General features: G+C 63.3%; 52 protein-coding genes, 1 tRNA gene and 1 pseudogene (1 of these 54 cut by a window edge). 37 read left to right on the top strand and 17 right to left on the bottom strand.

The features are described from left to right. A protein-coding gene (locus HMPREF9153_RS09630) for an APC family permease (RefSeq protein WP_004811625.1) crosses the window boundary here: on the top strand, positions 1-345 show its final stretch. The gene continues 1026 nt to the left of window position 1, outside the view; the window shows 345 of its 1371 coding nt (coding positions 1027-1371); the start codon falls outside the window, past its left edge; its stop codon occupies positions 343-345. Between the two features lie 90 nt (positions 346-435). Here the strand turns inward: HMPREF9153_RS09630 and HMPREF9153_RS09625 are convergent. Next, a pseudogene (locus tag HMPREF9153_RS09625) lies at positions 436-1563 on the bottom strand (SLC13 family permease); the annotation flags it as partial. A 192-nt stretch (positions 1564-1755) separates the two neighbouring features. Between HMPREF9153_RS09625 and HMPREF9153_RS09620 the strand changes: the two are divergent. After that, positions 1756-1829 (top strand) — tRNA-Ile (locus HMPREF9153_RS09620). A gap of 350 nt (positions 1830-2179) precedes the next feature. Next, positions 2180-3214: an esterase/lipase family protein gene (locus tag HMPREF9153_RS09615; RefSeq protein ID WP_004811623.1), complete on the top strand. Its 1035-nt coding sequence runs from the start codon at positions 2180-2182 to the stop codon at positions 3212-3214. 135 nt (positions 3215-3349) lie between these two features. On the opposite strand, the gene HMPREF9153_RS09610 is transcribed toward HMPREF9153_RS09615, so the two are convergent. Beyond that, positions 3350-4147, bottom strand: coding sequence for an HAD hydrolase family protein (locus HMPREF9153_RS09610; RefSeq protein WP_004811622.1), 798 nt, complete (start codon positions 4145-4147; stop codon positions 3350-3352). Then, a complete protein-coding gene (locus tag HMPREF9153_RS09605; protein ID WP_021108574.1) occupies positions 4147-5067 on the bottom strand; it encodes a hypothetical protein in 921 nt (306 codons plus the stop codon). Before HMPREF9153_RS09605 ends, HMPREF9153_RS09610 begins: the two co-directional genes overlap by 1 nt. Positions 5068-5278: 211 nt before the next feature. Between HMPREF9153_RS09605 and HMPREF9153_RS09600 the strand changes: the two genes are divergently transcribed. The 6 genes from HMPREF9153_RS09600 (at position 5279) to HMPREF9153_RS09575 (ending at position 10671) form a co-directional block, all read left to right on the top strand. Then, positions 5279-6343: an AAA family ATPase gene (locus tag HMPREF9153_RS09600; protein ID WP_235044084.1), complete on the top strand. Its 1065-nt coding sequence runs from the start codon at positions 5279-5281 to the stop codon at positions 6341-6343. A 48-nt stretch (positions 6344-6391) separates the two neighbouring features. After that, positions 6392-7396 carry a DUF58 domain-containing protein gene (locus tag HMPREF9153_RS09595; protein ID WP_174266671.1) on the top strand — a complete coding sequence of 335 codons (1005 nt, stop codon included), beginning with the start codon at positions 6392-6394 and terminating at the stop codon, positions 7394-7396. Further along, positions 7393-8367, top strand: coding sequence for a VWA domain-containing protein (locus HMPREF9153_RS09590; RefSeq protein ID WP_004811618.1), 975 nt, complete (start codon positions 7393-7395; stop codon positions 8365-8367). Before HMPREF9153_RS09595 ends, HMPREF9153_RS09590 begins: the two co-directional genes overlap by 4 nt. Beyond that, complete coding sequence (locus HMPREF9153_RS09585; protein ID WP_004811617.1) at positions 8358-9320, top strand: VWA domain-containing protein; 963 nt, start codon at positions 8358-8360, stop codon at positions 9318-9320. The genes HMPREF9153_RS09590 and HMPREF9153_RS09585 overlap by 10 nt, the downstream gene beginning before the upstream one ends. 54 nt (positions 9321-9374) lie before the next feature. After that, positions 9375-10094: a YggS family pyridoxal phosphate-dependent enzyme gene (locus HMPREF9153_RS09580; protein WP_004811616.1), complete on the top strand. Its 720-nt coding sequence runs from the start codon at positions 9375-9377 to the stop codon at positions 10092-10094. Positions 10095-10167: 73 nt separating this feature from the next. Next, the gene (locus HMPREF9153_RS09575; protein ID WP_004811615.1) at positions 10168-10671 is read left to right on the top strand and encodes a DUF3145 family protein; all 504 of its coding nucleotides are present in this window, start codon (positions 10168-10170) and stop codon (positions 10669-10671) included. 59 nt (positions 10672-10730) lie between these two features. On the opposite strand, the gene HMPREF9153_RS09570 is transcribed toward HMPREF9153_RS09575, so the two are convergent. The 6 genes from HMPREF9153_RS09570 to HMPREF9153_RS09545 form a co-directional block, all read right to left on the bottom strand. Continuing rightward, entirely contained in the window at positions 10731-12005 is a 1275-nt protein-coding gene (locus HMPREF9153_RS09570; RefSeq protein ID WP_004811614.1) for a beta-ketoacyl-[acyl-carrier-protein] synthase family protein, read from the bottom strand. A 72-nt stretch (positions 12006-12077) separates the two neighbouring features. Beyond that, entirely contained in the window at positions 12078-12323 is a 246-nt protein-coding gene (locus HMPREF9153_RS09565) for an acyl carrier protein (protein ID WP_004811613.1), read from the bottom strand. 81 nt (positions 12324-12404) lie between these two features. Continuing rightward, entirely contained in the window at positions 12405-13403 is a 999-nt protein-coding gene (locus HMPREF9153_RS09560) for a beta-ketoacyl-ACP synthase III (protein WP_004811612.1), read from the bottom strand. Beyond that, a complete protein-coding gene (locus HMPREF9153_RS09555) occupies positions 13400-14272 on the bottom strand; it encodes an ACP S-malonyltransferase (RefSeq protein ID WP_036980153.1) in 873 nt (290 codons plus the stop codon). Before HMPREF9153_RS09555 ends, HMPREF9153_RS09560 begins: the two co-directional genes overlap by 4 nt. A 187-nt stretch (positions 14273-14459) precedes the next feature. Next, positions 14460-15374, bottom strand: coding sequence for a 2-dehydropantoate 2-reductase (locus HMPREF9153_RS09550; protein ID WP_015582846.1), 915 nt, complete (start codon positions 15372-15374; stop codon positions 14460-14462). Further along, positions 15374-15736: a NifB/NifX family molybdenum-iron cluster-binding protein gene (locus HMPREF9153_RS09545; RefSeq protein WP_004811609.1), complete on the bottom strand. Its 363-nt coding sequence runs from the start codon at positions 15734-15736 to the stop codon at positions 15374-15376. Before HMPREF9153_RS09545 ends, HMPREF9153_RS09550 begins: the two co-directional genes overlap by 1 nt. A 157-nt stretch (positions 15737-15893) precedes the next feature. Here HMPREF9153_RS09545 and HMPREF9153_RS09540 point away from each other — a divergent pair, with 157 nt between their 5' ends. Beyond that, the gene (locus HMPREF9153_RS09540; RefSeq protein WP_004811608.1) at positions 15894-17339 is read left to right on the top strand and encodes a sugar porter family MFS transporter; all 1446 of its coding nucleotides are present in this window, start codon (positions 15894-15896) and stop codon (positions 17337-17339) included. A gap of 19 nt (positions 17340-17358) precedes the next feature. Here HMPREF9153_RS09540 and HMPREF9153_RS09535 read toward each other — a convergent pair whose 3' ends face one another. Next, positions 17359-18462 carry a PucR family transcriptional regulator gene (locus HMPREF9153_RS09535; RefSeq protein ID WP_071349083.1) on the bottom strand — a complete coding sequence of 368 codons (1104 nt, stop codon included), beginning with the start codon at positions 18460-18462 and terminating at the stop codon, positions 17359-17361. 364 nt (positions 18463-18826) lie between these two features. On the opposite strand from HMPREF9153_RS09535, the gene aceE reads away from it, so the two are divergent. Next, positions 18827-21580, top strand: coding sequence for a pyruvate dehydrogenase (acetyl-transferring), homodimeric type (gene aceE, locus HMPREF9153_RS09530; RefSeq protein WP_004811606.1), 2754 nt, complete (start codon positions 18827-18829; stop codon positions 21578-21580). A gap of 116 nt (positions 21581-21696) precedes the next feature. Continuing rightward, positions 21697-22101 (top strand): DUF3052 domain-containing protein, encoded by a 405-nt coding sequence (locus HMPREF9153_RS09525; RefSeq protein WP_004811605.1) that lies wholly within the window; start codon positions 21697-21699, stop codon positions 22099-22101. Positions 22102-22202: 101 nt separating this feature from the next. Here HMPREF9153_RS09525 and HMPREF9153_RS09520 read toward each other — a convergent pair whose 3' ends face one another. Continuing rightward, positions 22203-24440, bottom strand: coding sequence for a glycoside hydrolase family 3 C-terminal domain-containing protein (locus HMPREF9153_RS09520; protein ID WP_004811604.1), 2238 nt, complete (start codon positions 24438-24440; stop codon positions 22203-22205). Further along, positions 24437-24745 (bottom strand): hypothetical protein, encoded by a 309-nt coding sequence (locus HMPREF9153_RS09515; RefSeq protein WP_004811603.1) that lies wholly within the window; start codon positions 24743-24745, stop codon positions 24437-24439. Before HMPREF9153_RS09515 ends, HMPREF9153_RS09520 begins: the two co-directional genes overlap by 4 nt. A gap of 44 nt (positions 24746-24789) precedes the next feature. Here HMPREF9153_RS09515 and mgrA point away from each other — a divergent pair, with 44 nt between their 5' ends. From mgrA to pyrE, 10 genes are all read left to right on the top strand, one after another. Then, a complete protein-coding gene (gene mgrA / locus HMPREF9153_RS09510; RefSeq protein WP_004811602.1) occupies positions 24790-25803 on the top strand; it encodes an L-glyceraldehyde 3-phosphate reductase in 1014 nt (337 codons plus the stop codon). A gap of 157 nt (positions 25804-25960) precedes the next feature. Next, entirely contained in the window at positions 25961-26536 is a 576-nt protein-coding gene (gene pyrR / locus HMPREF9153_RS09505; RefSeq protein WP_004811601.1) for a bifunctional pyr operon transcriptional regulator/uracil phosphoribosyltransferase PyrR, read from the top strand. Beyond that, positions 26533-27477 carry an aspartate carbamoyltransferase catalytic subunit gene (locus HMPREF9153_RS09500; protein WP_004811600.1) on the top strand — a complete coding sequence of 315 codons (945 nt, stop codon included), beginning with the start codon at positions 26533-26535 and terminating at the stop codon, positions 27475-27477. The genes pyrR and HMPREF9153_RS09500 overlap by 4 nt, the downstream gene beginning before the upstream one ends. Continuing rightward, on the top strand, positions 27474-28811 hold the full coding sequence (locus tag HMPREF9153_RS09495; RefSeq protein ID WP_004811599.1) for a dihydroorotase: 1338 nt from the start codon (positions 27474-27476) through the stop codon (positions 28809-28811). The genes HMPREF9153_RS09500 and HMPREF9153_RS09495 overlap by 4 nt, the downstream gene beginning before the upstream one ends. Further along, on the top strand, positions 28808-29896 hold the full coding sequence (locus tag HMPREF9153_RS09490) for a carbamoyl phosphate synthase small subunit (RefSeq protein WP_004811598.1): 1089 nt from the start codon (positions 28808-28810) through the stop codon (positions 29894-29896). Before HMPREF9153_RS09495 ends, HMPREF9153_RS09490 begins: the two co-directional genes overlap by 4 nt. After that, a complete protein-coding gene (carB, locus tag HMPREF9153_RS09485; protein ID WP_004811597.1) occupies positions 29896-33102 on the top strand; it encodes a carbamoyl-phosphate synthase large subunit in 3207 nt (1068 codons plus the stop codon). The genes HMPREF9153_RS09490 and carB overlap by 1 nt, the downstream gene beginning before the upstream one ends. Next, positions 33102-33896: a dihydroorotate dehydrogenase electron transfer subunit gene (locus HMPREF9153_RS09480; RefSeq protein ID WP_004811596.1), complete on the top strand. Its 795-nt coding sequence runs from the start codon at positions 33102-33104 to the stop codon at positions 33894-33896. The genes carB and HMPREF9153_RS09480 overlap by 1 nt, the downstream gene beginning before the upstream one ends. After that, the gene (locus tag HMPREF9153_RS09475; RefSeq protein ID WP_004811595.1) at positions 33893-34816 is read left to right on the top strand and encodes a dihydroorotate dehydrogenase; all 924 of its coding nucleotides are present in this window, start codon (positions 33893-33895) and stop codon (positions 34814-34816) included. Before HMPREF9153_RS09480 ends, HMPREF9153_RS09475 begins: the two co-directional genes overlap by 4 nt. A gap of 26 nt (positions 34817-34842) precedes the next feature. After that, positions 34843-35553 (top strand): orotidine-5'-phosphate decarboxylase, encoded by a 711-nt coding sequence (gene pyrF, locus HMPREF9153_RS09470; RefSeq protein ID WP_004811594.1) that lies wholly within the window; start codon positions 34843-34845, stop codon positions 35551-35553. 28 nt (positions 35554-35581) lie between these two features. Further along, positions 35582-36232: an orotate phosphoribosyltransferase gene (gene pyrE / locus HMPREF9153_RS09465; protein WP_015582833.1), complete on the top strand. Its 651-nt coding sequence runs from the start codon at positions 35582-35584 to the stop codon at positions 36230-36232. Between the two features lie 113 nt (positions 36233-36345). Here pyrE and HMPREF9153_RS09460 read toward each other — a convergent pair whose 3' ends face one another. Then, positions 36346-37152 carry a fructosamine kinase family protein gene (locus HMPREF9153_RS09460; protein ID WP_004811591.1) on the bottom strand — a complete coding sequence of 269 codons (807 nt, stop codon included), beginning with the start codon at positions 37150-37152 and terminating at the stop codon, positions 36346-36348. A gap of 35 nt (positions 37153-37187) precedes the next feature. Here HMPREF9153_RS09460 and rimO point away from each other — a divergent pair, with 35 nt between their 5' ends. The 4 genes from rimO to HMPREF9153_RS09440 all read left to right on the top strand — a co-directional run bounded on the left by rimO (position 37188) and on the right by HMPREF9153_RS09440 (position 40211). Next, positions 37188-38612, top strand: a complete 1425-nt coding sequence (rimO, locus tag HMPREF9153_RS09455; protein ID WP_036980151.1) for a 30S ribosomal protein S12 methylthiotransferase RimO — start codon at positions 37188-37190, stop codon at positions 38610-38612. 120 nt (positions 38613-38732) lie between these two features. Further along, positions 38733-39353, top strand: coding sequence for a CDP-diacylglycerol--glycerol-3-phosphate 3-phosphatidyltransferase (gene pgsA / locus HMPREF9153_RS09450; protein ID WP_004811587.1), 621 nt, complete (start codon positions 38733-38735; stop codon positions 39351-39353). Then, positions 39350-39835: a CinA family protein gene (locus HMPREF9153_RS09445; protein ID WP_004811585.1), complete on the top strand. Its 486-nt coding sequence runs from the start codon at positions 39350-39352 to the stop codon at positions 39833-39835. The genes pgsA and HMPREF9153_RS09445 overlap by 4 nt, the downstream gene beginning before the upstream one ends. Before the next feature lie 100 nt (positions 39836-39935). Further along, positions 39936-40211 carry a helix-turn-helix domain-containing protein gene (locus HMPREF9153_RS09440; protein ID WP_004811583.1) on the top strand — a complete coding sequence of 92 codons (276 nt, stop codon included), beginning with the start codon at positions 39936-39938 and terminating at the stop codon, positions 40209-40211. A 120-nt stretch (positions 40212-40331) separates the two neighbouring features. On the opposite strand, the gene HMPREF9153_RS09435 is transcribed toward HMPREF9153_RS09440, so the two are convergent. Then, positions 40332-41090, bottom strand: coding sequence for a DeoR/GlpR family DNA-binding transcription regulator (locus tag HMPREF9153_RS09435; RefSeq protein WP_036902406.1), 759 nt, complete (start codon positions 41088-41090; stop codon positions 40332-40334). A gap of 149 nt (positions 41091-41239) precedes the next feature. Between HMPREF9153_RS09435 and HMPREF9153_RS09430 the strand changes: the two genes are divergently transcribed. The 4 genes from HMPREF9153_RS09430 to rny all read left to right on the top strand — a co-directional run bounded on the left by HMPREF9153_RS09430 (position 41240) and on the right by rny (position 45057). Then, positions 41240-41434 (top strand): DUF3046 domain-containing protein, encoded by a 195-nt coding sequence (locus tag HMPREF9153_RS09430; RefSeq protein ID WP_004811580.1) that lies wholly within the window; start codon positions 41240-41242, stop codon positions 41432-41434. 308 nt (positions 41435-41742) lie between these two features. After that, positions 41743-42789: a recombinase RecA gene (gene recA / locus HMPREF9153_RS09425; protein ID WP_015582828.1), complete on the top strand. Its 1047-nt coding sequence runs from the start codon at positions 41743-41745 to the stop codon at positions 42787-42789. After that, positions 42786-43334, top strand: coding sequence for a recombination regulator RecX (gene recX, locus HMPREF9153_RS09420; RefSeq protein WP_023032630.1), 549 nt, complete (start codon positions 42786-42788; stop codon positions 43332-43334). The genes recA and recX overlap by 4 nt, the downstream gene beginning before the upstream one ends. Positions 43335-43431: 97 nt before the next feature. Beyond that, complete coding sequence (rny, locus tag HMPREF9153_RS09415; protein ID WP_004811574.1) at positions 43432-45057, top strand: ribonuclease Y; 1626 nt, start codon at positions 43432-43434, stop codon at positions 45055-45057. Between the two features lie 55 nt (positions 45058-45112). Here the strand turns inward: rny and HMPREF9153_RS09410 are convergent, their stop codons facing one another. Further along, complete coding sequence (locus HMPREF9153_RS09410; RefSeq protein WP_004811572.1) at positions 45113-46012, bottom strand: aldose 1-epimerase family protein; 900 nt, start codon at positions 46010-46012, stop codon at positions 45113-45115. A gap of 181 nt (positions 46013-46193) precedes the next feature. On the opposite strand from HMPREF9153_RS09410, the gene HMPREF9153_RS09405 reads away from it, so the two are divergent. Then, positions 46194-47735, top strand: coding sequence for a YfcC family protein (locus HMPREF9153_RS09405; protein WP_004811569.1), 1542 nt, complete (start codon positions 46194-46196; stop codon positions 47733-47735). A 49-nt stretch (positions 47736-47784) separates the two neighbouring features. After that, a complete protein-coding gene (gene miaB / locus HMPREF9153_RS09400) occupies positions 47785-49269 on the top strand; it encodes a tRNA (N6-isopentenyl adenosine(37)-C2)-methylthiotransferase MiaB (protein ID WP_004811566.1) in 1485 nt (494 codons plus the stop codon). 153 nt (positions 49270-49422) lie between these two features. On the opposite strand, the gene HMPREF9153_RS09395 is transcribed toward miaB, so the two are convergent. After that, positions 49423-49623 (bottom strand): antitoxin, encoded by a 201-nt coding sequence (locus HMPREF9153_RS09395; RefSeq protein WP_004811565.1) that lies wholly within the window; start codon positions 49621-49623, stop codon positions 49423-49425. A 117-nt stretch (positions 49624-49740) separates the two neighbouring features. Between HMPREF9153_RS09395 and miaA the strand changes: the two genes are divergently transcribed. From miaA to HMPREF9153_RS09375, 4 genes are all read left to right on the top strand, one after another. Continuing rightward, on the top strand, positions 49741-50700 hold the full coding sequence (miaA, locus tag HMPREF9153_RS09390; protein WP_015582822.1) for a tRNA (adenosine(37)-N6)-dimethylallyltransferase MiaA: 960 nt from the start codon (positions 49741-49743) through the stop codon (positions 50698-50700). 4 nt (positions 50701-50704) lie between these two features. After that, positions 50705-51529, top strand: coding sequence for a diaminopimelate epimerase (gene dapF, locus HMPREF9153_RS09385; RefSeq protein ID WP_004811563.1), 825 nt, complete (start codon positions 50705-50707; stop codon positions 51527-51529). 122 nt (positions 51530-51651) lie between these two features. After that, positions 51652-53103: a GTPase HflX gene (hflX, locus tag HMPREF9153_RS09380; RefSeq protein ID WP_036979780.1), complete on the top strand. Its 1452-nt coding sequence runs from the start codon at positions 51652-51654 to the stop codon at positions 53101-53103. Then, on the top strand, positions 53093-55141 hold the full coding sequence (locus HMPREF9153_RS09375; protein WP_004811561.1) for an ATP-dependent DNA helicase: 2049 nt from the start codon (positions 53093-53095) through the stop codon (positions 55139-55141). The genes hflX and HMPREF9153_RS09375 overlap by 11 nt, the downstream gene beginning before the upstream one ends. Positions 55142-55150: 9 nt before the next feature. Here HMPREF9153_RS09375 and HMPREF9153_RS09370 read toward each other — a convergent pair whose 3' ends face one another. Next, entirely contained in the window at positions 55151-55834 is a 684-nt protein-coding gene (locus HMPREF9153_RS09370) for a LexA family protein (protein WP_004811560.1), read from the bottom strand. A gap of 283 nt (positions 55835-56117) precedes the next feature. Here HMPREF9153_RS09370 and HMPREF9153_RS09365 point away from each other — a divergent pair, with 283 nt between their 5' ends. Further along, positions 56118-56468, top strand: coding sequence for a hypothetical protein (locus HMPREF9153_RS09365; RefSeq protein ID WP_004811555.1), 351 nt, complete (start codon positions 56118-56120; stop codon positions 56466-56468). Positions 56469-56629 lie beyond the last annotated feature (161 nt).

Genomic DNA, 56629 nt, shown 5'->3' with positions numbered 1-56629 from the left:
GCCACCGTTGTCGTCGCCACCGTCACCGCCATCCTGGCTGTCACCTTCGCCTCCCACGTCGAGACGATGACGACCCTGGTGACCTTCGGTGCGCTGTCGAGCTACGTCTTCCTGCACGCCGACGTCATAGTCCAGTGTGTTTCCAAGGAGGGCTCACGCAAGTGGGTGCGTCACCTCGTCGTCCCGATCCTGGGTGCCCTAACCTTGCTCATCGCCCTGGCGAAGACCGAGGAGATGACGCGGATCGTGGGCCTCAGCTGGCTCGCGGCTGGTGTCATCGGTGCGATCATCACTCGGGTACACAGATCACGTCAGGCTGGGAAATTGACTTCACATCAGGCGTAATTCCACCCCGAAGAGGCGGCTCATCGCCCACACCGCGCACACCGAGACGAGAATGCTCGCGGGAACGGTGAGCAGGCCCAGCCGGGTGAATCTGCCGATGTGGGCAGGTCGGTCATGGTCGCCGATGATGCGACGCCACAAGAGGGTGGCCAGGGATCCGGCGTAGCTGAGGTTGGGGCCGATGTTGACCCCGATGAGCATGGCCAGCACTGCGACCCACCCGGCGGGGGAGACGAAGGGCAGAAGAACCATCACTGCGGGCAGGTTGTTGATGAGGTTCGACAACAGAGCAGCGATGGCGGCGACGGCCAGCAGGCTGAGCAAGGTCTGGCCGGAGGGGACGAGATGGTCGATAAGGTTCCCCAGCCCGTTGCCGACGACGGCCTCGACGATGATTCCCAGACACAGGACGAAGGCCAGGAAAAGGGGCTTGGTGGCGCGCAGGGCGCGTCCGGCCTCGACTGCGAAGTTCCCGCTGTGATGGACGGAACTCAGCACCATCAAGGCGAGGACGCCTCCCAGAGCGGCCCAGAAAGGTTCGGTCCCCAGCAGCGAGCACACCGCGAATCCGGCCAGGGTGAGTCCGAGGATGATGAGGGCTGTGATCGGGGCGCGTTGCTGCTTTTCGACCCCTGCGGTGATCTTTCCGGAAAGTTCCTCACGGAACTCGATGTGCATCGCCAACCATTCGATGCTGATGGATAACAGCCATGGCAGGGCCATGACGGCGGTGAAGCGTCCGAAGGTGAGTTCGGGCACGGCTGCCACCGCTAGCAGGTTCGTGAGGTTGGACACCGGCAGCAACAGGGACGCCGTATTGGCCAGATGTGCGGTGGCGTACAGGTGTGGTTCAGGTCGGGCCTCGAGTCGTCTCGTCGTCGTCAGGACGATCGGTGTCAGCAGGACGATGGTGGCGTCGAGGCTGAGAACCGCCGTCGTCACCGACGCCACGATGAAGACCCACAACAGAAGGCGATTCGAGGAGGACCTCGCGTGGGTGGCCATGAGCTCGCCGGAGTAGCGGAAGACCCCTTCGGCTCGGGCAAGCTCGGACAGGGCGAGGACCGCTGCCAGGAAGATGACGGTAGGTCCCATGGTGGTGACCTGGTGGCCGGCATCGGACCAACTGATGGTTCCGACGAGGCACAGCAGCAGAACTCCCGGCACCGCGGTCGTTGCCTCCGGCAGACCGTGCGGACGGACGAGGGCGAAGATCATCACGGTGACGAGGACTGCCACGCTGAGTGTCTCAGCCAACCACGACGTCACCGCTGAATGCTATCGGAGAGTGGCGACGGTGGACGATGAAAAGTGTTGGTGATGGCTGACATGAAGCACGATCACATTGCCATGGCGGGGTCGAGGAGGATGCTGCCATCAGCATTACCCGGTAAGGTGGTCATTCGTCTCGGGGCGTTAGCTCAGCCGGTCAGAGCAGGGGACTCATAATCCCTGGGTCGCGGGTTCGAGCCCCGCACGCCCCACTTCATACGATCCTGCAATTTGCCTGGGTAGTCCCTGGCTAGCAACCGCCACTGCGGTTATGGGTTTCGTGGCTTTCGAGGTGTGAAATCGTCCGTCGAGCCCGGAATGAAGATGTCGGGGCTGGTCATTCATTCGCATGATGAAAGAAATCAGTCAATCGGATGTTCAGGTGTCAGTTAAATGACGGGTATGAGTCTGCCGTGAAGCGGAAAACTGTACATTGGGACACTTCAGGGGCTACATAATTGGTCGTTTTGGCAATGGTGTACTGAAATGCACCATCCCCTCGGTAGTGTGATCGTCGCCTGGGCATGGGAGTCAGGTTATTGATCGACAAGGAGTGTCATTCATGAGATCTACCAAGCTACGTAGGTCGGTTCTCGCCGTCCTCACTGCGGCAGCTACTGCGCTACCGATGACGATGGCAGCCGGCACCTCATGGGCTACGGATTCGGGAATCACTCCCGATCATCCCGGTGGCGTCGCTGCTCCGCATAGCCCGGATGGCGTCCCGTCGAGTGGCACGGGGCCACAGTTTCGCACCTGGCCGGTGGCTTCCCATTATTCACACACGCATGTGGGTACGAATCCAAAGGGAGCTAACGATTTCACGTGTAAGCCTGCGTCAGGTACTCGACCCGTCGTCCTCATCCCGGGCACCGGTGAGGACGCATTCGCCACGTGGTCATATTACGCGCCTGAGCTCAAATTGGCCGGTCTGTGCGTATTCACCTTCAACTACAACATTCAAACGAACCCTGATCGCGAATGGGCTGCCACCACTGGCGACATTCGTTCCAGTGCCGCGTTCCTGGCCCACTATGTTGAGAAAGTACGGGCAGCGACCGGAGCCGAAAAGGTTGACCTGGTGGGGCATTCCCAGGGTGGAGGCCCCCTCCCTCGTGCCTATATCAAGTGGTTTGGAGGAGACCGGGTCGTCAACCATCTGATTGGTCTCGTCCCCTCCAATAAAGGCACCAGTGTCTACGGTTTGGCTACTTCCGTTGGCCTCGACCGGCCCGGAAGCCTGAGCGCTCGGGCTTTGCAGAACTATGCGGATAGGCACAACTATGAGTCGCTTCCGCAGCAGCTTGCGGGCTCTCGCTTCCTGGGTGAACTCAATGACGGTGGGATGACCGCACCGGGTGTCCGGTACACCGTCATCAGTACCAAGTATGACGATGTGGTGACTCCATACACCAACGCATTCATCCGTGAGTCTGGAGTAACGAACATCACCATGCAATCAGTGTGTGCCAAGGACCACACTGATCATTTCGGGTTCACCTATGACCCCGTTGCCTTCCAGGTCGTCTTCAACACGTTGCTTCCTGACAAGGCCAAGGCCATCCGCTGCGTATACGTGCCGGGGTTCATCCAGTGATCGTTATCGCTGCTGCTTCATTGGTGCGATGAGTCCTGTTAGCGCTGGTTGCCATCCTGGCAACCAGCGCTAACGATGTCATGGCGGTTATGGCTCGTAGGCATGAGGGCCGCATTGGATTGGCGATGACGCGAATCAACCCAGCAAAATCCGTATCTGTCGTCCCACCGCAGACTCGTCATGGTTTCCGATGATGGGGAATCCACGATCACGCAATGTTGGGTGGGCGTCCGAGACGACATACGGATGCCCCACTAACTCCAGCATGGTGAGATCGTTGGGCATATCACCAAAAGCTGCGGCGTCAGACGGGTCAATGCCGAGATCTTGACAAACCTGGGCCAACGCCATTCCCTTCGAAACCCCGGGAGCCGCGATCTCCACGAGACCGTTCGTCATGGTGGCGGAAAAAGTCGCCGTGCCGCGGTCGCCCACGATGGGATTGACGACGTCGAAGAGCCTGTCGCTGGGGAAGTTGAAGGTACGCACCAACAGCTTGACGATGCGGCGATCGCCTCCCAGGAAGTTCTCGATCGGCCCCTCGCCGTCCGGAGGGCCGCCAATCTGCCAGCGATCGAATCCCTCGTCGGCGAACCACTGGGTGGCCTCCTCGGTGCAGAACAGAGCTTCAGGCAGAGCCTCGCGGACATCGGCAATGATCTCGGCGACGCTGGTGGGGCTCATGAAGATGTCATGGAGGACCTCGCCGGTCGTGGCATCGACGCTCACCGCCCCATTTGAGGCCAGCAGGGTCGGATGGATTGAGCGGAACGGGTCGAGAACCGTCAACCAGCGGTAGGGCCGTCCAGTGGCGAAGACGACGTGGACCCCTGTCTCGGCCGCAGCGAGCATCGCCTCGGTGTTCTCGGCGCTGGGCATCTTGTCAGCGCCCAGAAAGGTGCCGTCCAAATCAGTGGCGATGAGTGAGACCATCACAACCTTCCTCGCCCGGTCGGAGATCCCGACGACGTACCGGTGCCGGCTCCCGGCGACTGCATCGACGGGGTGCGCGACGGACTCCTTGATGGGTTGTTCGACATGCTCGGCGATGCGCTCCTACCCGTTGACGGGGACTGCGACTCGCTCGGCGTGGCACTGTTCGACCCGCTGCTGTTCGACGGAGACGCGCTCTGGCTCGATCCTTGGCTCGGGCCGGGACTCGAAGAACTGTTGGCAGAACTACTCGACGAGGCAGAGGTCGGAACCGGTGGAGGCGGGGGAGTGGGCGGCACGTTCTGGAACAACAGCACCGCGATGAGCAGACCAGTCAGGGCGATGAAGATTGTGAGCAGCCATGCCACCACAGTCGTCGACCAGCCGACCCTGTCACGACGACCCGGCCACGGCAGCGGCCAGGCGCGCACCCGGCCGGGAAGGGTGTCGTCGATCCAGTGCAACCGGAAATTCGGGCCTGCAACTGACGATCCCGAGAGGGCCGACATGTCGACGGCTTCCAGGATGCGTCGGGCCTCGGCCACCGCTGCTGCCGACCCGTCATGGACCAAGGCCACCCACGGGGCCAGGGACTCACCGCCAGCCCCGTCCGGACCAGTCACAGGGCGGTACAACTCGCCCAAGCGTCCAGAGTTCTGTCCCGCGCCACCGCGAGCAATGACGGTCTCGGAGTGCAGGTGGTTGACCTCCCCCGCCAACCGGTCCCAGGAAGCCGGATCACTCGCGGCGCCATGGGACAACAGAATGATGAGGACGGCCCGGCCGTCGTCATCATGGGCCCGGAACACAGTGCCCGAGGCCATCGCGAGAACACGGACATCGAGCCAGAACTCGTCGATCCTCGGTGGGTCGCACGGTTCCAGTGGCAGGGCCTCGATGGGCCACGGGTTACTCGACATCGCCCACCATCTCACCACATTCCAGCCGTGACCTCCGAACGACAGGCGTTCGCACTTGGTGATTTCTCACCGTTCTTGGGCTGCGGCACTCTGACGGTATCGTGAGTGCGGGCCCGTCACGGGTCATGCGCAAACCAGGCAGGAGACGTCAGTGAGCACCCAGCACTACTCGGATGGTCAGGACATCGGCAAGGGCAACCAGGACGCCCCGATGTCCAATGACGAGGCCGCTCGCCTCATCGGGCAGGCCATCGGGCAGGTCCAGCGGGTCATCGTCGGCCAGGAACGCATGGTCGAACAGCTCATGGTCGGTGTGCTGGCCAAGGGCCACATCCTTCTGGAAGGTGTTCCCGGTGTCGCCAAGACCTTGGCGGTGCGCTCCTTCGCGACGGTCCTCGGCGGTAACTTCGCCCGAGTGCAGTTCACCCCGGACCTCGTCCCCTCCGACATCGTCGGCACCCGCATCTACTCGGCCTCCAAGGAGACCTTCGACATCGAGCTCGGCCCGGTCTTCGTCAACTTCGTGCTGGCCGACGAGATCAACCGAGCTCCGGCCAAGGTCCAGTCGGCGATGCTCGAGCTCATGGCCGAGAAGCAAGTGTCCATCGCAGGACAGACCTTCCCGGCCCCGCACCCCTTCAGCGTCATTGCCACCCAGAACCCGGTGGAGTCTGAGGGCGTCTACCCGCTCCCGGAAGCCCAGCGCGACCGTTTCCTACTCAAGATCGACGTTCCCTACCCGCGAGGCAACGAGGAGTTCGAGATCCTGCGCCGGATGAGCGTCAAGGCTCCCGAGCCCCAGCAGGTGCTGACTCCCGAGACCGTCATAGCCCTGCAGGACATGGCCTCCGACGTCTTTGTTCACAACCTCGTCGCTGAATACGTGGTCCGGCTGGTGCTGGCCACCCGTAATCCGGGCGATTTCGGGATGCCGGACCTCGCCAACGTCATCCAGATCGGCTGCTCACCACGCGCCACCCTCGGTCTGATTGCCGCTGCGCGTGCCCTGGCCCTCGTTCATGGTCGTGACTACGTCCTTCCCACCGACGTCCAGGCCGTCGCCGTCGACGTCATGGCCCACCGTCTGGTGCTCAGCTTCGACGCCATCGCTGACAACGTCTCGGCCTCGGACGCCATCGAGCGGGTTGTCGCCATGGTTCCGCCGCCCACCCCGGTATGGAACGAGGAGCAGCGCCAGGCCGCCCACCAGCAGCACAGCCACCCCGACGACTTGGGCCAGTACCCCGCTCCGACGACTCCGCCTGTCCAGCACTGAGGCGTCCCCATGACGCGACCGACATTTCGCGATCCGCAGCCACCGTCGGTGGCGCAGACCCTGGTGAGTCCGCCCACCGGGGCGACCCTGCCGCTCAATCAGCTCGCCCCCGAGGCTGCGTTGCGCCGACTGGAGCTGACGATCGTGCGTCGTCTGGAGGGTTTCCTGCATGGTGACCACCTCGGTCTGCTCCCGGGCACCGGGGCTGACGTCAATGATGCCCGCCCCTACGAGCCCGGCCAGGACGACGTGCGCATGATGGACTGGGCCGTCACCGCTCGTACCACCGTTCCACATGTACGAGAGACCATCGCTGATCGCGAGCTCGAGGTGTGGGCCCTGCTGGACGTCACCGGGTCGATGAACTGGGGCACCGTGTCCATGACCAAGCGTGATCTGGGGATCGCAGCGGTTGCCACCATCGGATTCCTGTCCCAGCGGATGGGGGACCGATTCGGTGGCCTCATCATGCGTCCGGATTCAGTGCGTCGTCTGCCAGCGCGCTCTGGCAGAACTGCCCTCTACGGCTTGTTGCGCTCGATGCTGACCGAACCGATCGTCGCCGACAATGCAGCTGGTGACATGATCCTGGCCAAGGGGATCGAGAACCTGGCTGCATCGGGCCGACGCCGAGGCATGAAGGTGGTCGTCTCGGACTTCCTCTCCCCGGGCGACAACACGCTCGACCCCAACAACCGCCCCGACTGGGAACGGTCCCTGCGAAGGCTCTCGGTGCGCAACCAGGTGCTGTGCATCGAGGTCGTTGACGCTGCCGAGGTTGATTTCCCTGACGTGGGTGATGTCATGGTGCGAGATCCAGAAACCTCCTTCGCCCACTACGTCGATACCGCCGACAAGGCCACCCGGGAGCGCATGAATGCGGCTTCCCGGGCTCAGCGCGAGCGGGTCGCGGCTGCCATTCGCCGAGCTGGAGCCGGTCATCTGCAATTACGCACCGACTCCGACTGGGTCACCGACATTGCCCGCTTCGTGCTCGGGTACCGCCGCACTGCGGCTATCCTGCATCAGCCTCCGCAGGGGGTGACGAAGTGACGCCATTGTTCCTGGGTCTGCCTGAGGTCAAGACCCCGTGGGTCCTGTGGCTGCTGTTGATCATCCCGGCGCTGTTGATCTTCTACATCTGGGCACTGCACCGCAGTCGCTCAACCGCGATGAGGTTCACCAATACCGCGATCCTCGGTTCGGTGATGAGCAGGCAGCCGCAGTGGAAGAGACACATCGCCGTTGCTGCCGCGCTGCTGTGCCTGGCGACGACCATCTTCGCGTGGGCCCGTCCGATGGGCATCGAGAAGGTGCCGCGCGATCGCGCCACGATCGTGGTCGCCATCGACGCCTCCTTGTCCATGAAGGCCGAGGACGTCTCGCCCAATCGTCTCGCAGCTGCCAAGGCCAAGGCCAAGGACTTCATCAACAGCCTTCCGGAGGGGTTCAACGTCTCGGTGGTGAGCATCTCCGAGCATTCCGAGATTCGGATGCCCCCCTCGACCGACCGACCCACCGTACTGCGTGCCGTCGACGGTATTGAGCTGCAGGACGGTACCGCTCTTGGCGGGGCCATCGACAAGTCCATCGAGGCTGTCAAGATGGCTCCGGGAGCCAAGGACTCCAAGGATCCCATTCCGGCAGCGATCGTCATGCTCAGCGACGGCGGCAACACCCAGGGCGGGTCGCCGATGGTTGCCGCCACTCGTGCTGCCGCAGCCAAGGTGCCGGTGTACACCATTGCCTTCGGCACCGAGACCGGCTACGTCGATCTCGACGGGAATCGGGAAAGGGTCGCTCCCGACACCAAGCTCCTGTCGGCCATCGCTGACCGTACTGACGGTCGGTCCTGGTCCGCGGACTCGGCTGACAAGCTCCAGGAGGTCTACGAGCAGGTGCACTCCTCGGTGGGTTACGAACCGGTCAAGAAGGAGGTGACGGCAACCTGGGCCTTCTATGCCTTCTGCTTCGCCGTCGTCTCAGGGTTGGCGACGCTGTCGGTGGCGGTGGGATGGCCGTGATGACACTCATCGCTTTCGGACGTCCGGGACGCCTCTGGTGGCTGCTGGTGCCGCTTGCGTTCCTCGTCGTCTATCTGATTGTCGTCATGTGGCGTCGCCAGCCGCAGCAGGGCGGCAATGAACTCAAGAGGCTGTTGTCCAGCTCCCGCCCATGGAAGCAGCATGTGGCGATGGGGCTGTCGGTGGTGTCGATGGCGACCATGGTGTTGGCCTTCGCCCAGCCCAAGGCCTACCACGAGGTGCCACGAGATCGAGCGACGGTCGTCGTCGCCATGGACGTCTCACGGTCCATGGTGTCCACCGACGTCGATCCGTCCCGGCTTTCTGCGGCCAAGACCGCGGCCAAGGAGTTCGTCGGCGACCTGCCGCCACGATTCAATGTCTCGCTGGTGAAGTTCGCGGCCTCCGCGCAGATCGTGGTGCCTCCCACCACCGACCGGACTGCGGTGTCGACCGCGATCTCCAACCTCCAGGTGATGCCGTCCACCGCCATCGGCGATGGGATCTATTCCTCCCTCAACGCCTTGAAACTGGTGCCGGATGACCCGAAGCATCCTGGACGTAAGCCTCCTGCGGCAGTCGTGCTGTTGTCGGACGGCGCCACCAACATTGGGCGTCCCTCCCTTGACGCCGCCAAGGAAGCCGCACGCGAGCATGTGCCGGTGTACACCATCGCTTACGGAACCGCCAACGGATATGTCGTTCAGGGGGGCCAGCGCCAGGCCGTTCCAGTCAACCACTATGAACTCGCCGCAGTGGCGAAAGCGTCCGGAGGAGAGAAGTTCTCGGCGGAATCCTTGGGTCAGCTCTCCGACGTCTACAAGTCGATCGCTCAGTCGGTCGGCTACGAGAAGGTCTTCGGCGAGGTTACCGACAAATATGTTGGCGTCGCTCTGGCCCTCATGGTGTTGACGGCGGCTTCCGTCATCAGCTTGTGTGCCCGGTGGCCCTGATTTGTCGTCCTGATCGGGAGTAGATTCTTCGATGTCTTCGTAGAAGGAGTCACCATGAGTGTGGCCGACAATCTGACGGCTGTACGTACCCGCATTGACGACGCCTGCCGGGCCTGTGATCGCGACCCCGGCGAGGTATCCCTGCTGCCGGTGTCCAAGACCAAGCCTCCCAGCATGGTGGAAGAAGCCTACGAGGCGGGGTACCGACTCTTCGGGGAGAACAAGGTGCAGGACGCCCTGGCGAAGTCAGAACTCATGGACGCCGATCACCCCGGGCTGGAGTGGGCCGTCATCGGCGGTCTGCAGACCAACAAGGCAAAATATGTCGCCCGATTCGCCACCGAGTTCCAGGCCTTAGACTCCCTCAAGGTGGCTCGCGAACTCGACAAGAGGTTGCAGAAGGAAGGACGCCAGCTTCGGGTATTGGTGCAGGTGAATTCCTCGGTCGAGCCCCAGAAGTCCGGTATCGCCCCTGACGAGGCGGTGAACTTCGCCAAGGAATTGGCGGCTTTTGACTCCTTGGACGTGCGAGGCCTCATGACGGTGGCCCTCAACAGTTCCGAGCCGAAGGCGGTGGCTGATTGCTTCGACGTCGTGGTTGGGGTGCAGGAGAAGCTGCGCCAGGAGGTCAACGAGGTCTCCGACTGGTCAGAACTGTCCATGGGAATGTCAGGAGATCTGGAAATCGCGGTCGCCCACGGATCCACCCAGGTGCGTATCGGCACCGACATCTTCGGTGCCAGGACCGATCCCGCGGAGATCTGGCGTCCCTGAATCCGGTCGTCTATGGTTGAGGTGTCCGTCCGTACCGCTGCAGGGGAAGGCACGTGGTACCGGGAGGACGACCGTGGAAACAACACAGCTGGCCAGTGGAACCCTCTTCATCCACTCGGCACCGACGGCATTGCGCAGCCACATCGAATGGGCCGCCGATGCCGCTTTCGCCGTGCCCGTGCCGCTGCGCTGGACCAGCCAGCCGGTGGAACCCGGGACGTGGCGTACAGAGACGCCGTGGCGCGGGGACGTCGTCGATGCCGGCAAGTTCATCTCCACCCTGGCGGCATGGCAGCGGGTACGCGTCGAGATGACGGTGGAGACCGGTGCCGTTCCGCATCGTTGGAGCCTGACACCGAGCCTGGGTATTTTCTCCGCCCACACGGACGAGGCCGGTTCGGTTCTCGTCGACGAGATGAGGTTGCGAGCCGCCGTGACCGCGGCACGAAGGACAGGACTTCGTCTCGAGGACGAGATCTGTGACCTGCTTGGTGAGCCGTGGGACGTCGAGCTGGAGGCCTACCGGGCCTGTGACCCGTCCCTGGACGTCTCGTGGCTTGCTCGTGAGGTCGGCTGACTCCTGAGACATGACGAGGCCCCGGTCACGAACGGTGACCGGGGCCTGGTGCGATTGAATCAGCGGGTGGCGTTGGCGTTGGTGAACGCCAGGGTGACGTTGTGTCCGCCGAACCCGAAGGAGTTGTTGAGGGCGACGAGGTCTCCGACGGGCAGATCAGTCGTCCTGGTGACGATGTTGACCTTGAGCCCTTCCTCGAGCTGGTTGATGTTGATGGTGCCGGGAACCTTGTGGTCCAGCAGGGCCATTACCGAGGCGAAGGACTCCAGAGCGCCGGCTCCACCGAGCAGGTGCCCGGTCATCGACTTGGTACCCGTGACGAGCACCTGATCGGTGGCGTCTCCGAGCACCGAGGCGATGGAGTGAGCCTCAGCAGTGTCGCCGAGCGGGGTCGAGGTGGCGTGGGCGTTGACGTGGTTGACGTCAGAGGGGGAAAGCCCAGCCGAGTGGAGGGCCTTGCGCATCGCGGAGGCCTGACCTGAACCGGTCGGATCGGGCTGGACGATGTCGTGGGAGTCGGCGGAGATGCCCGATCCGGCCAGGGTGCCGTAGACCTTGGCACCGCGGGCCTTGGCGTGCTCCTCAGTCTCGATGACCATGATTGCGGCACCCTCACCAATGACGAATCCGTCACGGTCGACGTCCCAGGGACGGGATGCGTGCTCGGGGTCGTCATTGCGGGTCGACAGCGCCTTCATCTGGGCGAAGGCGGCCACCGGCAGCGGGTGGATGATGGCCTCGGCGCCACCGACGACGGCGATGTCGGCACGTCCCAGACGGATCTGGTCCAGACCGAGAGAGATGGCCTCCGATGAGGAGGCACAGGCCGACACCGGGGTGTGGACGCCTGCCTTGGCATGCACCAGCAGACCGATGTTGGCGGCCGGCGCGTTGGCCATGAGCATCGGGACGGTGAACGGACTGACCCGCTTGAACCCCTTGTCCTTCTGGATGTCCCACTGGCCGAGCAGCGAATGCAGGCCTCCGATACCGGTGGCGCAGCAGACCACCAGACGCTCGGGGTCGATGCCGTTGGAGTCACCGGTATCGTCGCCGGGCTCGGGAAGCTTCAGGTCGGCGTCGGCCCAGGCCTCCTTGGCTGCCACCAGGGCAAGCTGGCTGGAACGGTCCAGTCGGCGAGCCTGCGGGCGCGGGATGTGGTTCGTCGGCTCGTCCACCGCTGATGCGGCGAACTTGACCGGCACGTCGTCCATCCAGTCGAAGTCCAGGGTGTGCACCCCGTTTCGACCTTCCAGCAGCCCCTGCCATGTGGTGGGGGCATCGGGTCCCAACGGTGTGGTGGCCCCGAAACCAGTGATGACGACGTCGCTCATGAGTTCTCCAGTGTCGGTGATGGGTTGGTGCGGGCCGGTGTCCGGGACTCATCCGCCCCGGACACCCTGGAATCAGCCCTTGTGCTCGATGATGTAGTTGACAGCGTCGCCAACGGTCTTGATGTTCTTGGACTCCTCGTCGGGGATCTCGACGCCGAACTTCTCGTCGCAGGCGTAGATGATCTCGACCATGGAGAGGGAGTCGACGTCGAGGTCGTCGACGAAGGACTTCTCAAGGGTGACCTCGGACTGGTCGACACCGGTGATGTCGTTGACGATGTCAGCCATGTCGGCGAGGATCTGGTCTTTGTCGGCCATGATGATTGTTCCTTTTCTCGTGATTTCCCCGGGCCATCGACCCGAAGTGTGTGGGTGGTGTTCGTGTCATGAGTATGGGTCTCAGGGGAGCCGGATGACCTGACCGGCGTACACCAGTCCGGCTCCGAAACCGATGATGAGGGCGAGGTCGCCGCTGTGGGCCTCCCCACGCTGAAGCATACGGTCGATGGCGATCGGCACGGACGCGGCGGAGGTATTCCCCATGTCAGCGATGTCGTGGCAGATGGTCACCGACTCGGGCAGCTTGAGGTGACGGCAGATGACGTCGGTGATGCGATCATTGGCCTGGTGCGGGATGAAGACGTCGAGGGTTTCGGGGGTGATCCCGGCCGCGGCCACCGCTTCGGCGGAGCGCTTGGCGACGTCGGTCATGGCCCACTTGAAGACCGCGCGGCCCTCCATGTGGATGAGGGGGTGGACCTTCTTGGGATCGGCGCTGGCGCTTGCCCAGTCTTCGATCTCGATGGTCTTGAGCTGGTCAGAGCGCGATCCCCAGATGACCGGACCGATTCCCGGCTCGTCGCTCGCGCCGATGATTGCAGCCCCTGCGCCGTCGGAGAAGAGGAAGGCAGTGGAGCGATCATCGAGGTTGGTCATCTCGGAGAGCTTCTCGACGCCGACGACGAGCACGTTGTTCGACGATCCGGTGCGGATCATCGAGTCGGCCAGAGCGGTCGAGTAGCAGAATCCCGCGCAGGCGCCGTTGAGGTCGAAGGCTGCGGCGTTGCCCAGGCCGAGCTCGCGAGCGATGTAGGTCGCCAGGCTCGGGGAGGGACGATGATGCGATACGGTCGCGACGATGATGGCGTCGATCTGCGAGGTCTCGAGGCCGGAACGCTCAAGGGCGGTGCGAGCGGCCTCGGCGCCCATCGACAACACGGTCTCGGACTCGGTACCCCAACGACGCTCGGTGATACCGGTGCGTTGTTCGATCCACTCCGGGGTGGAGTCGATCATGGTGCACATTTCCTCGTTGGTGACGACCCGCGAACCGCGGACTGACCCGGTGGACAAGAACTTCGAGTACCTGTCCGCCGGGCGGGGCTTGATGGCTGTCATGCATTCTCCTTGCCAGCATGGGCCGCGATGAAATCGCGGGCAGCCGGAATCTGGTCTGGGGTGTTGAGGTTGAACAGCTCAACATTCCCGAGGTTGCGCTTGGCGATACCCGTCAGGGTGCCAGCCGGGGTGAGTTCAAGCAGACCGGTGATGCCGCGCTCGGCCATGGTGTCCATGCACAGGTCCCAACGCACCGGGTGGGCAACCTGGTTGACAAGACGATCAGCGAACTCGCGTCCGTCCGTGACGACGACACCGTCGCGGTTCGACAGCAGGGCAACCGACGGGGTGGTCGTCGGCATGGCCGCGGCGACCTCGCGCAGGTGGTCGACGGCAGGCTCCATGTGAACGGTGTGGAAGGCGCCGGCGACCGAGAGCGGGAAGAGTCGGGTACGAGCCGGCGGCTCAGCGGCGAAGGCCTCGAGCTGCTCGACGGTTCCGGCCGCGACGATCTGGCCCTTGCCATTGTGGTTGGCCGGGGTGAGGCCCGCAGCCTCGATGGCCGCCAGGACCTCGTCAGGTTTGCCACCGATGACGGCGGTCATCGAGGTCGCGGTGCGAGAAGCAGCCTCTGCCATGGCTCGGCCGCGCTCACGGACGAGAACCATCGCGGCTTCGGCCGAGAAAGCACCAGCGGCAGCGCCGGCAGCGATTTCGCCGACCGAGTGTCCGGCCAGTAGGTCCGCCTTGGAGAAGATCTCGGGATCGACCGACCAGGCGGTCGCCAGCGCGGCGGCGACGAGCAGCGGCTGGGCGACAGCGGTGTCCTTGATGGTCGCCTCGTCGGAGGTCGTGCCGTGGGTCACCAGATCGATGTCGGCCACCGCTGACAACCACGCGAGGTGGTCAGAGAAGGTGGGGTCGGACATCCAGTCCGACAGGAATCCTGGTTTCTGGGCTCCCTGGCCCGGAGCGACGATTGCAAGCACGTTCCCACTTTGCCCCCTGACAGGCCCTGAGGCGAGACATGGAACCGACGAAGTACCCACGGTTGCCTTTGTGGGGTTTTCACAAAGGGACAGGGGGGTTCCTCCAAAACCCGGTGTGTGTCTCGAATCAGGCCCGATTGGCGGCCTCCCGACGTCCCAGCACAGTGGCAATGACATCATTGACGGGGGTGTCGACGCCCACCTCGTCACCCAGTCCGGGAACGGCTCCGACCTGGGCGGCATACTCGCTGGGGCGACCGGCAAGGATGTCGCGTTGGAATGAGGTCGTCGAGGCAGGATCCTGTCCGGCGAGGAACCTGAGGTTCTTCTCGACGAAGTCGTCGGCGATCTTGGCCCCGTGCCCACGAGCGACATGCACCGTCTCGTCAATACACCGGGCGAAGGTGTCGCGATAGGTGCTGAGTAGATCGCCCAGAGCGACGTCGAGGACGGCTCCACAGGCTCCCTGGGGAACGACGGAACACATCTTGACCCACAGCGTGGTGGTGATGTCGTCGATGACGGGGGAGACGATGCTGGCCGTTTCGCAGGCAGCTCGCAACTCATCGATGATCGGATTGGGGGAGTCGTCCATCGTCGAGACCTCCAACATGCGAGGCCCGCCCAGATCCATGATGAGGCCTGGCTCGACGATCTTGACCCATTCCCTGCAGACACCGGGGGCCACGTGCTCGGCGCCGATGATCTCAGCCAGCACCCGAGGTGCAATGACGCCATTCTGGGTCGTGACGACGAGGGTGTCGGGTCCCATGAGAGCAGACAGGTGGGTACGAGCGGCATCGGCTACCTGGAAGGTCTTGGTACACATGAGCACGACATCGACCTGTCCGATCTCGGCAGAGTTGTCAGTGGCGGGAACATCGAGGGTCACCTCGGTGTTGCCGACGATGCGCAGTCCGTGCTCGCGAATGGCTTCCAAGGTCTTGCCACGGGCGACGAAGGAGACGTCGGCCCCGGCGTCGGCCAACACGCCACCGTAAAAAGCGCCGATGGCTCCAGCGCCGATCACAGCTGCTCTCATCACTCCGCCTCATCCTTGACGGCGGCGCAGGCGGCGACCATCGCCTGTTCGACTGATTCCCGGGCGTCGGGGAGGGTTGCTGGCAGCAGCGGAACCTTCATCGCTGCCAACGTGCGCTGCATCCCCATTCCGGCGTGAGTGGCCACGCATGCCACGACCTCGTGTTCGCGCAGGAAACGGACGATGCGAGCGTGATGACTGCCCTCGGTGCCCTCGTCGTGGAGGCGGTCCCATTCCACCTCGAAGGTCTGCCACTGCGTGACGTGACCGTTGTCGTCGACCTGTGCGACGGCCACCATGGGTGCCTTGCCGAATCGGGGCTCCACCGAGCCGTCCGGGCGAACTGGAATCATGACGTTCATAACGTGAGCCTAGCTTCCCGGACGGTAAGTGTGATGGCAAGAGAAACTCGATGCGCGGCGCGGGGAAGCGGGATGACGACCGTTAACTGTAGTGTTAGGGGGATGGCCGGGTCGGTTATTGCGTGCGTGAAGTTCAGTGCTCGGAGAAAGGGAATATATGGCGTCGAGTGATCCTGCGCAGGGGAATGTCAAGGCAGGCGGATACGAGACAGATGGTGCCGTGGACGGTAGCCAGATGCGTAGGGCTGTCTTCATGGCGGTGACAGCAGCAGCTCTGGGAATTACCTACGGTTATGATATTTCTAACACCGCTGCTGCGTTGCAGTTCGTGAAGCGGGACTTTGGTATCTATGGTGCCATCAACACGGCGTCGGTCGTGGGTCAAATAGCTGGCGCTATTCTCGGCGGCCCCATGGCTAATGCCATTGGACGCAAGAAATCGATGATCATTATTGCCGCTGGCTACACTGTTTTTGCTATTTTGACTGCCATCTCTCCGTCTGCCGGGTTGTTCCTCGCGATGCGGGTTCTCCTGGGAATAACTATTGGGCTTTCCATTACAGTCGTCCCGGTGTTTATTGCTGAATCCGCTCCGGCATCGCGGCGCGGCGGGTTGGCGACTGCGTATCAGGTGACGTGTGTTATCGGAATTATTTTGGGTTACCTTGTCGGGTACTTGTTGCTGCCCACGGACACATGGCGTTGGATTCTCGGTGTGGCAGCCGTCCCGGCATTCATCGTCCTGTTGATGCTGTTTCGCACTGAAGAAACTCCGTCGTGGTACATGCTCAAGGGGCGAGAGGAGGAGGCTCGCCGTGCAATGGAGCGCATTGAAGTAGCAGAATTGGTTGAACCAAGTCTCAACGAGACCCGAAACTCGTTGTCGTCCCAACCCGCCGGATCTGTGTGGGGGCGATTGCGTGAGATGTTCCATGGCGGCATGGCCAGAACCGCTATTTTTGCCATTGTACTAGGATTCTCAATTCAGATCACCGGGATCAATGCCACTATTTATTATGCGCCTGGCATCTATTCTCGAATGGGGTTCACGGATACCGCGACGACCTACCTTGTGCCGTCCCTGGTTCAGTTCCTGTCGTTGATAAGTGTTGTCGTCTCTATGCTGGTTATCGACAAGGTGGGACGTCGTTTTGTACTCATTACGGGAATATCTACGATGATCGTTGCGACGATTATTCTCATCGTGACCTATCTGGTGAGCGGCTTCGAGGGCACCGCAGCCGGTGTTATGGGCCTCATCGGCATGTCCTTGTTTACGATGGGATTCACCTTCGGATTCGGTTCAATCGTATGGGTTTATGCAGGTGAGATCTTCCCGGCTCGTTACCGGTCACTCGGTGCGTCCTTGGTGCTCACCGCCGACTTGGTCGCCAATGCGATCACTGCTCAACTAGGAGCTGTGATGCTCGACGGCATCGGGCTTGCTGGAACCTTCGGCGTATATGGCGGACTCCTCGTCCTTGCGCTGCTATTCCTGCTGCGATACGCCCCGGAAACCTCTGGTCGTTCGCTTGAGGAAATCCAGGACTACTGGAACAACGGCGCGAGGTGGCCTGAGACTGAACCATCTTCGATGGCGTGAGCCCTGAGACCGGTTCGCATCAGTTCGTCAGCCGCCCCAGGGTGATCGCCAGTCGTAGCACATAAGCCTCTCGAGGGTCCGATGGGGAGTAGCCAGTGACGGCCTGGATCCTCTTGAGGCGGTAGCGCACCGTGTTCGGGTGGATGAACATGGCCCGACCGGTGCCTTCCACCGAGCAGCCATGATCGAGGAAGGAGACGGTGGTGTCCATGAGGTCCCCACTCGCGGCGGCCAACGGGGTGTAGACCTCATCGACGAGCCATGCAGTGGCCTCGGCGTCACCGGAGAGAACCTGCTCGGGCAGAAGGTCGATGGCAGCCATGACCCGCGGACCCTCCGGCCAGGCTCGCGCGGCTCGGGCTCCTGACAGTGCGGCGCGAGCGGAGGCCGGTGCCAGGGTGAGGTCAGCGACGACCGGTCCGACGACGATGGGCCCGGGTGCAAAATGCTCGGCCAAGGCTTCGGTGGCAGCCACCGCGGCCGGATCGTCGACGAGTTTCTGACTGGCGAGGATGACGACGAGGCGATCGGACTGCAGTGCGGCCAGCACGGTCATCTGCATCCGTTCCCCGTCGCGACGCAGCACGTGCAGTTCATGCTCAGTGGTCGGGGCACGACCCACGACGACACACAGATTGATACCGGGACGCCATCCGAGGGTGGACGCGCGGGAGATGAGTTGCTCGTCGGCGTCGGCGCGGACCACGGCATCGACGACGAGGGATTCCAGTCGCTCGTCCCAGGTGCCGCGGCGCTCGGCGGCCCGGGCGTACACCTCGGCAGCGGCGAAAGCGACCTCTCGGGAGTAGTGGACGATGGCAGTACGCAGGACCTGGCGATCCCCGCGTGGCATCTCGGTCTCGATTTGAGCCTCGACGACGTCGATCGTGGTGCGGACCAGCTCGACGGTCTGGTGCAGCGAGATCTTGCGAGTCATGGATCGCGGTGCCACGTCGAAGACGTCGGTCGGGGAGTAGGGCTCGGCGTCGTCGTCAGCAAACCACTGCACGAAGCCATCGATGCCGGACCGGGCCACGATCGAAATCCACGACCTCTCCTCGGCAGAGAGGTCGCGGAACCAGGAATGACGACGGCCCATCTCCTCGAGGGTGGCGGTTGTCATGGCGGAGGTGCGAGCAGTCAAGCGCTTCGCGATGGCTCGGCGGGTGCGGTCAGAGGAGACGACGGTGCGACCGGTACTCGACGTTCGGCGCGCGGACGTCGGCGCGATGTCATTCCTGGTCACCTGAGCCTCCCCCCGGCGAAACGTCGGACAGTCTAATGGGGATGTGGTTGGGCCGCGATGTCCTTCCTCGCGTCTGCCTCAAGGCAGGAATTTCGCGCTGAGTCGATTTACGACATCTGCAAGTGACTTTTCTTTCATAACACGACACAATAGGTTGGCGGCGGGCCCTCGGGCTGCCACCTCGAACCGTCACCGGTGACGACGCCGGTAGCGCGTCAACGTCGATGAGAAAGGACCCAGCGTGATCCCACGCGAAGAACGTGGACCAGTCCTCAACGGACTACCGACAACATTGCCTGACATCGATCCCGAGGAGACCCAGGAGTGGATCGAATCCCTCGACAAGATGGTCGAGGCTGACGGTCCCAACCGTGCTCGGATCGTGTTGCTGAAGATGCTGGAGCGGGCTCGTAGCCACGGTCATCTCGATCTGTCGGCTCTCACCTCCACCGATTACATCAACACCATCGCTGCCGAGGACGAGGAGGAGTACCCCGGCGACGCCGAGATCGAGCGGAACATCCGTCGTCTGCTGCGGTGGAACTCCGCCATCACGGTGCATCGCGCTCAGCGTCCCGGCATCGGCGTCGGTGGCCACATTTCCACCTATGCCTCCGCAGTCACCCTCTACGAGGTCGGCCAGAACCACTTCTGGCGTGGACAGGACGCTCCCGGTGGTGGCGACCAAGTCTTCTTCCAGGGTCATGCAGCTCCGGGTATGTACGCCCGCGCCTTCCTGGAGGGACGCCTCAGTGAGGAGGATCTTGACGGGTTCCGTCAGGAGAAGTCGAAGGCTGGTCACGGCCTGCCCTCCTACCCCCACCCGCGCATGCTTCCCGACTTCTGGCAGTTCCCGACGGTGTCTATGGGGCTGGGACCGATGGACTCCATCTACCAGGCGTCCATGAACAAGTACCTCACCAACCGTGGTGTCAAGGACTGCTCCGACCAGCACGTCTGGGCCTTCCTCGGCGACGGCGAGATGGACGAGCCGGAGTCGCGTGGCTTCCTGCAGGTTGCCGCCAATGAGGAACTCGACAACCTTACCTTCGTCATCAACTGCAATCTTCAGCGTCTGGACGGCCCGGTGCGTGGCAACGGCAAGATCGTCCAGGAGTTGGAAGCCGTTTTCCGTGGTGCCGGCTGGAACGTCATCAAGGTCATCTGGGGATCGGGCTGGGATCCGCTGCTGCAGGCTGACCGCGACGGCGCTCTCGTCGACATCATGAACAACACTCGTGACGGCGACTACCAGACCTTCAAGGCCAACGACGGTGCCTATGTCCGTGAGCACTTCTTCGGTCGTGATCCGCGCACCGCCAAGATGGTCGAGAACTGGACCGACGAACAGATTTGGGCGCTGCGTCGCGGCGGCCACGACTATCGCAAGATCTACAACGCCTACAAGGCCGCCACCGAGTTCAGGGGAGCTCCGACCGTGGTGCTCGCCTGCACCATCAAGGGCTACGACCTCGGAACCCACTTCGCGGGCCGCAACGCGACCCACCAGATGAAGAAGCTGGCCCTCGACGACCTCAAGCAGTTCCGTGACCGTCTCGAGATCCCGATCTCCGACAAGGTCCTGGAGGCCGACCCGTACCGCGCCCCGTACTTCCACCCGGGCACCGACGATGAGCGCATCCAGTACCTCATGGAGCGTCGTCGTGCTCTGGGCGGTTTCGTGCCGGAGCGTCGCGTGAAGTTCACCTCTCTGCCAATCCCGGAGCAGAAGGCCTTCGACGGTGTCAAGCGTGGATCGGGCAAGCAGGAAGTCGCCACCACCATGGCTTTCGTGCGTTTGCTCAAGGACCTCATGCGCGACAAGAACTTCGCCCCGCACGTCGTCCCGATCATCCCTGACGAGGCCCGTACCTTCGGCATGGACTCGTTCTTCCCGACGATCAAGATCTACAACCCGCACGGCCAGAACTACACCCCGGTGGACCACGAGCTCATGCTCAGCTACCGCGAGGCCAAGAACGGCCAGATCTTGCACACCGGCATCAACGAGGCAGGCTCGACGGCTGCCTTCATCGCTGCCGGTTCGGCCTACTCCACCCAGGGCGTGCCGATGGTGCCGATCTACCTGTTCTACTCGATGTTCGGATTCCAGCGCACCGGTGACTCCTTCTGGGCCGCCGGCGACCAGATGTGCAAGGGATTCATCATCGGCGCAACCGCCGGGCGCACCACCCTGACAGGTGAGGGCACCCAGCACATGGACGGCCATTCGCCGATCCTGGCTGCCACCAACCCGGCGGTCGTCTCCTACGACCCGGCCTACTCCTACGAGATCTCCCACATCGTCCAGGCCGGTCTGGAACAGATGTACGGTGAGAACCCCGAGAACGTCATGTACTACCTGACGGTCTACAACGAGCCGATCGTCCAGCCGGCCGAGCCTGAAGGAGTCGACGCCGAGGGCATCGTCAAGGGCATGTACCTGCTGTCGAAGGGTTCCTTCGAGGGGGTTGGTGAGGACGCCCGTCGCGTCCAGCTGTTGGCCTCCGGCGTCGCGGTGCCGTGGGCCCTTGAGGCTCAGAAGCTCCTCAAGGACGACTTCGGTGTCGTTGCCGACGTCTGGTCGGTCACCTCGTGGAACAAGCTGCGTCGTGACGCCATGGAGGCCGAGGAACAGGCCTTCCTGCATCCTGAGCAGGGCAAGCGCACTCCGTACATCGTGCAGCGCCTGGCCGATGCCCCTGGCCCGGTCGTCGCGGCCACCGACTACATGCGTCAGGTCCCCGACCAGATCGCTCAGTGGGTGTCGGGAGACTACGCGTCCCTGGGTGCCGATGGGTTCGGGTTCTCCGACACCCGCGCCGCTGCCCGTCGCTTCTTCCACATCGATGGACCGTCCATGGCCGTCCGAGCCCTGCAGATGCTCGCCGAGCGGGGTGAGATTCCGCAGGATTGGCCGGCCAAGGCGGCTGAGAAGTACGACCTTCTCAACGTCAACGCTGGGTCGTCCGGCAATGCCGGCGGCGACGCCTGATCGAATCTGACGACGCGGAGGTCACCCCTGAGGTGGCCTCCGCGTCTCGCATCTGGCACGCTTGTTCCAAGGCGTCTTTCGCGCCAGACGCACATACGTGAGGAAGCTGAGGATTCGTGGGAAGCGGCACCGATTTGGACAAGCTCGGTCTCGAGGCCGGGCAGGTGGTCCAGGAGCTCGGTTGGGACGATGACGTTGACGAGGATCTCCGCCAGGAGGTCATGGACATCATCGATGGCGACATGATCGAGGATTCGATCGATGCCGTCGACATCGTCTGGTTGTGGTTGCGTGCCGAAGACGGGGATGTGGCCGATGGACTGGTGGACGCCATGCGCGACCTCTCCGACGATGGTTTCATCGTGCTCGTCACCCCAAAGGTGGGACGTCCTGGCACCATCGATCCGGCAGATCTTTCCGACGGTGTCGACACCGCTGGCATGGTGCTGACGACCAGTTATGACGCCGGCGAGGACTGGCAGGCCCACAAGGTCTTGCGTCCCCGTGGTGGACGTCGTTGACCTGGTCCACTTTCTGACTCGGTCTGATCTCATCCAGGCGTGCGGCGGCACGCTTCCCCTGACATGTATCGGTGACCCGTCATGGGCCACCGACTCGCGTCTCAGTCGCCGAGCATCTTGTCGAGTTCCTCCGGCGTCATGATTGGCGCCATCTGGAGCATCTTGTAGGCCGGCATGGCAAGGATGAAGGCAGCCGTTGTCGGGTCGCTGTCAAGGTCGATGCCGGTCTGCTCGGTGGCCCGCCGGACCTTGGCGGCGAACTCCTCATCCGCGTCCATCCACTCAGCCACGGTGGAATCGCGACGCAGCGGGTGGCGGACTGTCGGGGCGTCGAGGATGACCTCTCCGGTCAGTGGAAGGTCACGACTGGAGATACCCACCTCAACCCTGACGGTACCTGGTTCGACGGTCCATGAGTGCAGCAGAATGTCCCAGTAGGACAGGTCTCGACGGGTGAGGTCAATGGTGATCGATCGGCTCTCGCCAGGGTCCAGCTCCACGCGGAGGAAGGCCTTGAGCTCGCGTACGCAACGGTCGACGGTAGCGTCGGGAAATCCCAGGTACACCTGTGGGACGGTGGCACCAGCGCGGTCGCCGGTATTGGAGACGGTGAAGCTGACGGTGAGCACCGTCTCGTCCTGAGCAGTTTCGTCGGAGACCGGCCGGACGAGTAGATCGAGGTCGCAGTAGGCAAAGGTCGTGTAACTTAGCCCGTGGCCGAAAGGATAGGCGACCTCGCGTTCGGTGGCATCGAGGCCGCGATAACCGATGTACCTGCCCTCGCCGTAGGTGACGTGCTGAAACTCTCCGGGGAAGTTGAGCTGGGCAGGGATGTCAGACAGCTTTCTCGTAATGGTCTCGGCGAGGTGTCCGGATGGATTGACCTTACCTGTCAGGACATCGATGACGCCGGATCCGCTGGCCTGTCCACCCAGCCAGCACTCGACGATGGCGTCGGCCTGGTCATCCCACTCGGCAGTGCCCACCGATGAGCCATTGGAAAGGACGACGATCGTATGGGAAGCGACCTTCCTCACCCGGGCCAGAAGGTCGATCTGGTCGGTCGGTAGATCGGTGTTCGTGCGGTCATATCCCTCGGACTCGGCTACGGCCGGAAGCCCGAGGAAGAGAACAGCTGTCTTGCCCCGGGACAGAGATACGGCCTCGTCAGCCAGTTGCGGATCGGGGTGGTCGGTGAGAGTGAATCCGGGAGCGAAGGGGACGTCGTCCCAGGTCTGGCGCAGACTGTCCAGAGCGGTGTCAACACGAGTCGGATTGACCTTGGATGACCCCGCTCCCTGATAACGCGGGGTGCGTGCGAACTCTCCGATGACGACGACGTCGTCAGGGTCGATCAGTGGTAGGACGTCCCCGTCATTCTTGAGCAGCACCACCGAGGCAGCAGCCGCCCGACGAGCAAGCTGGTGGTGGGCCTCGATGTCGTAACTGCCGGGATCGGCCATGGCAGCCGACGCCCGCGCAATGAGGGAGAGAATCCGTGCCACAGCGGTGTCGAGGATCTCTTCGTCAAGATCGCCACTACGCACAGCCTCGACGATCCGGGCGTCGTTGCGCGGAGCGTCACCGGGCATCTCGAGATCGAGCCCGGCGCGTAGCCCCTCGACCCGATTGACGACGGCACCCCAGTCGGAGATGACGAGTCCCTTGTAACCCCATTCCTCGTGCAGCAGCTCCGTGAGTAGCCAACGATTCTGGCTGGAGTAGACCCCGTTGATGGCGTTGTAGGAGCACATCACCGTCCAGGGGTCAGCCTGCTTCACGACCATCTCGAAGGCCGGAAGATAAATCTCGCGCAGAGTGCGCTCGTCAATCTCAGCGTTGACTCTCAGCCGGTCGGTCTCCTGATTGTTCGCGGCGAAATGCTTGAGGGAGGTGCCGACTCCCTGGGACTGGATGCCGCGCACCAACTCGGTGGCCAAGGTCCCGGCGAGAACCGGGTCCTCGGAGAAGTACTCGAAGTTGCGTCCGCACAGCGGGGAGCGTTTCATATTGATGCCAGGGCCAAGGAGGACTGACACAGATTCGGCCCGTGTCTCCTCACCCAGAGCCACGCCGATGTCATGGACGAGCTCTGGATCCCACGTCGATGCCAACCCAGCAGCGGTGGGGAAACAGGTCGCGGGGACGGAGTCATAAATCCCTGCCATGGATCCGTCGGCAACCTTGCGCAGGCCGTGTGGACCATCCGTCACCATCGGTCCGGGAATCCCCAGCTTTTCGACGGTCTGGAGGTGCCAGGAATCACCTCCTGAGCACAAGGAGGCCTTCTCCTCGAGGGTGAGCTGGGAGATGAGGTCGGTGATCTCAGCTGGGGTCATGTTGGCTCCTTCGTCAACGTCGAGACCATTATCGTCCTGGCCTGCGACAGATTAGGGGAGAGGATGTTCTGGCTTGTCATGGCGGAATCATGAGTCAGCATCGCAAGATCGAACTGGACCAGTAGGTTTGGCGCCTTCAGCAACAGGAGGTGCGGCCTCCCCGGCAGTGACGGAATGACGGAGTCGGCTATCAGATCTATCCATGTGGCTACGCCGACGCCAATGGCGAAGGAACTAGTGACCTGGCCGGGACTCGCTCCCACCTTGGCCATCTCGTCGAGCTCGGGATCGATGTGCGAGGTCATTGACGCGTCCTCCCACCACGGCTGATTTTCGGTACGCTGAGGCCATGGCAGTGAGCACCTATGGGGCAGCCCAAGATCGCTACGACACCATGGAGTACCGACGTTGCGGGACCAGCGGATTGTTGCTGCCTGCCATCTCCCTGGGCCTGTGGCACAACTTCGGAGACCTTCACCCAGGGTCCACCCAGCGTGCCGTGCTGCGTCGTGCCTTCGACCGTGGCATCACCCACTTCGACCTCGCCAACAACTACGGTCCGCCCTATGGTCAGGCGGAGATCAACTTCGGTCGCATCTTGGCCACCGACTTCAAGCCCTACCGTGACGAGCTCATCATCAGTTCCAAGGCGGGCTACGACATGTGGCCTGGCCCCTACGGACAGGGAGGCGGCTCCCGCAAGTACCTCATCGCCTCCTGCGACCAGTCCCTCAAGCGCTTGGGCCTGGACTACGTCGACATCTTCTATTCCCACCGCTTTGACCCGGACACCCCGCTCGAGGAGACCATGAGATCCCTCGACCGCATCGTCCGCTCCGGACGCGCCCTCTACGTCGGCATCTCCTCCTACGATCCGGAGCAGACCGAGAAGGCAGCCGCCATCGCCCGCGACCTCGGCACCCCGCTTCTCATCCACCAGCCGCGCTACAACATGTTTGACCGCTGGATCGAGGATGGCCTGGTCGACACCTGTGAGCAGGAGGGGATGGGCATCATCTGCTTTTCCCCGTTGGCACAGGGAATCCTCACCGACAAGTATCTCAAGGGCATTCCGGCCCAGTCCCGGGCTGGCATGGGTGCGGTTTCCCTGCGTCCCGAGCAGATCGATGACGCCACCCGCGCCGCCGTCTCAGCCCTCAATGAGATCGCCAAGGACCGCGACCAGACCCTCGCCCAGATGGCTCTGTCGTGGATCCTGCGGGATTCCCGCATCACCAGCGTCATCGTCGGTGCCTCCTCGGTGCCGCAGCTGGACTCCGACCTTGACGCGTTGGGAGCGACACCGTTCACCGACGACGAGAGGGTGAACATCGAGTCGGTGCTCGCTGATCACGCCTGCTGAGATAACTTCAGTCCGGGTCGTGCTACGCTCTTGGCGACGCCCTTTAACGGCGATCCCGTGAGGTCGCGAAGGTCGTGCCAACAGGCGGCTGCGCATGTGCGCGTCGCCCGGTGTGCTCCACCCTCGCACCCGCGGTGTCCAGCGGTAGGAGCCTGTTATGCAACTCACCCAGTCATCCGGCCAAGTCACCGTCCTCGACTCCAAGGCTTTGGAGCGGGCGCTGACGAGAATCTGTTACGAAATCGTCGAGCGCAATGAGGGGCTCGACCAGTTGGTCATCGTCGGTATTCGCACCCGCGGCGCATACCTGGCACAGCGTATGGCCGCCAAGCTGTCCTCCCTGAGCGATGTGGATGTTCCCATCAGTGAGCTGGACATCACCTTGTACCGGGACGACCTCGATCCCAATGAGCACCGCGAGCGCCCGCAGAACCCGGTGCTCTCCGGCAACAACGTCCCGAGGGACCTGGCCGGCAAGACGGTCGTCCTCGTCGACGACGTCCTCTTCACCGGTCGCACCGTGCGGGCTGCCCTTGACGCCCTGCTCGACACTGGCCGGCCCGACCGCATCCTGCTGGCTGTCATGGTCGATCGCGGTCACCGCGAGCTACCGGTCCGTGCCGATTTCGTCGGGAAGAACATCCCCACCTCTCTGGGTGAGGCTGTTGACGTCCGCGTCACCGAAGTCGATGGCGAGGACGCCGTCACCATTCGAAAGGTGGCATCCCGATGAGTGCTGAGGTCGTTGAGGAGTTCGACGTCGACTACTCCGGACGCCACTTCCTGTCCGTGGAGGACATGTCCAATGACGATGTCATGAAGATCATCGATCGCGGACGTCAGTTCAAGGCCGGCGAGGCCCCGCACGTCGAGCCTGGGCACGTCGCCATCAACATGTTCTTCGAGAACTCCACCCGAACCATGACGAGCTTCCAGATGGCCGAGCACCGCCTGGGCATGAAGGTCCTCGACTTCGATCCGGGACACTCCAGCGTCACCAAGGGGGAGAGTCTCTACGACTCGGTGCGCACGGTCGACGCCATCGGTGCCGAGGTGGCCGTCATCCGCCACTCCACCAACCATTACTACGACTACCTGTTGTCGACCGGGATGCTCGGTCTGTCGGTCGTCAATGGTGGCGACGGTTCCGGTCAGCACCCCAGCCAGTGCATGCTCGACCTCATGACCATCGCCGAGGAGTTCGGTCACGTCGATGGCCTGACGGTCGCCATCAGTGGCGACATCGCCCACTCGCGAGTGGCTCGTTCCGATGCCCAGATCCTTGCCCGTCTTGGTGCCAATGTCGTCTTCACCGGCCCGCGCGAGTGGATGGACCACGACGTCACCAGGCTCGGCACGATGGCCACCCTCGACGAGACCATCTCCGACGTAGACGTCGCCATGATGCTGCGGGTCCAGCATGAGAGGTTCGATGCCGGCCCAGACTTCTCCGCCACCGACTATCTGCAGGCCTTCGGACTCACCGACGAACGGGCGAAGCGGATGAAGCCGAACGCGATCATCATGCACCCGGCCCCGGTGAACCGCGGATGTGAGATCTCCGGTCACCTCGTGGAGGCCCCCTCATCTCGTATCTTTGAGCAGATGGGGAACGGAGTCATGGTGCGAATGGCCATTCTGGAACAGGTGCTGCAGGCCAGGGAGACGAAGTGAGCCGAAAGGTCCTCCTCACCGGGTTGACCATGCTGGAGGGAGCCACCCCGGTTCCCTCCCAGCTCCTCGTTCGCGATGACCGAATTGAGGCCATTTCACGAGGTCGTCGCAATGCCCTCGACGGAGCCGACGCCGAGATCATCGACCTGGGCGGGGCTCTCGTGACTCCCGGCATGGTGGACCTGCACGTCCATCTGCGCGAGCCGGGACAGGAGCACAAGGAGACCATTGCCTCGGGCACTGCCGCCGCAGCCCGCGGCGGGTGGACGACGATCTGCGCGATGCCGAACACCGTGCCCGACCCGCACACCACTGAGCTCATGGCCGACCTCAAGCGCAGGATCAAGGAGTCAGCGATGGTGCGAGTGCGGCCCATCGCTCCCATCACCGTCGGGCTGACGAGTACCGATCTGGTCGACGTCGATGCCCTGACCCAGGCCGGGGCCATAGCCTTCTCCAATGATGGCAAGGGCGTCCAGCTGGCCGGAACGATGTACGACGCCATGCGCGCTGCCGCCGCGGCGGACCGTCCCATCGCTGCCCATGCCGAGGACGAGTCCCTGGTGCGTGGCGGGGTCATCAATGACGGACGCCGGGCCCGCGAACTCGACCTGCCGCCCATGACTCGTCTCACCGAGACGGTCCAGGTGGCCCGAGACGTCATGATCGCAGAGGCCACCGGGGCCCACTACCACCTGTGCCACGCCTCGACCAGGCAGTCGATTCGCACCCTGCGTCGTGGTCGGGAGGACGGTGCACGGGTCACCGGCGAGGCGGCACCACATCACCTGCTGCTGGCCGACGAGGACATCCCTGGCGACGATGGGTTCTACAAGATGAATCCCCCGCTGCGCACTCGGGATGACGTCGACGCCATGGTCGAGGGGCTGTGTGACGGCACCTTGACCTGCATCGCCACGGACAATGCCCCGCACGCCGGTGCTGAGAAGGATTGTTCCTTCCGCAATGCCGCCTTCGGGGTCATCACGAATGAGCACACCTTCGCCCTGCTGTACACGAACTTCGTGCTGAACCGTCGATTCCGCCTGGATCAGCTGGTCGACTGGCTCACCGTCGGGCCTGCGGACACGTTCGGGCTGGCCGATGCCGGACGACTGCGAGCGGGCGGACCGGCCGACCTGGCCGCCTTCGACCTGCAAACCCAGACGACGATCATCCCCGAGGAGGGTGCCGGCATGGGACGCAACACCCCATTTGCCGGTCGCCCCGTCCTCGGTGACTGCGTGCTGACGATGGTCGGTGGCCGGACGGTGCACCGTCGAGGACAGCAGATCGGCAAGACTGATGACCACGAGATGGGAGACCCGCGATGAGCAGACGCACCCTGTTGTTGGCCGATGGGACGAGCTACCAGGGGGAGGCCTTCGGGGCTGACCTTCAGGTGAGTGCCGAGGTCGTCTTCACCACCGGGATGACCGGATACCAGGAGACCCTCACCGACCAGTCCTACAACGGACAGATCGTCACCTTCACCTACCCCCTCATCGGAAACTGCGGCATCAACCGCGACGACATGGAGTCCCTCTTCCCGACGACTGCCGGGGTCATCTGCCGAGAGGTGCCGCGACTGGCCAGCAACTGGCGCAACCGTCGCAGCCTCGACGAGTTCCTCACCACCCATGGCATTCCAGGCCTGGCTGGCATCGACACTCGTGCCCTGGTGCGACGACTGCGTAACGAGGGGGTCATGAAGGGGGTTCTTCTGGGCCCGGGCGCCGATCTCGACGCCGAGCTGGAGAAGCTGCGCGACACCCAGCTTCCCACCGACCAGATCGCCCAGGTTTCCACCCGCACCGCCTATCCGTCGCCCCTGGGCGGACGCGGCGTGGTGCTCCTCGACTTCGGCCTTAAGCACTCCATCCTGCGCGAGCTCGGCAAGCGGGGATGCGCCGTCACCGTGGTGCCCTGGAACATCTCGGCCGACCGGGTGCGTGCCCTGGCCCCGGACGGCATCATGCTGTCTAACGGCCCCGGCGATCCGAAGTCGATCCCGCAGGTCCAGGACGTGGTGCGTGAGCTCCAGGAGGACTATCCGGTCTTCGGCATCTGCATGGGTCACCAGATCTTCGCCCTGGCCAACGGAGCCGACACCTACAAGTTGCCCTTCGGACACCGTGGTTTCAACCACCCGGTGCGCGAACTGTCCACCGGACGGATCGATTTCACCAGCCAGAACCACGGATACGCCGTCGATCCCGACTCAGTGGCCGGGACGGAGTTGGAGATCACCCACATCGAGATCAATGACGAGACGGTCATGGGTGTGCGTCACACCCGTCTCGGGTCCTTCTCGGTGCAGTACCACCCCGACGCGGCCGCCGGGCCGCACGACGCAGCCCACGTCTTCGACGACTTCGTGGCACTCATGGACGCCAATCACTCTGGAGGCCAGAACTGATGCCCCGCCGCACCGACCTGCATCGCATCCTCGTCATCGGATCCGGTCCGATCATCATCGGTCAGGCCGCCGAGTTCGACTACGCCGGCACCCAAGCCTGTCTGGCCCTCAAGGAGGAGGGGTACGAGGTCATCCTCGTCAACTCCAACCCAGCCACGATCATGACCGACCGCGACATCGCCGACAAGGTCTACATCGAACCGATCACCCTGGAATTCGTCTCCTCGATCCTGCGCCGGGAACGTCCCGACGCCATCGTCCCCACCCTGGGCGGTCAGACCGGCCTCAACTTGGCCACCGAACTGGCCAAGTCCGGGATCCTCGACGAGTTGGGCATCGAACTGCTGGGCACCAAGCTCTCCGCCATTGAGAAGGCGGAGGACCGTGACCTGTTCAAGCAGCTCATGGACGAGCTGGGCCAGCCGGTGCCGGCTTCCGAGATCGTCCACACCGTCGACGAGGCGGTTGAGGTGGGTAACACCATCGGTTACCCGCTCATCGTCCGTCCCGCCTACACTCTCGGCGGTACCGGCGGCGGTATCTGCCATGACGAGGCCGAACTGGTTCGCATCGTCGGGAAGGGTCTGGAACTCTCCCCGGTCACGGAGTGCTTGGTCGAGCAGTCGATCGCCGGGTACAAGGAGATCGAGTACGAGATGATGCGCGACGGCGCCGACAACACCATGGTCGTCTGCACCATGGAGAATTTCGACCCGGTCGGTGTCCACACCGGAGACTCCATCGTCTTCGCCCCCACCCAGACCCTCACCGACGTCGAGCACGAGATGTTGCGCGACGCGTCGATCGAGTTAGTCCGGGCGCTGGGCATCGAGGGAGGCTGCAACGTCCAGCTCGCCCTGGACCCGGAGTCCTTCCAGTACTACGTCATCGAGGTCAACCCGCGAGTCTCGAGGTCCTCGGCCCTGGCCTCCAAGGCCACCGGCTACCCGATCGCCAAGATCGCCGCGAAGATCGCCGTCGGTATGACCCTCGACGAGATCCGCAATCCCGTGACCGGGACGACCTGGTCGATGTTCGAGCCCATGCTCGACTACGTCGTCGCCAAGATTCCGCGCTGGCCCTTCGACAAGTTCGCCCGGGCCGATCGCCGCCTCGGCACTCAGATGAAGGCCACCGGCGAGGTCATGGCCCTGGGGCGCACCATCGAGGAATCCCTGCTCAAGGCAGTGCGCTCCCTGGAGATCGGCGTCGACCACATCGCTCTGCGTGATGTCGCGGACCTACCTGACGACATCCTCGAGGAACGCCTGCTGCACGCCCGAGACGACCGTCTCTTCTGCTTGGCCGAGGCGATTCGCCGCGGTCGCACTGTGCACGAGCTCCGCGAGCAGACCAAGATCGACGTCTTCTTCCTCGACAAGATCGCCCACATCCTCGAGATCGAGGAGAGGCTGCGGGCCTGCCCCGATGATCCGGAAGCTCTCTGGATCGCCAAGCGCAACGGCTTCTCCGATCCGGCCATTGCCCACTTCTGGGGCAGGACCGCCGATGAGGTACGCAACCGTCGAGTCGAGACCGGTATCAAGCCGGTCTACAAGATGGTCGACACCTGCGCCGGCGAGTTCGACTCCTCGACCCCGTACTTCTACTCGACCTACGAGATGGAGAACGAGTCGGTGAAGTCGAATCGCCCCAGCATCCTGGTGCTGGGCTCCGGGCCGATCCGCATCGGTCAGGGCATCGAGTTCGACTACGCCACCGTGCACTCGGTCAAGGCCATCCAGGCCGCCGGGTATGAGGCGATCATCATGAACTCCAACCCGGAGACGGTGTCCACCGACTTCTCCATCTCCGACAAGCTGTACTTCGAACCGCTCACCATCGAGGACGTCATGAACGTCATCGACCTCGAGCAGCCGGAGGGGGTCATCGTCCAGTTCGGTGGCCAGACGGCCATCAACCTTGCGGGCCAGCTGGAGGCTGCCGGGGTGCCGATCCTGGGCACCCAGCTTGCCGACCTCGACCGCGCCGAGGACCGTGAGGGATTCGAGTCCCTGCTTGCGGAGCTGGGGATCCCACAGGCTCCTGGTGGTACCGCCCGGTCCACCGAGGAGGCTCTGGTGGTCGCCGAGGAGCTCGGGTACCCGGTGCTGGTACGTCCTTCCTACGTCATTGGTGGTCGTGCCATGGCCATCGTGACGAGCGCCGAGGAGCTCAGGCGGTACATGCGCGACGCCGTCCACGCCAGCCCCGACAAGCCGGTGCTGGTGGACCGTTACCTCAATGGTCTTGAGTGCGAGGTCGATGCCATCTGTGACGGCACCGACGTCCTCATCCCCGGCATCATGGAGCACATCGAGCGTGCGGGAGTACACTCCGGAGACTCGATGGCCGTCTACCCGCCGCAGCGGATGGGCCAGAAGGTCACAGATCGCATCGTCGAGGTGACGACGGAGCTGGCCCTGGGGCTGAACACCAAGGGCATCCTCAACATCCAGTTCGTCATCGCCAAGGATCCCTCAAGCGGTGAGGACACGGTCTACGTCATCGAGGCCAACCCTCGTGCTTCGCGCACCGTTCCCTTCCTGTCTAAGGTCACCGGGGTGTCGATGGCCGAGGTGGCCACCCGGATCATCCTCGGGGAGAAGCTCTCGGACCTCGATCTGCAACCTGGACTGCTGCCGGTCTCCACGCGCATCCACGTCAAGTCTCCGGTGTTCAGCTTCTCCAAGCTCGACCTGGTCGACTCGCACCTGGGACCGGAGATGAAGTCGACCGGTGAGGTCATGGGTTCTGACGACACCGTCGAGAAGGCGTTGTACAAGGTCTTCGAGGCCGCAAGTCTGCACGTCCCCGAATATGGCAAGATCCTCATCACGGTGGCCGACGACGCCAAACCCGAGGCCCTCACCCTGGCCCGTCGCTTCGACCGGATCGGATTCCAGCTCGTCGGCACCAAGGGTACCGCGCGGTTCTTCGACGAGGGTGGCCTGAGGATCGACGTGGCCGAGAAGATCGGGTCGGGGGAGGCTGGTTCCACCGAGTCCGTCCTCGACCTCATCAGTCGCAACGGGTGTGACGCCGTCATCAACGTCATGGGCAACGGCCAGGGCACCATCATCGACGGAAAGCAGATCCGTCGTGAGGCCATCGCCCGGGGCATCCCGCTGTTCACCTCCCTCGACACCGCCGCGGCGATCTGCCGGGTGATGGAGTCGCGAGTCTTCTCGACGGAGTCGATCTGATGAGCGGGGCCACGGGGCAGCGTCCGGCCCCTCAGATGATGGAACTGACGGATCGTCAGGAGATTGCCCGCGGGGTGTACTCGGTGCGGCTCATCCCTGACGGGCCGATGCCGAGGGCCGTCCCGGGAACCTTCCTCGACCTGCTGCCCGGTGGGTTGCACGTGCTGCGTCGGCCACTGTCCATAGCTGACGCGGACGAGGAGGGATACACCCTCATCTTCAGGGTGGTCGGACGAGGAACTGACGAGCTGTCGCGGGCGCCTCTCGGGGCAAGGATGGACGTCCTCGGCCCGCTGGGACACGGATTTGCCTCCGACTCCGTGCAGTCTGGACAACGGGCCCTGCTCGTTGGTGGAGGCGTGGGCATCCCGCCGCTGTACCTGCTCGGTCGTCGCCTCGTGGAGCGTGGCGTCCAGGTGCAGTTCCGACTGGGATTCCGGAGCCGCAACGACATCTTCTGGGCTGATGAATTCTCCCAGCTGGGCGAGGTGCTCATCTCCACCGACGACGGATCGGTGGGGACGAGGGGGACCGTCGCCCAGATCGCCGAGACCGACGCAGCGCGACGGTTCGTCCCCGACATCGTGCAGGCCTGTGGGCCCATCCCGATGCTGAAGTGGGTGAAGTCGGCCCTGGCACCGACGGTGCGCACTCAGCTCTCCCTGGAGGAGAGGATGGCCTGCGCGGTGGGTGCCTGCTACGCCTGTGTCATCGGGGACGCGGGGGACCCCGATCATCAGTTCCGGGTGTGTTACGAAGGCCCGGTGTTCGAGGCCGAGGAGGTCGTGCTGTGAACAGGTTGGCCGTCTCGCTGCCGGGCTTGGAGCTCAAGAATCCGATCATGCCCGCCAGTGGGTGTTTTGGCTTCGGTTCCGAGTATGCCCAGTACTACGACCTGTCAGTGCTGGGATCGATCATGATCAAGGCGACCACCGTTGAGCCGCGTCTCGGCAATCCGGTCCCTCGGGTCGCCGAGACCCCCGGCGGGATGCTCAATGCCATCGGTCTGCAGAATCCCGGTCTCGACGTCGTCATGGCCGAGAAGCTGCCGTGGTTGGCCGAGCGCTTCCCGGACCTGCCGATCATTGCCAATGTCGCCGGGTACACCACCGAGGACTACGTCACGGTTTCCGAGGTCATCTCGACCGCTCCGAACGTGGCAGCCCTGGAGATCAACATCTCCTGCCCCAACGTCAAGCGCGGAGGAATCACCTTCGGCACCAATGCGACCGCCGCCCACGACCTGACGAAAGCCGTCGTCGCGACCGCCAACGTGCCGGTTTACGTCAAACTGTCTCCCAACGTCACCGACATCACCGAGATCGCCAGAGCGGTCGCTGACGCCGGGGCCGACGGCCTGACCCTCATCAACACCCTCACCGGGATGAGGATCAACCTGGGATGGCGAAAACCCGTCATCGCCAACGGCACGGGCGGGCTCTCCGGGCCAGCCGTCCTTCCCATCGCAGTGCGCATGATCGACGTCGTCACCCGGGTCGTTGACATCCCCGTCATCGGGATGGGTGGGGTGACGACCAGCGCCGATGTCCTGGAACTCATGATGGCTGGGGCCTCGGCGGTCGCCGTCGGTACCGCCAACTTCACCGATCCGTTGGCCTGCCCCAAGATCATCGACGGCCTTGAGCCGCTCATGGACGACCTGCACATCCCCAGCCTCGAGGGCCTCCGCACCGAGGTCCGCCGGTCTCGCTGATCATCGACCACCATCAAGGAGTACACATGGACACCAGCCGTCCGATCATCGCCCTCGACCTTCCCGGCGCCGAGGCTGCCCTCGACTTCGTCGCGAAGTTCGACGAGAGCCTCTTCGTCAAGGTGGGGATGGAGCTGTTCTACGCGGCAGGTCCGAGTGTCATCACCAGCCTCAAGGACGCCGGGCACGATGTTTTCTGCGACCTCAAACTCCACGACATCCCCAACACCGTCAAGGGTGCGGCCATAAGCCTGTCCCGGCTGGGAGCAGATCTGCTGACCGTCCACGCCGCGGGCGGAAAGGCCATGATGGAGGCAGCTCTGGAGGGCCTCGGGGATGCGGCCGGGACCACTCGTGTCATCGCCATCACCCAGCTCACCTCGACCTCCCCAGAAGCGCTCAAGACCGAGCAGCTCATCGAGGTGCCGCTGGCCGAATCGGTGCGCAACTACGCCAAACTTGCCCAGTCGGCCGGTCTGGCTGGTGTCGTCTGTTCGGCCCATGAGGCCGCCGACATCGCCTCGGTGACGGGTTCGGGCTTCCTGCGTGTCACCCCCGGTATCCGTCCGGCAGGCGCCGCGGTGGGGGACCAGTCCCGGGTCGCCACCCCTGGCAACGCGGCCTCGATGGGCTCCTCGGCCATCGTGGTGGGCCGTCCCATCACCAAGGCCGACGACCCGGTCGCGGCCTATCACGCCATCCGCGACGAATGGAATGCCGGACGCACGGCAGCCTGACGACAACACCACCTGGAGGAAGACCGTCATGACCGTCACCAACAAGGAGATCGCCCAGCAGTTCGCCGAGCGTCTGCTCGACATCGAAGCTGTCTCGCTGTCCCCGGATGCCCCGTTCACCTGGGCCTCCGGCCTGCACTCACCGATCTACTGCGACAACCGCGTGACCCTCTCGGACCCACAGATCCGTGACCTCATCGCCTCGGGCCTGGCCGAGCTGGTGCGCGCGAATTTCGATCAGGTCGACGTCGTCGCCGGGACCGCCACCGCTGGCATCGCCCACGCCGCGCTGGCTGCCGATCGTCTCGGTGCCCCGATGGCCTATGTCCGTTCCGCCCCCAAGGACCACGGACGCGGCAACCAGATCGAAGGACGCATCCCGGACGGCTCCAAGGTCGTCATGGTCGAGGACCTCATCTCCACCGGCGGCTCGGTGCTCAAGGCCGCTCAGGCCGTCGAGCGAGAGGGATCGACGGTGGTCGGCGTCCTCGCCTTGTTCTCCTACCAGCTGGAGAAGGGGCATCGTGCGTTTGAGGAGGCCGGTCTGCCGCTGTACACCCTGTCGAACTACCCGACCCTCATCGAAGTGGCAGCGGAGTCCGGACGCATCACCCCGGAGCAGCTGGCCACCCTGCAGACCTGGTCCTCAGATCCGCAGGCCTGGTCCGACGCCCACTGATTGCCTGTCCAGGCTGGCCTCATCGACTCACAACGATGCCGAGAACCGGCTGGTGAGACATATTCGTGGCCTCGTCACATGACGGGGCCACGAGCCCGTTCCGGGGAAGACGATCAGAGGTAGCGGCGTGCTACCTCGACGGTCTCACCGACATATCCGCCGCCGAAGAGGAAGCAGTGGACGATGAGCATGTGGAGCTGGTGCAGCCCAACTCGTTCCTGCCAACCGTCGGCCAGTGGGGACTCCTCGTCGTAGGCGGCACGAATCTCGTTGGTGAAGGGGGCACCAAAGACCGACAAGGAGGCAAGGTCCTCCTCGGCATGACCACCTTGGGCAGCAGGATCGATGAGGACGACTCCGTCGGAGGTCCACATGAGGTTCCCGGACCACATGTCACCGTGCGTACGAGCGGCAGGATCGGTCACCAGGGCGGGCTGGTCGTGGTCGAGCACCCCGCTGGCCAGCCGGTCGACGAGTTTGGACATGATCGCGCGGGCGCCGGCGTCAAGGCTGTCCATGTAGGGCTCGATGCGGTGGCGGGCGTAGAACTCTCCCCACGAGTCAATGTGTTCGGAGGGCAGGCGCAGGGGAGCGCGACCGATATATCCGCCGTCAGGGGTGAACCCGTCGGGTGCCGCTCCCAGGTGGGATGCCCCTGCTGCGTGGGTGTGAGCCAGGCGTCGACCGAATTCCTCAGCCGCCTCACGGGTGGGACGGATCGGGGAGAGCTCGGGTTCCGTGAGCCAACCATTGCCATGGTCCAACACCTCGACGATCGCAGCTCCAGCGGGCTGGGCAGCCGCGAGCCATGTCAACCCGGCAACCTCGTAGTCGATGGCGTTCTTGTGGTGGTCGGTCTTACGAAAGGGCATGTATCCCACGGTAGACGCGTAGGATGCAGCCGAAACCACCTCGTCCATCAGAATGGAGTCTCGTGTCTGCCGGTGATCACCTCATGACAGTCCATCTCGTGTCGATGGGCTGCGCCCGCAACGACGTCGATTCCGAGGAGCTTGCGGCCCGCATGGAGGCTGGCGGATTCCGTCTCGTCGACGACCCCAGCGAGGCCGAGACGGTCGTCGTCAACACCTGCGGATTCATCGAGCAGGCCAAGAAGGACTCCGTCGACACCTTGCTGGCGGCCGCAGACCTCAAGGGCCACGGACCCACTCAGTCGGTTGTAGCGGTTGGGTGCATGGCCGAGCGCTACGGACGTGAACTGGCCGAGTCCCTCCCCGAGGCTGACGCCGTGCTGGGATTCGACGACTACGACGACATCGCCGATCGGCTTCGCACCATCCTCGACGGGGGATCCATCGAGGCCCATGTTCCGCATGACCGTCGCACCCTACTTCCGATCAGCCCGGTCGATCGCAGGCCAGCCAGCTCTGGTGTGTCGATTCCCGGCCATGGCACCGCCCCTGATCTGTCGGCCACGATGGCCCCGGCCTCGGGCCCTCGAGCCACCCGACGCCGTCTCGGCTCGGGACCCAGCACAGCGCTGAAGATGGCCTCGGGCTGTGATCGTCGCTGTGCCTTCTGTGCCATCCCGCGATTCCGGGGCTCCTACCTCTCCCGACCTGCCGCCGAGATCGTCGAGGAGGCACGCTGGCTGGTTGACCATGGCGTCAAGGAGGTCTTCCTCGTCAGTGAGAACTCCTCCTCCTACGGCAAGGACCTGGGGGATCTGCGCGCTCTGGAGAAACTCCTCACCGGCCTGGACAATGTCGACGGGCTGGAATGGATTCGGGTGTCCTACCTGCAACCCGCAGAGCTTCGACCGGGGCTCGTCGACACCATGCTGGCGACCGCCAAGGTCGTGCCCTACTTCGATCTGTCCTTCCAACACGCATCAGGGCCGTTGTTGCGCCGGATGCGCCGCTTCGGTGACGCCGAGTCCTTCATCGACATCATCGAGTCCATCCGTTCGCGTTGTCCGGAAGCCGGCTTCAGGTCGAACTTCATCACCGGCTTCCCCGGCGAGACCGAGGCCGATGTCGAGATCCTCGCCGATTTCCTGCAGCGGGCGCGGCTCGATGTTGCTGGCATCTTCGCCTATTCCGACGAGGAAGGCACCGAGGGAGCCACCCTCGACGGCCATGTCGACGAGGACGTGATTGCTGCTCGACGCGAAGATCTCGCCGATCTCATCGACGAACTCGTCTCCCAGCGCGCCGAGGATCGTGTCGGCACCCGTGGTCGGGTCATGATTGAGGAGACCGGCGAAGCCATCGTCGGCAGGGCGGAGCATCAGGGCCCGGAGGTCGACGGGGTCGTGACCCTCGTCGATTCTGCCGGGGTGAGCGTCGGCGACATCGTGGACGTCGATTTCGTCGGCTCTGACGGCGTCGACCTCGTTGCGCGCCCGGTACTGACCTGAGCGTCATTGCCACGGCATCGGCACCACGGTGGTCCCACGGCGCTGACGTCGACGGACCAATCGGGAACCATTTCGGGGCGGTGAGTCGCATCAGGCGTCGTCACGCGAGATACTGTGCCCATGGCCACGAAGAAGGACCGCTCCAGCAACATCAACGTTCCGAATGCGCTGACCCTGCTGAGAGCCGTTGCGGTTCCAGTCTTCGGATGGATGCTGTTGGCCCATGCCCATGAGGGCGGCTGGCGGACGGCGACGACGATCGTCTTCATGGTGGCGATCCTCACCGATTTCGTCGACGGCAAGATTGCCCGCAAGTACAACCTCGTCACCAACTTCGGCAAGATCGGTGACTCCATCGCTGACAAGGCGCTCACCGGCATGGCCTTCATCGGCCTGTCGATTCTCGGCGAGTTGCCATGGTGGATGACGATCATCATCCTGCTGCGCGAGTGGGGCATCACCGTCATGCGGATGAAGATGCTCAAGTATGAGGTGATGGCGGCCAACAAGGGCGGCAAACTCAAGACCGCTATGCAGTCCCTGGCAATCACGCTGTTCTGCCTCGGCCTGTGGCGAACCCCGACCTTCGTCGACGTCTTCGCCTGGGCCGTCATGATCATCGCCTTCCTGCTCACCGTCGTCACTGGCCTGGTGTACATCAGGGACGCCATCCAGATCCGTAACCGTGCCAAGAACGCTGGGGTCAAGCCGGTGAAGTCTCGGAAGCAGAACCTCAAGTGACCGGCGACGAAGGCGCACGTCGATTCATTGCCGGGTTGTCGGAACGCGGTCTGACGGCGGCAACCTGCGAATCCCTGACAGCAGGCCTGGTCTCGGCGACCATCACGACCGTTCCGGGGGCTTCGGCGGTCTTTCGTGGCGGTCTGGTGACCTATGCCAGCGACCTCAAGACCAAGCTCGCTGGGGTCGATGCCGGCTGGATCGCCGAGAACGGGGTCATCAATTCCATCACTGCGGCTCAGATGGCGATGGGATGTCGGAAAGCCTGCCGGGCTGACATTGGTCTGTCCTGCACCGGGGTTGCCGGGCCAGATCCCCAGGACGGTGAGGGGGCCGGAACAGTCTTCATCGGTGCGGTGTACGAGGGAGCTCCGATCGTGAAGCGTCTTCAGCTGGAGGGGCCACGCGAGGAGATTCGACGGGCGACGGTCCAGGCACTTCTGGACCTCGGATGCGAGGTTTTGAGCGGTTCGCAGAACTGACGACGACCCCGTAAGAAAAATGTGAAGAATTTCGCCGTGTGGGGAATGTTTCATCCGCTGGGAGCGTTGTCATGGATGAATCACCTAGGAGGAGACGCCCATGAAATCAGCTATGCTGCGTGAGATGCTCGGCGAGTCGCTGCGTGAACAGAGGTTCGCACAGGGCCGCACCCTGCGTGAGGTGTCTTCTGCCGCACGCGTGTCCCTCGGATACCTCTCGGAGGTCGAGCGGGGCCAGAAGGAAGCTTCCAGCGAGCTCATCCTCGCCATTTGCACCGCTTTGGACCTCCCACAGTCCGAATTGATGCGCATCGTCAGCGACAAGATGCTCAAGAGTGAAGGCACCCCCGAGCACCGCATCACTGTTGCGGCATGAACAACCCCCTGAACTTCTGACGTGTCCCGGTCCCGTTGGGGCCGGGAACTTCTGTGTTGTGGGTCTCTCGACCACGAATGGCCCGGATTGGCTCCGCCATCTGGGCGGCGCGCGGCCTGATCAGTCAGTCGGTGCGTGGACGATACGAATTGCGATTCCGAGAGCGCGCAACCGGGCCAGCTCGTCGGGATCAGCTGAGTCGTCGGTGACGAGGAGGTCGACGTCCTTGGCCTCAGCCAGCTTTGCCAGGGTGACTCGGCCGATCTTGGAACCGTCCACAGCCGCGATGATGCGAGCTGCTCTCTTGATCATGGTGTGGTTTGCAGCGGCTTCGATGCCGTCGTGGGTCGTCAGGCCACCCTCGGCACTCAGTCCGTCACACCCCACGATGGCGGTGCCGACGTTGACCTGCTTGAAGGTGGACTCGGCCAGGGAGCCGACCAATTCCAAGGAGGAGGGGCGTAGCACCCCGCCGGTGATGAGGACACGTTGCTGGCCCTGGCCGGCGGCCTCGAGGGCGATACTCACGGAGTTCGTGATGAGGGTGAGGTCATGGCGATGATGCAAGGCCCGGACGATCTCAGTGGTCGTCGTGCCGCCGGTGAGCCCAATCGCGTGACGTCCCACCGGAAGCTCGGAAGCAACGGCATGCGCGATGGCTTCCTTGGCGCGGCGACGACGGCCGTCCCGCAAGTTGACGGGCAGTTCGGCACCCGTTCCGGCGCGGCGAGCTGTTCCATGTGAGCGAATGAGAAGGCCTTGCTCAGCGAGTGAGGCAACATCGCGTCGGATCGTCGCAGCACTCGCTCCCAGGGTGGCCGCCATGGCCCGCAAGGGGACCTCGTCGTGGTCACGCAACATGGCGAGAATGGCGACCATGCGGTCGTTTCGCCGTGAGGATGATGAATGGGCATCCGACGGCATCGTCATCGCTTCTCCTTTCGCGCGACTCATGGCTCGTGGGGAGAGCCGTGCAGTGAGCGTTCGCACATCTGCGCTGATCTTATCCTGCCCTTAGGCTTGTCTTCATGACAGAGACCCAATTGTGGACGCGACTGGCTGAGGCCCTGGGTGACGACTACTGCCGAATCTGGGCTGCACAGCAGGCTGTACCGGGTCTCGACTCACGGACTGTGCAGGAAGCCTTGGCTGATGGGGTCGATGCCAAGACGATTTGGCGGGCCTGCTGGGAGGCACTGGAGCTGCCCGACTCGCTGCGCTGACCTGGGGAGATGGACGTGTCCGGACGCCGAGGAACGGTGCCAAAACGAAAACGGAACAAAACCGGAACACGACGCGCTGCAAAGTCGTCAGTGGCATCTGGAAGGGTTGTCCACAAGCGAGCGGACAGCCGTGACGGCAGTCATCCACAGGAACGAACTTGGCTGACGGATTGTCCGACCTCGCTCCTACAGTTTGAGTGATGACACGGGGAAACCGGTGAGTCTCCCTCATCACGACACATGACCAACGCTGCGGCGATGCCGCGCGGCAAATGGGGCGGGAGACCGCCTTCAAGGAAGGAACGGACATGGCAGCGACCGCAGATCGCGAACAGGCCCTTGCCACGGCCTTGCAGCAGATCGAGAAGCAGCACGGCAAGGGCTCCGTCATGCGCCTTGGCGAGCAGGAGACCGTGAAGATTGCGGCGATTCCGACGGGATCGGTGGCCCTGGACGTCGCCCTCGGTGTGGGAGGCCTCCCACGCGGCAGAATCGTCGAGATTTATGGTCCGGAGTCCTCGGGCAAGACGACGGTGGCCCTGCACGCCATCGCGAACGCTCAGGCCGAAGGCGGCATCTGCGCCTTCATCGACGCCGAGCACGCCCTCGACCCGGAGTACGCCCGCAAGCTTGGTGTTGACACTGACTCCCTGCTGGTGAGCCAGCCTGACAACGGTGAACAGGCCCTCGAGATTGCCGACACCCTGGTGCGGTCGGGCGCCCTTGAGCTCGTCGTCATTGACTCCGTCGCAGCCCTCACCCCGAAGGCTGAGATCGAAGGAGAGATGGGTGATTCCCACGTCGGTCTGCAGGCTCGCCTCATGAGCCAGGCCTTGCGCAAGATGACCGGTGCCCTCAACGCGGCCGGGACGACGGCCATCTTCATCAACCAGCTGCGCGAGAAGATCGGTGTCATGTTCGGCTCCCCGGAGACGACTACCGGTGGACGCGCGTTGAAGTTCTACTCCTCGGTGCGACTGGACGTGCGCCGCATCGAGACCCTCAAGGACGGTTCCGAGATGGTCGGTAACCGTACCCGCGTCAAGGTCGTCAAGAACAAGGTCGCCCCGCCGTTCAAGCAGGCCGAGTTCGACATTCTCTATGGCCAAGGCATTTCCCGAGAGGGAAGCCTCATCGACATGGGCGTGGACTGCGGGATCATCACCAAGTCCGGATCGTGGTTCAGTTACAACAATGAGCAGCTGGGTCAGGGTAAGGAGAATGTCCGCAACTTCCTCAAGGGCAACCCGGACGTCGCCAACGAGGTCGAGGACAAGATCCTCACCCACCTGGGTCTGCGTGAGGCCGAAGTTCCCGAGGGAGTCGATCCCGAAACCGGTGAGGTGGAATTCTGAGCCGGCGACGCAAGGATTCTCCAGAGGAGTTGACCGACGACCAGTGGTACGAGGAAGCTCGCGAGATCTGCCTCAAACGACTGGATCGTCGGGCCAACACCCGAAGTGAACTCGCAGCAGCTCTGGATTCCAAAGGTGTGCCCGAGCAGGTGCGTGAGGCAGTCCTTGATCGCCTCACCGAGGTGGGGCTCGTCGATGATGCTGACTTTGCCAACCGATGGATAGCGTCCCGTCACGGTGTGCGGGGTCTGTCCCGCAGAGCAGTGGCAGTCGAATTGTCGCGCAAAGGGGTCGATTCCCAGATCATTGAGGACGCGACCTCCCAGATCACGGAGGCTGACGAGTTGGATGCCGCCACTGAACTCGCAGTGAACAAGCTGCGGGCAGGTCGAGGTGTCGAGGAAGCCCGTCTGACCCGCCGGGTGTTGGGTGCCCTGGCCCGCAAGGGCTACGGACCCCAGGTCGCCTGGGCCGCCATCCGTGCCGCCCGCGAGGAACTCGGTGAGGAACCCCCCGAAGCGCCGATGACCGGCCCCTTCGACTAAGGTCGTATCGTTTGCCCCTCACCTCGGTTTTCCTGGCACCGACGTCAGGGGGGCGACGGTGCAGCTCCGAGTCAGGATGTGAGGAAGGGTAGAGGTCATGCTCATCGCACTCGTCGTGGTGGCGGTGCTCTCAGTGGCAGTCATCATTGGCTGGCTGGCAGATCGTCGAGCCATTGGCAGGAGGGCGGAACGAGCAGAGTCAGAACGCGATGCGAAGGCATTGGAGCTATCCCGCAGCGAGGAGCGCCTGGTGCGTGCGACTCAGGATCTTGCGGACAGTCGTGACGAGACCGAGGCAGCTCGCGCTGCGCTCGAGTCCAGTCGAGTGCGGCTCGCTGATGAAGAGCGTCGAGCCGATCATGCCGAGCAGGCTCGCCACAGCGCCGAGGCCCTGCTTGAGATCAACCAGCGCTCTGCCGAAGAGTTGACAGAGCGTGATCGTCAGCTGCGCGAAGCCCGTCGCCACCTCGACGACGGCCTCGACAAGCTCGAGAGGGAGCGCTTGGAGTTGGCGGAGCGCAGCTCCCACCTCGACGAGCGGGACGCCGAGCTCGATCGACGTGACGAGCAGATTGTCGCGGAGCTGGAGCGCGTCGCCGGGATGTCCCTTGGCCAGGCCCAAGACGAACTGGCAGAGCACCTCGGCAGAGAGTCTCGTGCGGTGGCTGAATACAGTGCCCGGGCGATCATCGCCGAGGCGACGACGAACGCCGAGGGCAAAGCTCGGCACATCGTGGCTGATGCCATTCAGCGGTGTTCCTCCGAGATGGTTGCCGACACCGTCGTCAGCGTCGTTCCACTGCCCAGCGACGAGATGAAGGGTCGCGTCATCGGGCGAGAAGGCCGCAACATCCGCACCTTCGAGCAAGTGACGGGAGTCACGGTCCTCATCGATGACACTCCGGGCATCGTCTTGCTGAGCTGCTTCGACCCCATGCGGCGCGAGGTGGCCCGACAGGCTCTCGTAGATTTGGTCGAAGACGGTCGCATCCACCCCATCAGCATCGAGAAGGCTCATCAGCGAGCCGTCGACCACATCGAACAGATGTGCCTGGAAGCCGCGTCCGAGGCGCTGTCCGAAGCCGGGATCGGCGACATTGACGATCGGCTCCTCCCCATCCTCGGGTCTCTGCGCTTCCGGACCTCCTACGGCCAACAGGTGCTCGATCACTGCGTCGAGTGCGCCCGACTCGCGGCCACCCTGGCAGCCGAAATCGGTGGCGACGTCGACACCTGTCGTCGTGCGGCCTTCCTGCACGATCTCGGTAAGTCCCTCACCCCGGGGGTTGGGGGAACCCACGCGGCCATCGGTGCCGAACTGGCACGACGCCATGGGGAATCCGATGAGGTCGTGCATGCCATTGCAGCTCACCACGATGAGATTGAGCCCGTGAGCGTCACGGATCTCATCGTCAAGGCTGCCGATGCAATCTCTGCGGCCCGCCCAGGAGCACGTCGAGATTCCTTGGAGGCCCATGTCCGCCGGATGGACACCATCGAGGAGATTGCCACCAGCTTCTCCGGGGTCGAACGGGCATTCGCCCTGCAAGCTGGACGTGAGGTCCAGATTCTCGTCGATCCGGGTACGGTGGACGATCTGCACGCATCCCGACTTGCACGCCAGATCGCGTTGGCGGTGGGGGAGCAGGTCACCGTGCCAGGACGCACCAGGGTTACCGTCATCCGCTCCTTCCAAGCCGTGGAGACGGTGGGAGAATCCTGAGCCACCAGCCCTTGTGGAAACGTGGTGGTTCGGGATGCCGTCCCGAGCAGCCAGCTCAGGCGATTCCCCAGGTGAGGGCGACCTCGTCCCCGGATTCCAGGCGGATGGCGTCTCCATGGGTGGGGCCCTCGTTGAAGGCGTCCGGCCCGCATGTCATCGGTTCGACGGCGAGGCTGAGGCGGTCATCTGGAGTGTAAATCTGCGCCCAGCCCATGGTCGCATCTCCCCACAACTCATGGCTGGTCTCATCGCTGGTGACTTTGATGCGCCATGCCGGCGATCCAACGGTTCCTTCACGATCCAAGGTGTAGGCGGTGTCGAAGGTGCGCTGACCGAGCGACTGCCCACTCATCGTGTGGACCTCGTCCATCCCACAAATCCGCACCGGCAGAAGCCGATCGTCAACCTGCAGCCAGGATGCAAACGGGGCGTCAATCTTCCACTCATCGATGGACCCGCCGAGGCAGAAATAGGGATGGGCGGCATAGCCGAAAGGCACTGCCGTGGCCCCGACGTTCCGAGCTCTCACGGTGACCGTCAGTCCGTGATCATCCAGGTTGTGGGTCAGCCGGACATCAATCGTTCCAGGCCAGCCAGGCCGAGCCATGATCCGGATCTCCTGGGTCACCGAGGAGTCGGTGTGCTCGACGAGGTGCCACGGCGACCACGCCACCAGACCATGAATGGCATTGTTGCGATCGACCTCGCTGATAGCCAGCTGCTGGTCAACGTCATCGAATCGGTAGCGGCCGTCACGGATGCGGTTGGGCCAGGGGAGGAGCTGCTGCCCCTGCGACGAAGCGGGGGACTGGTCGGCCTCAAAGGTCTTGATGACGTCGTCTCCGTTGTGGCGAAGACTGCGAAGGGTGGCTCCCTGCTCCGTCACGACGGCCTGCCAAGGACCGTGGGAAATCTCGTACTGGGTGCCGGTGGGGAGTATGACGTCATTGATCATGATGAAAAGCCTATCGTCCCGTCCTTTCCGGGCGCTAATTCTTAAGCCCCAGTACCTGCAGGTACTGGGTTGTTATACTATTGTTAGTCGAGTTGATAGTGCCCAACGGAGGGCAGGTGAACCGGCAGTGTCGTCGGTCCTTCCGTTGCGACGACTCACCGATGCTGAAAGTAGGTGAACCTTGTCCAACAACAATGCTACTGCGACCCGCCATCGCCTACGGGTTCCGTCAGCTTTCACAATCCTTTTCGTCCTCACAGTTCTCGCCGTTGCGTGTACATGGCTCGTCCCAGCCGGAAGTTACTCAAAGATGAGTTACTCCGCAGGTTCGCAACAGTTGGTCATTGTGGATCCTCATGGCACCATGACGAAGCATGCGGCCACCCAGGAGACCCTCGACAAATATGGGGTCGCCATGAAGATCTCGGAATTCACCTCAGGGTCCATGACGGGGTCGGTGTCAGTACCAGGCACCTATCAACGCCTGGCATCCCATCCAGCCGGTATCGGAGAGATTACGAACGGCATGGTGACGGGAACGATCGAGGCCGTCGACATCATCGTTTTCATCCTTGTACTGGGTGGCCTCATTGGCGTTGTGAGGGCTAGTGGCGCATTCGAGGCCGGTCTCGGGAGACTCACTGCCAAGTCCAAGGGAAAAGAGTTCCTCCTTGTCCTTTCCGTGTCCCTGTTCATGATCGTGGGCGGAACGACGTGTGGACTCGAGGAGGAGGCAGTCGCCTTCTATCCCATCCTTGCTCCGGTCTTCATCGCCATGGGGTATGACGCTCTGGTCGTCGTTGGGTCGGTCTTTCTCGCTGGATCGATTGGTACGTGTTTCTCGACCATCAACCCGTTCTCCTCTGCCATCGGAGCGAATGCGGCCGGTATTCGACTCACCGAAGGCATGCCATGGCGTGTGGTAGGGCTGGTCGGAGGAGCGGTAGCTGTCGTCATCTATCTCGCCTGGTATTCACGAAAGGTGAAGGCAGATCCGGAATTCTCCTACGTCTGGGAGGATCGCGACGCTTTTGCGGCTCAGTGGGGTTTGGGTAATGACGGCACCGAGATGGGATTCGATTGGCGTCGTAAAGTCATCCTCGTCCTCTTCGCGTCAGCCTTTCCCATCATGGTGTGGGGAGTTATGGCCCGAGGATGGTGGTTCCCGGCGATGGCGTCATCATTCCTCGCCATTGCCATTGTCATCATGTTCATTGCTGCGACCGGACCGAATAAAATCAGTGAGAAAAAACTCGTCGATGCGTTCAGCGCAGGATCATCAAGCCTGGTGGCCGTCTCCCTCATCATCGGGTTGGCGCGTGGAATCAATCACATCCTCAATGAAGGCTTGATTTCTGACACCTTGCTGTATGAGTCAGCCAAGGTGGTCTCCCACGTCAACGGCCCCGTCTTCGTGCTGTCCCTGCTCATCGTGTTCTTCCTGCTGGGATTCATCGTGCCCTCGTCGTCGGGTCTGGCCGTTCTGGCACTGCCGATCATGGCTCCTCTCGGCGACACCGCCGGGGTGTCGCGAGCCACAGTGTTGTGCGCCTATCAGTGGGGTCAGTACGCGATGTTGTTCCTGGCACCCACAGGATTGGTCATGGCAACTCTGCAAATGCTGGACATCAGGTACTCGCACTGGCTGAAGTTCGTGTGGCCATTGGTCGTGTTCGTCCTGGTGTATGGCGGGATCCTCCTGGTCCTGCAGACGATGGTGTGAGGGACGGGCTGGTCCGGTACGTGGGCTGATGACGTAAAGTGTTCGCGCCATGCCCAGTAACACCGTGCGGCAGACCGAGGCCCCGACCTACCGGGTCGTGACCTACGGATGCCAGATGAATGTCCATGACTCCGAGCGCATTGCCGGTCTCCTCGAGGAGGCCGGCTACGTTCCCGATCCCAGAACCGACACCTTGGCGCCGGCTGACGTCGTCGTCTTCAACACCTGTGCAGTCCGGGAGAACGCCGACAATCGTCTCTACGGCACCCTCGGCCACATGGCCTCGGTGAAGTCGGCTCACCCCGGTATGCAGCTGGCCGTCGGCGGCTGTATGGCTCAGAAGGACAAGGACACGGTCGTCGCGCGGGCACCATGGGTGGACGTCGTCTTCGGCACCCACAACGTGGGCTCCCTGCCGGCCCTGCTCAAGCGCGCCCGTCACAATGCCACGGCCCAGGTGGAGATCGAGGAGTCCCTGGTCACCTTTCCGTCGAACCTGCCCACCCGACGCGACTCGGCATACTCGGCCTGGGTCTCCATCTCGGTGGGATGCAACAACACCTGCACCTTCTGCATCGTTCCGCAGCTGCGCGGCAAGGAAACCGACCGACGCCCCGGTGAGATTCTCTCGGAGATCCGAGCCCTCGTTGACGAGGGAGTCCAGGAGATCACCCTGCTCGGTCAGAACGTCAACTCCTACGGAGTTCAGTTCGGTGATCGTGGCGCCTTCGCCAAGCTGCTGCGGGCCTGCGGTGAGATCGACGGTCTAGAGAGGGTGCGGTTCACCTCACCCCACCCGGCCGCCTTCACCGATGACGTCATCGAGGCCATGGCCGAGACCCCCAATGTCATGCCCAGCCTGCACATGCCTCTGCAGTCCGGGTCTGACGAGGTGCTGCGCCGGATGCGCCGATCCTACCGGTCCAAGAAGTTCCTCGGAATCCTTGACCGGGTGCGCGAGGCCATTCCGGACGCCGCCATCACCACAGACATCATCGTCGGGTTCCCCGGGGAGACCGACGAGGACTTCGCCGAAACCATGCGTGTCGTCGAGGAGTCGAGGTTCTCCGCTGCCTTCACCTTCCAGTACTCCATTCGTCCCAATACCCCGGCAGGGATCATGGAGGACCAGGTCCCCAAGCCGGTCGTCCAGGAACGCTACGAACGCCTCGTCGATCTCGTCGACGACATCGCCTGGCAGGAAAACAAGGCTCAGGTCGGTCGCACCGTTGAGGTGATGTTCGCCGAGGGCGAGGGGCGCAAGGACGAGGTCACCCATCGCGTCACCGGAAGGGCCCGGGACAACCGCCTGGTTCATGTCAGCTTGGCCCCAGATGACGAGGTTCCGCGTCCGGGCGACATTGGAGAGGTCGTCATCACGTCCGGTCATCCCCATCACCTGGTTGCCGATGGTGGCCTGGTGAACCTGCGCCATACCCGTGGCGGCGACGCATGGCAGATCCGTGAAGGGTCATGCGCTCAGCCCGGCGTCACCATGCTCGGTATTCCGACGATCGGCGCGGCGCAGGGCTGACAAGGGGGGTGGCTCGGAGCCTGCTGTGAAACCTATTCAGACATGCGACGAGGGATGGTGCTCAGTGAAGCACCACCCCTCGTGTCGCAGCTCATCCGCTCCCATCCGGAGCAGGTCCCCTCAGGGGACGGGCCGCGTCATGTCGTGGACGACTCAGAGGTCGCCAAGCTTGTCCTTGAGGGCATCCTGGCCCTTGTCGACCTGATCGGAGAACTTGCCGCCGGTCTTGTCGTCGACAATGTCGCCAGCCTTGTCGATGCCCTGCTCGACCTTGTCGCTGTGCTGGCTGACCTGGTCCTTGATGTCGTCCTGGTGGTCGCTGATGGCGTCCTTGGCCTTGTCGAAGAGTCCCATGTGATCTCCTTTCGGGAGTTTTCCCCCTCTCGGGGATGACCCCTTTAGGCTACACACGAGATGGTCCACTCATGTGAGGTTTTTCGCTCTACGCGTTGGCCCCGCAATGTCGTTGCCGTGCGTAAGGATGAACGTGTGAATTTGCCGGTCATTTGTCTTCTCGGGCCTACTGCCAGCGGAAAATCAGGGTTGGCGGTGCGAGTCTGTTCACGCCTGGGACGTGAAGGGCGCCCCGCCGAGATCGTCAACACTGATTCAATGGTGGTGTATCGGGGGATGGACATCGGTACCGCCACCCCTACCCTTTCCGAGCAGCGTGCAGTGAGGCACCACGTGGTGTCGATCCTTGACGTCACCGAACCCTCCTCAATCGTCCTCATGCAGAAGTTGGCGCGCGAAGCGACCGAAGAGTGCTTGTCTCGCGGTGTCGTCCCGGTGCTCGTCGGCGGTTCGGCCCTGTACACCAAGGCCATCGTCGACGAGATGACCATTCCCCCCACTGATCCGACGGTACGAGCGAAGTGGCAGAAACGTCTGGAGGCCGAAGGTCCGGAGGCCCTGCACAAGGAACTGGCACGACGGGATTCCAAGGCGGCTGAATCGATCCTGCCGGGGAATGGCAGGAGGATCGTGCGAGCCCTCGAGGTCATTGACCTCACCGGATCCTTCACCGCCACCATTCCCGACGGCACCTCCCACTGGCCTGACACGGTGCACATTGGTCTGGAACTTCCTCGTGAGGACATGGATCGACGGATAGCCGATCGCGTCGACCAGATGTGGGAGAACGGACTGGTCGACGAGGTTCGTGCCTTGGTCGACGTCGGATTGAGGGACGGCCTCACGGCAAGTCGAGCGCTGGGATACCGGCAGGTGCTGGAGTTCCTTGACGGCGAGTATGACGAGGAGGAGGCCCGTCGTCGTACCGTGACCGGCACCCGCCGCTTCGCCCGGAAACAGCTCATGTGGTACCGCCGGGACGAGCGTATCGAATGGTTCAATGCACTTGATCCCGATCTCGACGACAAGGTTGTGGCGCGGGTGTTGACCGCCCTGTCCACCGACGAGGAGGATTGACGACATGACGACGACGTTCTGGAAGGCACACGGGACCGGCAATGACTTCGTCATCGTCGACCGCCCCGAGCCCCTGACCCCTGGGCAGGTGCGGTGGCTGTGCCACCGTCGATTCGGTATCGGCGGCGACGGCACCCTGCAGGCTCTGCGGGCCGGCGACGTCGCCGGGTGGGACGGCGATCCGGAACTGTGGTTCATGGACTACCGCAATGCCGACGGCACCGTCGCGGAGATGTGCGGCAACGGACTACGAGTCTTCGCGCGGCACCTCGCCCGGACCGGGCGCATCGCGGGTGACGAGGCTGACGTCGCGACGCGGGCCGGTGTTCGTCACGTCACCCTGTATGACAACGGCGATGTGTCGGTGACGATGGGGACGGTCCGGGTCGAGGGCGACGACCTCACCATCGAACATCAGGACATGTGGTGGCCGGCATGCAAGGTTGACGTCGGCAACCCACACGCTGTGGTCGTGACAGACCACACCACCGTCACTGCGCTCAACCTCGACGAATCGCCCACCTGGCGTCCACGGTCGGCCTTCCCCGAGGGGGCCAATGTCGAATTCGTCGAGCAGCTGGACGGCCATTCGGTCTCGATGAGGGTCCATGAGCGCGGATCGGGAGAGACGATGTCGTGCGGTACCGGAACCGTGGCCGTGGCAGCGACGATGGCCACCCGTACCGGTCACCGTGGTCCGTGGACAGTCCATATGCCCGGTGGCCACGTCATCGTCACCCTCACCCCTGCTGACGACGGCTATGACGCGGTGCTGACGGGCCCTGCGGTCATTCTCGCGACCGGGACGGTCAGCCTTCCCGAGGAATGAGGAACACCGAGGTCAATGAACCGCCGTTGACCTGTCGGCTCCTCCTCCTACACTTGGCCCGATGACCTCGAAGCACGAGGTATTGGGGGCACGAGACAGTGGGCCAACAGGACGGGGACCGGGTGAGCGACACCGCACGATTTGACGACGAGCGCGAGGATGCGCCCGAATTCGTTGAGGACTTCAACGACGATCAGAACGAATATGACGGTGACCAGTTCGACCTGGATGCCCGGTTGTCCTTGACTCGTGTGCCGGGCATGTCGACCGACCTGTCCGACATCTCGGAGGTCGAGTACCGACAGCTGAGGCTCGAGCGAGTGGTGCTCTGTTCGGTGTGGACCAAGGGGTCGGCTGTCGATGCCGAGAACGCCATGGCCGAGCTCAAGTCACTGGCTGAGACCGCGGGGTCACAGGTCCTCGAGGCCGTCATGCAGAGGCGAACGACCCCTGATCCGGCGACCTACATCGGTTCGGGCAAGGTGGCTGAGCTCGCCGAGGTGGTCCGAGCCACCGGAGCTGACACCGTCATTTGTGATGGTGAACTCGACGCCGCTCAGCTTCGAAACCTCGAGGACCGCGTCAAGGTCAAGGTGGTGGACCGGACGGCGTTGATCCTCGACATCTTCGCCCAGCACGCTCGTAGCGTGGAAGGTCGTACTCAGGTCGAATTGGCCCAGCTCAACTACCTCAAGCAAAGGCTGCGTGGCTGGGGCGGAAACCTCTCCCGTCAGACGGGTGGTCGCGCCGCTGGTGGCGCCGGTATCGGTGGTCGTGGCCCCGGTGAGACCCGGATCGAGACCGACAGACGACGTATCGGTCATCGCATCGCTGTGCTGCGTCGTCGTCTCAAGCGCATCGAGTCCACCCGTGCCTCCAAGCGGGCTGATCGCCTTCGCAACAAGGTACCCTCCGCCGCCATCGTCGGATACACCAACGCGGGGAAGTCCTCCCTGCTCAACCGGCTGACCCGTGCCGGAGTGCTCGTCGAGGATGCCCTCTTCGCCACCCTCGACCCCACCACCCGTCGTACCACGACGGCGGATGGTCGCGTCTACACCCTCACCGACACCGTCGGCTTCGTGCGGCATCTTCCCCACGACCTCGTCGAGGCCTTCGCCTCGACCCTCGAGGAGACGGCAATGGCAGACGTTCTGGTGCACGTCGTCGATGCATCTGACCCCGACCCCATCGGGCAGGTCGACGCCGTGCGTGGTGTGCTCGCGGGAATCGGTGCCAGCGACATTCCTGAAATCCTGGTACTCAACAAGATTGATCGTCTCGACGACGACACCATCTTGACGTTGCGGTCGACCTTTCCCAGTGCCCATGTCATCTCGGCTCATACCGGAGAGGGAATCGACGACCTCGTAACAGCCATCGAGGGGTCGCTGCCGGTGCCGTCCCAGAAGGTTGACGTGGTCATGCCCTATGCGCGCGGAGACCTCATGGACAAGATCCACCGCGACGGAACGATCGAACTCATTGACCACACCGCCGATGGCACCCATGTCATCGCCCATCTTCATCCTGCGCTGGCCGCTGAGGTCGAGGAGGCGTGTCATGGCGCGTGAGCCGGCTGAGGTCAGCAAGATGTGTCGCGATCTCCTCGGCGTAGCCGTCTCCCAGATGGGGGGTCAGGAGAGATCTGGCCAGGTGACGATGGTCGAGGCCGTCGACCAGGCGATGCGTGAGGAACTGCACCTCTTGGTTCAGGCCGGAACCGGAACCGGAAAATCCTTGGGGTATTTGGCGCCTGCTCTGGTCCATTGTGTCGAGGAAGGGGCGCAGGTCGTCGTCGCCACTGCCACCCTTGCCCTGCAGACGCAGCTCGCCCACAAGGACATTCCGGCAATTCTCGACGCCTCGGACAAGGTCCTGTCCCGTAGGCCGAAGGTGGCCGTGCTCAAGGGGCGCAACAACCACGTCTGTCTGCACAAGGTTCGCGGTGGATCGGCGGGGGCCAGAGGACAGGACGCCCTGGTCCCTGGGGCTGATCTCGCGGCTGAGGCCGAGGACACCAGGGAGGCTGGGACGGCGCCGGCCTCCGCACTAGGCGCCGAGGTCGTCATGCTGCGTGAATGGGCCGAGAAGCAGGTCGAGGAGTCGGGGCTCGGCGATCGTGATGACGCACCTCCGCACACTCCGTTGGCGTGGGCCCAGGTAAGTGTGCCAGCCAACGAGTGTCTAGGGGCTCAGCGCTGTCCCTTCGGCAGCGAGTGCCTCTCCGAAGCAGCCCGTGAGAAGGCCCGAAAGGCTGACCTCGTCGTCACCAACCACGCCATGCTCGCGATCGATGCGCTGAACGGTAACAACGTGTTGCCGGAGCACGACACCGTCATCATCGACGAGGCCCACGAGCTGGTGGATCGGTTCACCGGGGCTGCTTCCAAGGGGCTGTCTCCCTCCCTCGTGACGATGACGTCGAAACGGGCCTCGACATGGCTTGACGACGACGTGAGCGCTGATCTGCTCAATCAGGCGGACGTGCTGGCCAGAGCCTTGGAAGCGACCGCGCCGGGACAGGTCACCGAGCCCGAGGCTCAGGTCATACAGGCGTGCACGGTATTGCGAGATCTAGCCAGGGAAGCAGTGAGCCAGTTGGGTCGACGGGACGAGGATTCCAGGGAATCCGTCGACGCCGAGAGGGTGCAAGCTCAGGCCGCCATGCGCGAGGTTTTCGAGACCGTCGACCGCATGGTGTCGATGGCAGTTGCTGACGTGGTGTGGGTCTCGGAATCGGAGAAGGGGTACCGCAGCATTCACGTCGCTCCATTGAGCGTGGCAGGCCTGCTGCGCGAGAACGTCTTCGCGGGGGCGATCACGATCCTGACCTCGGCCACCTTGTGCATCGGCGGTAGTTTCCTGGCCACGGCAAGGAACGTCGGGCTGTTGCCACGTGAGCAGATCGAGGGGGACGCTCCGGAGGTTCTCGACACTCAGATGGGGTGGCGAGGGGTTGACGTCGGCTCACCGTTCGACTACTCGAAGCAGGGGATCCTGTATGTCGGTAAGTCCCTGCCGCGCCCGGGTCGAGATGGCATCGCGCCAGAGGTTCTCGACGATCTTGCCGAGCTGATCTGGGCCGCTGGTGGACGTACCCTCGGGCTGTTCTCCTCTCACCGCAACGCGGTGGCTGCTTCCGAACACATGCGCAGGGTCATGCCGGACATTCCGGTGTTGTGTCAGGGGGAGGGACATCTGGCCGATCTCACGCGCCGATTCACGGCTGATCCGCGGACATGCCTCTTCGGGACCTTGTCCCTGTGGCAGGGGGTGGACGTTCCTGGTGACACGTGTCGGTTGGTCATCATTGACCGGATTCCCTTCCCACGTCCGGATGACCCGCTCATGGCGGCACGGGGCAAGGCAGTTCAGGATGCTGGCGGTAATGGATTCATGACGGTGTCGGCCGGACATGCGGCCCTCCTGTTGGCCCAGGGGGCGGGCCGGCTCATTCGACGTTCCGACGATCGGGGAGTCGTTGCGGTTCTGGACCCGCGGTTGGCGACGGCGCGATATGGCGGTTTCCTGAGGGCGTCCATGCCCTCGTTCTGGACGACAACGGATCGTGAGATGGCTGTCGGAGCTCTGCGCAGGCTGGGGGAGTGACCACCAGGGTCACAGTCGTCTCATGATGGAGACGGCGCGACCGATGAGAGAAGCATCATCGAGGTTTACCGGTGAGTGAGCGGGGTTCGAGGCCATCAGCCACGGTTTCCCTCCGAGCTTGGCCAAGGAACGGATGATGGTCGTGCCACCCACTGTGGCCGCCACGAAATAGGTCTCGGGCGGGTCGTCGGGAAGGTCCGCCACGGGTAGCTGTTGGACGAGGACAAGGTCTCCGACGTGGAAATCGGGTGCCATCCCATCGTCACGGACGACGACCACCACGTGGTCTCCGTGGCTCAGTAACTGGGAGGGAACCGCGATGACAGTGTCGTGATGCTCGTCATCGGCAATTTCATTCGGGTTGAAAACCTCGATCTGAAAGGCCTGGGGTCCGTGCGGATCATTGACGTCGACGACGTCCTCAACGACCTCGAGGGTGCCGTCAGTGCGTCGCAGCAGGCCGAGATCGATGAGCGCGGAGATACGCCTCTGGACGGTCGATGTACTGGCTGCTCCCGTCATGTCAGCCAGGGCACGAACAGTCGGTGCGCGACCGTCGCGACGCAGCCCTTCCTTGACGGCGGTCAGCACCGCGTGCTCCTTGGCAGAAGGTTGACGGGTAGTGGTGAACGGGACAGCCGACGAGACGGCGGCCGAGTCCGAGGAGTCGGTTCCGGGCGTATCGGTGGTCATGCCAGTCACGGTATAGGTCGGGTACGACAGTTCCCCGTCGGCTCTGTTTGATGGTTGTTCCGGAGCATGGGGACGGCGTCGATCTGAGCTCTCAGGAAACCTGTGAATTGCTTCTGACTAGGTTGTTCTCCTGGTGTTCCAGTCTGATGACGGTGAACCTGTCGGTCGGGTCGGATGTCATGGATGGTGTCGGCGGAGGTTGTGCCGCCGGGCCCTTCCCCGGGATCCATTCCGGGGACCGCTGACGGGAGCGGATGGCTCTCGTCGACAGAGAGGTGATCCGATGAGTGCTCAGACGTACGAGTGGGATGTTGAGACGACGACCAGTCGGCAAGGTGACCTGGTCATCGGACCGTGGCAGGATGAGCTGGCCGAGCCGGTGGTCGTCATCGATCGTCAGGAATTGATGGCAGGGAGTCCCAGTGCCGTCGCACGCCATGAACCCGCCCACGATCGGTTCTGGGACGTCGCCGTGATGGCTACCGTTGTCGTGATGATCGTTGGTGTGATCCTGTCCCTGGGACGCCTTGGTCAGGTGTGGCAGGGCAACTCCGAGAGCGGTCACCCCGACCCGGCTGCCGTCGTCCAGACCGATGGACATCAGTCGGACGACCTGCCTGATATCAGGTCCTGACGGTGGAAGGTGGTCGTGTGGACTGAGCATCTTCGGCGTGTCACGCGTGGCAGCTTGACGAACGATCAAACGACATCCTCAATGATCCCTCTCGACACCAGATGTTGTGGTGAGTAACCTCACCATCCCTACAAGTTGTGTTTTCGGTCCAAATTCGGAGT

The sequence above is a fragment of the Cutibacterium avidum ATCC 25577 genome, assembly GCF_000227295.1.
GTDB classification, from domain to species: domain Bacteria; phylum Actinomycetota; class Actinomycetes; order Propionibacteriales; family Propionibacteriaceae; genus Cutibacterium; species Cutibacterium avidum.
Note: the sequence above shows the minus strand (reverse complement) of the source record. Positions and strands in the feature narration are given on the sequence as shown.

What these genes read in the sequence shown, in the direction of transcription:
- HMPREF9153_RS09515 (WP_004811603.1), bottom strand. Translation starts at nt 24,745, where the DNA reads ATGACCTCGCACATCGATCCCGAGCTCGACGAGATGGCCAAGGTGGGA.
- miaB (WP_004811566.1), top strand. Translation starts at nt 47,785, where the DNA reads ATGCCCAGTAACACCGTGCGGCAGACCGAGGCCCCGACCTACCGGGTC.
- HMPREF9153_RS09365 (WP_004811555.1), top strand. Translation starts at nt 56,118, where the DNA reads ATGAGTGCTCAGACGTACGAGTGGGATGTTGAGACGACGACCAGTCGG.
- HMPREF9153_RS09555 (WP_036980153.1), bottom strand. Translation starts at nt 14,272, where the DNA reads ATGTCCGACCCCACCTTCTCTGACCACCTCGCGTGGTTGTCAGCGGTG.
- HMPREF9153_RS09500 (WP_004811600.1), top strand. Translation starts at nt 26,533, where the DNA reads ATGAGTGCTGAGGTCGTTGAGGAGTTCGACGTCGACTACTCCGGACGC.
- HMPREF9153_RS09520 (WP_004811604.1), bottom strand. Translation starts at nt 24,440, where the DNA reads ATGACCCCAGCTGAGATCACCGACCTCATCTCCCAGCTCACCCTCGAG.
- HMPREF9153_RS09605 (WP_021108574.1), bottom strand. Translation starts at nt 5,067, where the DNA reads ATGTCGAGTAACCCGTGGCCCATCGAGGCCCTGCCACTGGAACCGTGC.
- HMPREF9153_RS09565 (WP_004811613.1), bottom strand. Translation starts at nt 12,323, where the DNA reads ATGGCCGACAAAGACCAGATCCTCGCCGACATGGCTGACATCGTCAAC.
- carB (WP_004811597.1), top strand. Translation starts at nt 29,896, where the DNA reads ATGCCCCGCCGCACCGACCTGCATCGCATCCTCGTCATCGGATCCGGT.
- HMPREF9153_RS09545 (WP_004811609.1), bottom strand. Translation starts at nt 15,736, where the DNA reads ATGAACGTCATGATTCCAGTTCGCCCGGACGGCTCGGTGGAGCCCCGA.
- pyrF (WP_004811594.1), top strand. Translation starts at nt 34,843, where the DNA reads ATGGACACCAGCCGTCCGATCATCGCCCTCGACCTTCCCGGCGCCGAG.
- dapF (WP_004811563.1), top strand. Translation starts at nt 50,705, where the DNA reads ATGACGACGACGTTCTGGAAGGCACACGGGACCGGCAATGACTTCGTC.
- HMPREF9153_RS09480 (WP_004811596.1), top strand. Translation starts at nt 33,102, where the DNA reads ATGAGCGGGGCCACGGGGCAGCGTCCGGCCCCTCAGATGATGGAACTG.
- HMPREF9153_RS09615 (WP_004811623.1), top strand. Translation starts at nt 2,180, where the DNA reads ATGAGATCTACCAAGCTACGTAGGTCGGTTCTCGCCGTCCTCACTGCG.
- HMPREF9153_RS09550 (WP_015582846.1), bottom strand. Translation starts at nt 15,374, where the DNA reads ATGAGAGCAGCTGTGATCGGCGCTGGAGCCATCGGCGCTTTTTACGGT.
- rimO (WP_036980151.1), top strand. Translation starts at nt 37,188, where the DNA reads ATGACAGTCCATCTCGTGTCGATGGGCTGCGCCCGCAACGACGTCGAT.
- HMPREF9153_RS09535 (WP_071349083.1), bottom strand. Translation starts at nt 18,462, where the DNA reads ATGACAACCGCCACCCTCGAGGAGATGGGCCGTCGTCATTCCTGGTTC.
- HMPREF9153_RS09440 (WP_004811583.1), top strand. Translation starts at nt 39,936, where the DNA reads ATGAAATCAGCTATGCTGCGTGAGATGCTCGGCGAGTCGCTGCGTGAA.
- HMPREF9153_RS09570 (WP_004811614.1), bottom strand. Translation starts at nt 12,005, where the DNA reads ATGAGCGACGTCGTCATCACTGGTTTCGGGGCCACCACACCGTTGGGA.
- rny (WP_004811574.1), top strand. Translation starts at nt 43,432, where the DNA reads ATGCTCATCGCACTCGTCGTGGTGGCGGTGCTCTCAGTGGCAGTCATC.
- HMPREF9153_RS09370 (WP_004811560.1), bottom strand. Translation starts at nt 55,834, where the DNA reads ATGACCACCGATACGCCCGGAACCGACTCCTCGGACTCGGCCGCCGTC.
- HMPREF9153_RS09560 (WP_004811612.1), bottom strand. Translation starts at nt 13,403, where the DNA reads ATGACAGCCATCAAGCCCCGCCCGGCGGACAGGTACTCGAAGTTCTTG.
- mgrA (WP_004811602.1), top strand. Translation starts at nt 24,790, where the DNA reads ATGGCAGTGAGCACCTATGGGGCAGCCCAAGATCGCTACGACACCATG.
- HMPREF9153_RS09585 (WP_004811617.1), top strand. Translation starts at nt 8,358, where the DNA reads ATGGCCGTGATGACACTCATCGCTTTCGGACGTCCGGGACGCCTCTGG.
- HMPREF9153_RS09490 (WP_004811598.1), top strand. Translation starts at nt 28,808, where the DNA reads ATGAGCAGACGCACCCTGTTGTTGGCCGATGGGACGAGCTACCAGGGG.
- HMPREF9153_RS09395 (WP_004811565.1), bottom strand. Translation starts at nt 49,623, where the DNA reads ATGGGACTCTTCGACAAGGCCAAGGACGCCATCAGCGACCACCAGGAC.
- HMPREF9153_RS09410 (WP_004811572.1), bottom strand. Translation starts at nt 46,012, where the DNA reads ATGATCAATGACGTCATACTCCCCACCGGCACCCAGTACGAGATTTCC.
- HMPREF9153_RS09460 (WP_004811591.1), bottom strand. Translation starts at nt 37,152, where the DNA reads ATGGACGAGGTGGTTTCGGCTGCATCCTACGCGTCTACCGTGGGATAC.
- HMPREF9153_RS09540 (WP_004811608.1), top strand. Translation starts at nt 15,894, where the DNA reads ATGGCGTCGAGTGATCCTGCGCAGGGGAATGTCAAGGCAGGCGGATAC.
- HMPREF9153_RS09375 (WP_004811561.1), top strand. Translation starts at nt 53,093, where the DNA reads ATGGCGCGTGAGCCGGCTGAGGTCAGCAAGATGTGTCGCGATCTCCTC.
- HMPREF9153_RS09600 (WP_235044084.1), top strand. Translation starts at nt 5,279, where the DNA reads ATGTCCAATGACGAGGCCGCTCGCCTCATCGGGCAGGCCATCGGGCAG.
- HMPREF9153_RS09580 (WP_004811616.1), top strand. Translation starts at nt 9,375, where the DNA reads ATGAGTGTGGCCGACAATCTGACGGCTGTACGTACCCGCATTGACGAC.
- pyrE (WP_015582833.1), top strand. Translation starts at nt 35,582, where the DNA reads ATGACCGTCACCAACAAGGAGATCGCCCAGCAGTTCGCCGAGCGTCTG.
- pyrR (WP_004811601.1), top strand. Translation starts at nt 25,961, where the DNA reads ATGCAACTCACCCAGTCATCCGGCCAAGTCACCGTCCTCGACTCCAAG.
- HMPREF9153_RS09430 (WP_004811580.1), top strand. Translation starts at nt 41,240, where the DNA reads ATGACAGAGACCCAATTGTGGACGCGACTGGCTGAGGCCCTGGGTGAC.
- HMPREF9153_RS09435 (WP_036902406.1), bottom strand. Translation starts at nt 41,090, where the DNA reads ATGGTCGCCATTCTCGCCATGTTGCGTGACCACGACGAGGTCCCCTTG.
- pgsA (WP_004811587.1), top strand. Translation starts at nt 38,733, where the DNA reads ATGGCCACGAAGAAGGACCGCTCCAGCAACATCAACGTTCCGAATGCG.
- recA (WP_015582828.1), top strand. Translation starts at nt 41,743, where the DNA reads ATGGCAGCGACCGCAGATCGCGAACAGGCCCTTGCCACGGCCTTGCAG.
- HMPREF9153_RS09610 (WP_004811622.1), bottom strand. Translation starts at nt 4,147, where the DNA reads ATGGTCTCACTCATCGCCACTGATTTGGACGGCACCTTTCTGGGCGCT.